Origin of the sequence: Pseudotabrizicola algicola (assembly GCF_010915705.1) — a bacterium.
GTDB classification, from domain to species: domain Bacteria; phylum Pseudomonadota; class Alphaproteobacteria; order Rhodobacterales; family Rhodobacteraceae; genus Pseudotabrizicola; species Pseudotabrizicola algicola.
Genome location: NZ_JAAIKE010000002.1, coordinates 559,082 through 616,487, shown reverse-complemented (window position 1 = coordinate 616,487; position 57,406 = coordinate 559,082). Strand labels below are relative to the sequence as shown.

Below are 57,406 nucleotides of genomic sequence, written 5' to 3'. Positions count from 1 at the left end.
TGCATTGACAGCCGCCGTCACCCCCCGCTCGTATTCGCGGCTTTCCGACAGCAGTGAATGTCCGGTCGTGATATACGCGTTCGGCCAGACTTCGGCGACGATCTGGGCCGCGCGCAGTTCATGGCTGGGGTTGGCATAGGCATGCAGAAAGTGGATCACCACAGCCTCGCATCCCATCTCGATCAGGGTCTGTGCCGCCGATCTGACTGCGGTTTCGTCCAGTGCGGTAAGAACGGTGCCGCGCGCGTCCATACGTTCCGGCACTTCAAGCCGCAAATCGCGCGGGATGATGGGAACGAAGCGTCCTGTCATGCCGTAGGCCTTTGGCCGGGTGCGGCGGCCCAGCTCGAAAACATCACGAAAGCCGAACGTGGTGATCAGTCCGGTTCTGGCCAGCGCCCTTTCCAAGACGGCATTGGTCGTCGTGGTCGTGCCATGCACGATCAGATCAATCTCTTCCAGCGCAGCCCCGGCCTCGTCCAAAGCGTTCAAAACGCCGGGGGCCTGGTTGGGCAAGGTCGTGGGCACTTTTGCCAGGCGCACCGAGCCTGTCGCCGGATCGACGATAACCAGATCGGTAAAGGTGCCGCCCACATCGATACCTGCCACTAGCCCCGGCATCACACCCCCACAAACTGCTGAAACAGGGTCGAATCCGCTGTCAAATCTGCCCGCTCTGCGACATGTTCCACGCGGCCATGTGCCATGAAGGCGACTTTATCAGCGATGCGAAGAACGGTATCGACCCGTTGTTCGACAAGCAGCGTCGCAAGGCCGGTTTCCCGCAGGCGCAGCACCGTCTCTCGGATGAGAGAAATCATCGAAGGCTGTAGCCCCTCGCTTGGTTCATCCAGCAAGAGAACCTGCGGCTCCAGACACAGGGCGCGCGCGATGGCCAGCATCTGCTGCTCGCCGCCCGAGAGGGTGCTGGCCACCTGATCGAGCCGCTCGCGCAGCCGCGGGAAGAGGTCCAATACGAATTCCCGCCTGTGCAGACCCTTTTTGCGCGTCAATAGACCCACATCGATGTTCTCCGCCACTGTCAGCGGCCCAAAAAGGCGCCGCCCCTGCGGCACATAGGCGACGCCGTGCAAGGGGACCTTATGGGCCGGCAGTGTGTGGAGCGCTGCATCGCCCAGCAGGATCTGGCCAGACTGCACCGGAACAAGGCCCATGATCGCGCGCATCAGCGTCGACTTGCCCGCACCATTCCGCCCCATGATGCAGGTAACCTGTCCGGGCTGCGCCTGAAACGACAGATCCCGCAAGACTGTGACAGGGCCGTAGCCTGCCGTGATGCCTTCAACCCGCAGCATCGTCGCCCCCCAGATAGGCTTCCTGAACGGCTCTGTTCTGGCGGATTTGTGTCGGTGTCCCGATGGCCAAGACCTGACCGAAGTTCAGCACCGTAATGCGATGGGCCAGATCCATCACCACATCCATGTTGTGTTCTATCAGCAAGATCGTGGTGTTCGGCACCAAAGACCGGATCAGGGTCTTGAACCCGTCGATCTCGCCCGAGGCAAGGCCCTGCGTCGGCTCGTCCAGTATCAGCACAAGGGGTTTCAGCGCGAGGCCCATAGCCACCTCCAGCAGGCGCTGGTGGCCGTAAGACAATGTGCCTGCAATTGCCTGCTCCAGCCCTGTCAGTCCCACCTTCGCCAAGGCTTCGGCCACGCCCTCGGCCACGTTGCCAGCGCTATGGCTTTGCGATGCCAGTGCCACGTTGTCGAACACGGACAAACGAGGATAGACCGAGGTGATCTGGAAGGTATAGGCCACGCCCTTGCGCACGCGCTGATGCGCGGGCAATTGCGTGATGTCTTCTCCTTGCAGCCGGATGGTGCCCGACTGCACCGGAACCCGGCCGGAAAGCAGGCTGACAAAGGTTGTTTTTCCGGCGCCATTGGGTCCAATCAGACCGTGGATTTCACCGCTTTCCAGCGTGAAGTCTACGCCATCCACCGCGCGCAACCCGCCAAAACACCGTGTCAGGCCTTTGGCCTCGATCATGGCAGCCATTGCAGCACCCTTTCGCGCAAGCTGCCAAGGATGCCCTTGGGCGCGAACAGCACCAAGGCAACCAAGGCCGCCCCGACGACAAAGAAATAGGCATCGGTATAACCGCTTGTGATATCGATCAGATAGAACATCAAAAGCGCCCCGAGAAACGGGCCAAGCACCGTGCCGGCGCCGCCGAGCAGCACATAAAGCATGGGCAGAATGGAGTATTGGATCGTGGCAAAGCTGCCACCCACATAGCCAAAGAGCAGCCCGTAAGCCGCACCCGCCCCGCCGGCATAAACCCCGGACAGGATCAGTGTGATCAGTTTGACGCGGAAGGGGTCATAGCCAAGCATGCGGCTGCGCTCTTCATTCTCGCGCATGGCAACCATCACGCGGCCAAAAGGCGATCGCACCAGCCATAAACACAGCAGCAGGCCCGCGGCAAACAGCACGAAGGCGGCGATGAAACGGGGCGTGTCAGATGCAAGATCAAAGCCGAACAGCACCCTTGCGCTGCGTGCAACGACAAAGCCTTCGTCGCCACCTGTCCAACTGTTCAGGTAAAGCAGCGTCAGATATCCGGCCTGTGCGAACATCAGGGTCACGATCATGAAGCTGACCCCTGCCGTGCGGAGGGCCAAGATCCCGACCAGCCCCGCCATCACTCCGCCCGCCAACAGCCCGAGGATAAGGGCGGGAAAGGCGGCCACCTCCAGATGCCAGATCGGCAGGCCCATTCCATATAGACCGGCTGCAAAAAACAGCGCGTGGCCCAGCGACAACAAGCCGGTGTAGCCAAAGGCAAGGTTGTAGCCCATCGCAAAGACGGCAAGCACCATAATCCGCGCCAGATTGGTGGCGTGATAGGACGGCAGCACGAATTGCGCCAGAAACACCAAAGCAAGAACAAGGAGGTGAAGGCCCCAAGCCTTTGTTCCCGCACTCATGCCCGCGCTCCGAACAAGCCCTGCGGCCGGAACACAAGCACCAGCGCCACAAGCAGCGTGGCGATGATCTTGGCCAGAGTCGGGGAAAAGAACATGCTGATGATTCCGTCCGACAGCCCGATGACGAGCGCCGCCACCAAAGTGCCGCGGATAGAGCCGAGGCCGCCAATGATCACCACGATGAAGGACAGCAGCAGTGGGTCATGCCCCATAAGGTAATGCGCCTGCTGGATCGGAACGATCAACACCGCCGCCGCCGCCGCAAGGGCCCCGCCCAAGGCAAAAGTGCCAGCATAGACCCTGTCGACATTGATGCCAAAGGCCTGAGCCGTCTCGCGGTCCACCTGTGTGGCGCGCATGACCAGGCCGGCCTTGGTGCGCGTCATGAAAAGCCAGACCGCCAGAAGGATTGCCAAGGCCGCCGCCACCACAAAGAGTTTGTAGCCGGAATAGCCGAACCACGGCAGTTGGATACGCCACTGGAAGGGAGCCACCACCGGACGCGCGTCGGGGCCGTAAAAGGTAAGGGCGGCCTGCTGCAACATGTAAAGCAGCCCGATGGTCGCCACGATTGTCGCTTCGGGGTCGTAGTTCAGGCGTTTCAGGATGAGCGTATCCATCAGCGCGGCAATCGCCGCCACCAAAAGCGGAGCGATGATCAGGGCGGCCAACCATCCCATCGCGGGGGGCAAGGGAAGGTAAAAGGTGACGAACCAAGCAATGACCGCGCCCAGCATGTAAAGCTCGCCATGCGCGACATTGACCACCCGCATGACTCCGAAGACCAGCGAAAGCCCCACCGCAGTCAGCGCGAGCACAGCCGCCATGACGGTGCCTTCCAGCACGGCGAGCAAAAGAAACGGGCCAAAACTCATCTGCGCACGCGTGTCCCCCAGCCATCCACCCCCTCGCAGCGCCTCTGCGAGGGGGGAATGTGGCATGGCATGGCAAGACCTGCCCTATCAGGCGATGACCACACTCAGAAGCTCTGTGTCATATAGTCTACGGCGTCGGGGTAGATGCTGTCCTCGATGCTGGTTGTATGCACCTTTACCAGCTTGCCGCCTTCAACCTTGCTGATGAACTGGTGACCAAAGACCTGATGGGTCTTGCCGTTGAACACCTTGTCACCCTGCACGTGGGCAAGGCTTTCAGGCATCTCTGTCATCGCTTCTACAGCTTCGACAAACTTTTGCCGATCTGCCGGCCCCTGATAGCCTGCGGCTTCCATCCCTGCCTTGATGACATGCAAGGTTTCCCACACGCTGAACATATGCGCGTAGGTCGATACGTCTTTTGCGTCCGAAACCGACGCCCCGTTTGCATCCACCCCGACCGCGGCGCGATAGGCCACCTCGTGCTCGGACGCATCGGCCTGCTGGTTGCGGCAGTGGCCTTCCCAGAAATGGGTGCCCTCCAGAAATTCCAGACCCGGCGAGGCGATATCCACAGCCTCGAGCGAGTCGATGAAGCCAAAGATCTGCGGCTTGGCACCTAAGCCGTAAAACTCACCCAGTTCCTTCACGAAGGTCAGAACCGCAGGTCCGACCATGACGTGATACAGCACTTCGGTGTCATTGGGGATCTGCGGGAGATAGCGGGTAAAGCTTGTCTCGGTCGGCGGAACCGCAACCTTGGCAATCACCTCTCCGCCGCCCGCTTCGACCGCCGCAGAGAAAAAATCGCGGTGGTCATGGCCGAAGGCGTAATCCGGATACACCATCGTAACCTTCTTGCCCAAGTTGGCCAGAACCCAAGGGGCCATCGAGCTGACCTGCGCGCGCACATCGGTGATTCCGGGCTGCATCGTCCAGCGGTTCAGCATGCCGCTGGCAACGTGAAAGCCTTCCGAACAGACCAGATAGGGCACCTTCAGTTCACCCGCGCGCGGGGCAGAGCCGATGACGACATGGCTGAACAAGGGCCCGAAGATCAGGTCGCAATTGTGTTGGCTGGTGAGCTTTTCCACAACCTCCGCACCGCGCTTGGGGTCTGTCCCATCATCTTCGAACACAATTTCGACGGGCCGCCCGTTGATGCCGCCGGCATCGTTCACAACCTTCAGTGCGGCCTGTGCAGTGCGTTCATACCAGCGCCCGTAAGCGGCCCCGATGCCGGTGCGATGCAACTGAAATCCGAGCTTGATAGGGGCGGCCTGCGACCAGACAGGGGCTGCAAAGCCAGCCGTCAGCAATCCGGCACCCGCGCCCTTCAACACCGCGCGCCGCGAGGGGGCCATCCCGATGAGTTTTTGAGTCATGTCCAACATCTCCACTGTTGCGGGGCGCCTCTTGCGGGGCCTCGGAAAAACCTTTCGCCGGGACAAGCCATTTGTCCACGAATTTCTTAGCCTGTCCGCGCCGTAGACAACAGCCAAAGACCCAAAACGGTGTAGGCGACCATCAACACGGTCATCGGTGCATGCGCGATGGCTCGCAGATGGCCCACCATCCGCAAGGACAACACCACTGCGAGGAGATGTGCCGCAAGGATGGCGCCAAATTGCGCGGCATATATCATGGGCATGATCGTTTGATCGGTCAGAAAGCCGAAAGACACATAAAACGGCGGCAAGCCGAGATAAGCGTCACCGCGAAACCAAGGATCATTCAGCGCTGCCAACGTATATTGCCCCGCCGTCAACAGGGTGATCAGGTAGTGCGATGCATGGTATCCTGCTGCGATGGCCAGAAATGACAGCATCACCGGCCCGGCCGCAAATTCTTGGCCACCTAGTCTCTGGCCCAGTCGGATCACCGCCCAGATCGCGGTGACGGTCGAGGCCCACACGCATAGCAGCCCCAGAGTGTTGACCCAGATCACGGCCGATCGTCCCGTCGGCTCCAGCGGGTTCTCTCCGATGATACCGTGCCACCAAAAGGTTTCCATCAGCCCGTCAAACGTCAGCGCGGACAGAACCAGCGTTACAAAAGCCATTGCCGAGACCGACAACGGCGGCATGCGCAGCACCTGCGCGCCGGGCCAGCCCCGCATCAGCCGGGCGCGCGCCCCGTCGATTTCAAGCCAGACAGGCGAGACTTTGGCCAGATATCCCATCAGAACCGTCAGGAACTCGCCCTGTGCCAGCCAGTCCTCGCCCTCGGCCACAGCCAGAGCGAAAATGACCAGCCAATACGCCAAGGCCACCCAAGCCAGCACCGTCGGATCGTCGGGTGACATCGACATCAGTTGAAACCATGTGAACCCGGCAAAGCCGAGAACAGCGGGCCAGTAACCAAGGCGGTGCAGGCCAACCGCCCCTGTGCGCCCTATCAGGGTCCGGGCGATGCGCACCGGACCCGTCCAGGGGTTGAGGGGGCGCCACAGATTGCCAAACGCCATTGATGCAAGGGGCAGGGCTATCCACACGCCAGTCCAGAATACCAAGGTCATCAGATTGTGCATCGGGTCGCGCGCCCCGAACAGGCCCACCAGAACCAGCGCCAGAAAGCACAGGAACGACAGGTAGGATGACACGGTAAGGGGCACCCAGATTCGCCGCTCCAGTACCTGAACCGCGTCAAGCCGCGGCAGAGTGCGCGCCATTGCCCCCATGATTGCTGTTAAGGCAACCGTTAACGCGGCTCCGGCGATGTAATGCCCCGTTGGCAGCGTCAAGATTACCGAAGGCGGCAGGGCGCAGGCAAAGGCCGCACCTGGCAGGAGCGTCAGTGCCCCTGCAAGCGCCCTCATCTCAAGCCGTCCTCGCCCTTGACCTGACCAATCTCAAGTCCGCCCATGCGGGAATGAACCCGCCCCCCGCGCGCCATTGCCAAGGCGAACAGAACTTCACCGCTGCGGGGCCCGTCTTCGCAGGCGATAGTGATCGCATCGAAGCGTGAGCGCACATAGGCCGCGTTGAGATGGCCCAACGGAATATCAAGCGTGCTGCCCATCCCCCCGACCTTCATCGCCGAAGGCACGATAGCCCGGCATTCGCCCAGCCGCTCTCGCATCCCGTAACCCCCCGACACATGCCAGATAGCGCCATGTTCCGCCTCGCCCGCTTCGCCCACAATGGCCCCCTTGCCATAGGCGTCAATCCCGTCGCGCCCGCCCATTGCTGCCACCAGACGATCGGTCAGCATCAGGGCCAAGGGTTTGAGCGCATCCATCGCAGGCAGCAGGTTTTCTTCATAACGCCCGGCATAGGGGTTGCTGCAGATGGCATAGATCGCGCCGCGCAGCACCGGAAGGGTGGCGGCAGGGCCGCCTTCGTGCAGGATTTCCTCTATCTGGGTGGTGATCTTGCGCAGGACGAAATCAGTCAAAAGCAGGTTCCTTCAAGCGTAACGGGCCAAGCGTGCGTGTCTGAGGGTGCAGGAAAAGCGCGGCGGCTTCAATAAGTCCGCGCTGGTGAAAGTCTGCGGCCGCCATCTCGCCCGCGTCAAGCGCCTGCGCAATGTCTTCAGCCGTCAGGCCGAAGACGGAAACAGTCACCAGCCGCGCCCCCAGATCACTCTCGGCCTGCAGGTCTGACGCGGGTTGGCGCAATATTCCCGGATGATCGGGCAGGTCAACAGCATTGGCAATCATCGTGGCCGCTGCGTCCGCCTCTGCCGCTGTTCTGGCAAGAACAGTCACTGAATCGGCAATCCCCAGGGACCAGCTTCGTCCGCGCCAACCGGATGTGGCAATGCCGCGCACCGCATCTTCGGCCCGCACTGTCACGCGGGCCGGCAGATCTGATCCGACCGCAACGGCGCAAGTCAGGCTGTGACCGGGCGCGAGGTGCAAGGCGATGTCGCCGCCATTGTTGACATAGGCGCGCGTGATGCCATCGATGGCGACCTCTGCACAGATCGCATCCGCCACAGCGCCCGCCACTGCCGCCATCGGTGTGATGAACTTTGGTGCAAAATGTCTGGTCGCTGCCGCCATCTTGCGCGCAACATGGCCTGTCGGCTGCCCGCCTTCTTGGCGCAGAAGGGGAAGCTCTGACACCAATTCCGCAAGAATAGAGCCGAATCTTGCTGACGCGCGCCGCTCTGCCTCGGCAGTCGCCATCGGATCGCCCCAGGTCTGGAGGATAAGATCAATCGGGCCGTGGTGAAGGTGAAGCCGACCGTCCGGCAGCCGGGCGATGACGGCTCCGGTCATGGACCGCGCGCGGGTGGCGGCTGGATACGCGCCTCTACCTGATATTCGCCTCCCTCAAGACGGGTCTGTGCAAGATCGCGTATGGCATCTTCATGCCCCCCCATCGCCAGATACGCCGCACGGGGCAGGGTAAATTCGAGCGGCGCGACAAGTGCGGGAGTCGGCACATAGCCAAAGGCACCCGCAGGCAGGCGCGTAACATCCACCATGAAGGTGATGCCGCCGCCGGGCCAGACATAACAGTCCGCCCCTCCGCTTGTCAGTCGGGTCTCTCCGGCCTGCACCGACCGGGTAAGCCGCACCGGGTTTTGTGTGACCCCGGCCCGCAAAGACCCTCCGGCACCCCCGATGAACAGCACAGTGCAAAGCGAGGGCTCGCAGTTTTCGTCGATCATGGCGACTGTCGCCCGCAGCGCCTCTGGCAACGGCTGCTTTTGGGGTGTCAGGCTCTCATCAAGCTCGTAATAGGCATATTCCTCACCGGTCGTAGACACCATAAGCAGGCGCAAGCCCGGTCTGGCGCCGCGCTTGGCCTCCCACGGGGCCAAAATGTCCAGCGGATCGCTGAGCTTGGTTCCACCCCAGCCAAGCCCGGGTTCGGAGACGCGGAAATAGCGGCCCGGTGTGGACCGATGGCCTTTGATCCGGATGCCTGTCGGCTGCCAGCCCAGCACCTTTCCGGCCTGATGTTCGCTGACAACTCCGGTGATGTGGTCATCGACCACCACCACCTCATCCACAAGGCCCACCCATTGGCTTGCAAACATGCCGATTGTGGCCGACCCGCAGCCTACGCGCATCCGTCTTTCCGGTCTGCCATCGACGATGGGGGGCTGACCCGCCTGCACGGTCACGCTTGAGCCTCCGTCAATTGTCAACGCTACCGCCTTGCCATTGCAAAGGGCAAGAAGGGCGGCACAGGTGATCCGCCCCTCGGCCTTGCTGCCGCCTGTCAGGTGCTGCACCCCGCCGAGGGACAGCATCTGGCTGCCATATTCGGCGGTGGTGATATGGCCTACCGCTTCGCCGTCCGCCCGCACGATGGCGCCTTCGGGCCCCAGATGCCGGTCGGTGTCGATCTTCACCTTGACCCCGCAATAGGAAAAGATTGCCTCTGTCACCACGGTGACCATGTCGGCCCCTTCGATGCTGGAGGAGACGATGAACGGTGCAGGCTTGTAGTCGGGATATGTCGTGCCTGACCCTATTCCCGTTACAAAGCTGTCGGCGGGAAAGGGTTCTCCCTGCCAGTCGCGGGTGGCAAAGGGCACGATGCGCCCCCCTGTCTCGACCGTTCGTGACAAAAGCACCACCGGATCAGTGCGCAGGATGCGGCCATCGACATTTGCATAGCGGTCGCAGGCACCCGTCTGGCCCGGTGCGATGTAGCACATCACCGGGCAGGCATCGCAGCGAATCTTCTCAATATTCTGGTCGGCCATCATGCCCCCCTGAGTGCCGCAAGCACGCGATGCGGCAAGGCAGGCACCTGTGCCAACCGTATGCCCGTTGCATGGCGGATTGCGTTCAAGATCGCAGGCGCGGTGGGGATCAGCACATGTTCACCCAGACCTTTCGCACCATAGGGGCCTTCAGGGTCGGGCACCTCTATCAACAGGCTTTCGATCGGGGGCACGTCACCGATTGTCGGGATCAGATAATCGTGCAGATTTTCCGTGCGGCCCGGCAGATATTCTTCCATCAGTGCAAGCCCGATGCCTTGCGCGACTCCGCCCTCTATCTGCCCTGTGGCAAGCTGCGGGTTGATCGCGCGACCCACATCATGCGCCGCCGTGATCTTCAGCAGTCGGATCGTGCCAAGCGCAGCATCGACCTCCAGCTCCACCATCTGCGCACCATAGCCGTAAACCGCATAGGGCGCGCCCTGGCCGTTTTCATCCAGCGCCGATGTGGGCGGATCATAGGTTTCTTCGGCGCACAGGACATAGCCATGCCGATCCACAGGCAGGCTTGCCAGATCGAGCAAGCGCCGGTCTTGCCCCTCGGCAATGTGCAGGTTTGCCCCGATCACCGACAAACTCGCGCCCTCTCCGGCATTCGCCAGTCGCAAGATCTGCTGCCGCAATGATTCTCCGGCAGCCTTTGCGGCGCGACCCGTCACGTAGGTCTGCCGGCTGGCAGAAGTTTTGCCTGCGTCGGGCGTCAGGGCTGTATCGGGACCGATGAGGGTGAACTGGGTTAACGGCAGACCCACCGCCTCCGCTGCGATCTGGGCAATCACGGTATTGGACCCCTGACCGATATCGGTCGCACCCTGATGAAGGAAAACACGGCCCTGCGGCGAAAGACCGATGCGGATCGTCGACGGGTTCGGAAGCGCCGTATTCCCGCAGCCATACCAGCAGGACGCCACCCCGACGCCGCGCCCTCGACCCGTCTCTGCCAAGGCGCGCTGCCAGTGGGGGCGCAGCGCTGTCAGGCAGGCATGAATACCTGCCGAATTGACAAGCTGTCCGGTCGCCGTTTCATCGCCATCGCGCAGCGCGTTCAGAATGCGAAACTCCAGCCTGTCCAGCCCTGCCTGCTCTGCCAGCGGGTCAAACAGCGTCTCCTGCCACAATGCGGCCTGCGGCACCCCGAAGCCGCGAAATGCTCCCGATACCGGCCCGTGGGTGTGGATGGCGCGGGCGCGTGCCATGACATGCGGTGTGCGGTAAGGTCCGGTCACATGCACTGGCACCCGATTGGCAACCGTTGGCCCCCAACTGGCATAGGCGCCCGTATCAAAGCGGCCTTCAAAGACCATGCCGGTAAGCCGTCCACTGGCATCGCAGCCGATGCTGCCCTGCATTTCCGACGGATGGCGTTTGGTCGTCGAAACCATGCTTTCTTGCCGGGAATAAATCATCCGGCATGACCGCCCGGTCTTGAGTGTGACCAACCCGATCAAGGGCTGCAGGCTGAGGTCGAGTTTGGAGCCAAATCCGCCCCCAACAGCAGAGGGGATGATCCGCACGCGGTCTTGCGGCAGCCCCAGAACCAAGGCGGTGTCATCCCTGTCCATCACCGGGGCCTGGGTGCAGGCGCGGATAGTCAGAACATCGCCTTCCATCCAGGCGGCGCCGGCTTCGGGCTCTATATAGGCATGTTCCACAAAGCCGGTCTGCATTGTGCCGCTGACAACATGTGCAGACCCGGCAAGCGCCGCAGGCGCATCGCCCTTACAGACGCGGCCTTCGATCAACCGGTTATTCGGGCGATCAGGATGCACAAGCGCCGCGCCGTTCGTCTCGGCCTGTGCTGGCGTTGTAAGGGCGGGCAGGGGTGTCCAGACGATTGGAAAACCGCTCAGATCCGGTGTTGCCCAGGGCTCGTAAGCAACGAGGGCCACACATTCACCGCGAAATCGCGCCGGGCTTTGGGCGATGGCGGGTTGATCTGCGAAAGCGGGGATCACGCCAAAGGCATTGCGGCCGGGAATATCTTCGGCGGTGAAGACCGCCGCGACACCCGGCGTTTTGCCAAAGCCAGCCAGATCGCCAAAACGGAACTCCGCATGCGCATGAGGAGACCGCACGGCAACCACCATGAGCGCATCCGCGGGGGCCTCATCCGCGCCGAAACTGTCCCCGTGCACTTTTGCCGCCCCGTCCAGCCGTGGCACAGACACGCCAACCGACCCGAAAACAGGCTCTATGTTAGCAGAATCAAGGATCGCGGCGATGATCTTGCGATAGCCCGTGCAGCGGCACAGAATACCGCCAAGGGCTTGCTCTACCTGAGCCGCTGTCGGGGCGGAGGTGCGGCGCAACAGATCAACCCCCGCCATCAACATACCTGGCGTGCAGATGCCGCATTGTGCTGCGCCGTGGCGCAAAAAGGCGGTGCGCAGCCTGTCGAGATCAGCCGCTTGCGACTCGACCGTTTCCACATGCGCGCCAGACACCCGCGCCGCCGGAACCAGACAGGCGCAAACCTGCGCGCCATTCACCAAGACTGTGCAGGCCCCGCAATCGCCTGCATCACACCCGACCTTGGTGCCCTTTGTCCCCAGATATTCGCGCAGAACTTCGGTCAGGCGCGTGCCGGGGGCGGCGGTGCTGGTGACACTTTGGCCGTTGAGCGTGAAGCTGATCATGCCAAAGCCTCTTGCACCGCGCGCCGCACAAGTTCCGTCGCCGCTGCCACACGGTAACCGGCGGTTGCCCGTATATCGTCGATCGGGGAAAGTGCCGCCGCAACATCCGCCGTGCGCACCAACTCTGCCGCCGACGCCGCCTCTGCGCCGAGAAGCGCCCGTTCGACTGCGGCAAGACGCTGCGCAACGCCCGAGCAGGCCCCGACCGCGATGGCGGCAGCGCTGATTTGGCGATTGGCAAGTTCTAGTCTAGCGGCAACCATCGCGATGGAAATGACCAGATACGCCCTTGCACCCAGTTTGACAAAACTTGACCGCCCTTGGGCAGAGCCGGCGGGAAGGATGATCGCCGTCAACACCTCATCAGGCTTGCGCAGGGTCTGGCGTGGCCCGACAAGAAAGCGCGACAAGGGCAGACGGCGGGTCTGGTGCGGGCCTGCCAGTTCCACCTCGGCGTCAAGGGCGAGCAAAGGGGGCACCCCGTCTGCCGCCGGTGAAGCGTTGCACAGGTTGCCGCCGATTGTTCCCGCGTTTTGCACTTGCCGTCCGCCGACCTGTCGTGCGGCCTGTTGCAGACAGTGCAGCGCAGGCGGCAGATCGGCCTCGGCTATTGCGGTCCATGTTGTGCACGCGCCGATACGGATGTCGCGATCCTGTGAAATCCCGCTCAGCGCGGAAATCGCCGTGATGTCCAGCAAATCACCCTGAAGCGACGTGCCCGCGCCGGGGTAAAGGTCTGTGCCGCCTGCCAGAATTTTGCGCGGCGATTGTGCGATCAAGCCGAGAGCTTCGCTCAGTGTCTGTGGCTGCGCATAGCCGCCCATGTCTTTCCCCGCTGCAACCCGAGGGCAGAGTGCGACCGCAGGGGGCGCGCTGTCAACGGCGCTGCGAAGGCCGGATCAGACCTCCATCGGTCGTTTTCGGTTCAGCGCGGCTTTGGCGCTGAACCTAGGCTAGACCTGAATGCGCGAGGTGCTTGATGTCGAATGACCCCCTGTTGACGCCCTATAAGCTCAAGCATCTGACCTTGCGCAACCGGATTATGACCACGAGTCACGAACCGGCCTATCCCGAAGACGGGATGCCGAAAGACCGGTATCGGCTCTATCATCTGGAGCGTGCCAAGGCCGGAGTGGCACTGACCATGACGGCTGGATCGGCGGCTGTGTCCAAGGACAGCCCCCCTGTGTTCAACAATATCCTTGCCTATAAGGACGAGGTTGTGCCGTGGCTCAAGCGGCTGAGCGACGATTGTCACGAAGCGGGCGCCGCGGTGATGATCCAGCTTACACACCTTGGTCGCCGCACCCGATGGGACAAGGGGGATTGGCTTCCGGTGGTTGCTGCCGGGCCATCGCGAGAGCCCGCTCACCGCGCCTTTCCCAAGATCGCGGAAGATTGGGACATTGACCGTATCATCCGCGACTATGCCGATGCTGCCGAACGGATGCAGGCTGCTGGCCTCGATGGGGTGGAATTCGAGTGCTACGGCCATCTGATGGATCAATTTCTCTCGCCGCTCACCAACGGCCTTGATGCGCCTTATGGTGGCAGTCTCGAGAACCGTGCGCGCTTTGCGATGGAAGTTCTGTCTGCCTGCCGCAAGCGGGTGGGAGAGCGGTTTTTGCTGGGCGTCCGCTATACGGCCGATGAGGGCGTGCAAGGCGGGATCGATGCCGACGAAGGCATTGCCATCGGCAAGATGTTCCGCGACTCGGGCCTTGTGGATTTCCTGAACATTATCAAAGGGCGCATCCATACCGACCCCGCGATGACCGATGTCATTCCGATTCAGGGCATGCGCTCTGCCCCGCATCTGGATTTTGCGGGCCGCGTCCGCGCTGAAGTGGGGCTGCCCACCTTTCATGCGGCGCGCATTCCCGATGTGGCGACCGCACGCTATGCTGTGCAGTCGGGCCAACTTGACATGGTGGGGATGACGCGGGCGCATATGGCCGACCCGCATATCGTGCGTAAAATCGCCGAAGGTCGCGAGGAGGATATCCGCCCCTGCGTTGGCGCGACGTATTGCCTTGACCGGATTTATCAAGGCGGCATGGCCCTTTGCATCCACAACCCTGCGACGGGTCGTGAAGAAACCATGCCGCACAGCATTTCCCCTGCGACCGAGCAAAAGCGCGTGGTGATCGTCGGTGCCGGACCTGCAGGTTTGGAGGCCGCGCGGGTGGCTGCCGAGCGCGGTCATCAGGTCACCGTTTTCGAAGCTGCCGATCAGCCCGGCGGGCAGGTGCGTCTGACCGCGCAGACCAAGCGACGGGCAGAGATGATCGGCATCATCGACTGGCGCATGGCACAATGCGCCGCGCGCGGTGTCGCCTTTCATTTCAATACCTATGCGGAAGCTGAAGACGTGCTCGGCCTGTCGCCGGATGTCGTGATCATAGCAACCGGAGGCATGCCTGAAACGGCTGCGCTGGAATATGGCAATGATCTGACGGTCACGGCTTGGGATATCCTCTCGGGCGATGTGAAGTCAGGTTCCAACGTGCTGCTTTATGACGACGCCGGCGATCACACCGCCCTGCAGGCTGCACAGCGGTTGGCAGAGGCAGGTGCCGCCGTCGAGGTGATGACGCCCGACCGCAGTTTCGCCCCCGAAGTCATGGGAATGAACCTTGTTCCCTATATGCGGGCGCTCCAGGACAAGCCGGTGACCTTCACCGTAACCTATCGCCTGCGCGGGGTCGCGCGCGACGGGAACCTGCTGCGCGCTGTGATCGGTTCAGACTACATGGACGTTACCAAGGAACGCCATGTCGATCAGGTTGTCGTCAATCATGGCACGCAGCCTTTGGCAGACCTCTATTTCGCGCTGAAGCCTCTGTCACAAAACAAGGGTGCGCTGGACTATGACGCCCTGATTAAAGGCCTGCCGCAGCCGAAAGGCGATGGTCCGCCCGGCTTTGCGCTTTATCGAATCGGTGATGCCGTGGCGTCGCGCAATACCCACGCCGCAATCTATGATGCCCTGCGTCTGACCAAAGATATCTGACAGCGCTGCCCAAGGCGTGACCAAAATGCCTTGAAACACAGGGTTCGCAGCCTTTTTCTGTGCAACGCTCTTGACCAATGGCGGAACTTGTCTAACTGCTGAATGAACGTTCATTCTCGGGTTTCCGATGACCTCTGCCGCCAATATGCCCCTTGCTGACCAGCGGTCGGCTGAAATCCTTGAAAGCGCGCGCCTTGCCTTTGCCGAAAAGGGTTTCGATGGCGCATCGATGCAGGATATTGCCCGCAAGGCGGGCATGAGCGTGGGCAATTTTTACCGGTATTTCCCGTCGAAATCCGGCATCGTCGAAGCCCTTATCGAAATTGACATGCAAGAGATGGAGCAGGATTTCGTTGCCATTCTTGCCCATGCGCAGCCGCTTCAGGCGCTGCGTCAAACCATCGAGCGCAAGATATCCGAAGCTGACTGCCAGCGAGACGGCCAGCTTTGGGCCGAGATCACCGCTGCGGCCATGCGAAAGCCCGAGATCGGTGAGGCCGCGCGGCGTATGGAAATCAAGATTGCCTCGCATCTCACAACAATCTTCGCGCGGGTGGCAGGCATTTCGGTTGCAGAGGCCGAGGCCCGATGGGCCGCCCATGCCCAGCTTCTGATCATGCTTGTTAAGACATGTGCCATGCATCCGCCGGATTGTCCTGTGACACCTGATCTGAAGAACCTTCTGATGCGTAACATCGACCTGACGCTTCAAGACATTGCCACATCCGCCGCCGTGAAAGGCTGAACAGATGCACCCGTTGCAACTTGCACTCCCTCTTTGTCTGGCACTGATGCCAGTTGTTCCGGCATGGGCGGAAACCGCCGTAGCCGCCACGCACCCCGTTGCAGCCGCCGAGATGGTGGCTCCGGCCATTACAGTGTCCGAGGTCGGTAAGCGGGTCTTGCGGGACCGCGTCATCGCATCGGGTCTGATCGCGGCGATTGAAAACGTGCAGGTCGCGCCGCTGATCGAAGGCCAGCCGATCGAGACCCTTCTGGTCGACGTGGGCGATGTGGTGGAGGCGGGGCAGGTTCTGGCCGTGCTGTCCAAGACCACACTCGAATTGCAAAAAAGCCAGCTCACTGCATCACTGGCGTCGGCCCGCGCTACGGTTGCGCAGGCAGAAGCGCAGATGCTTGAAGCGCGCAGCGCAGCCGACGAGGCGCAGCGTGTCAGCCAGCGCACGTCGGCGCTGCGCCAGCAAGGGACCGCATCACAGGCGGCGGCTGATACAGCGCAATCCAACGCCATTTCCGCGACCGCGCGAGTCACAGTGGCCGTGCAGTCGCTGGAGGCGGCCCGCGCCCAGGTTGCGCTGGTCGAGGCGCAGATAGCCAATGTCGATTTGCAGTTGAGCCGGACAGAGGTCAAGGCTCCGGTCTCGGGCGAGATCATCGCCCGCAATGCCCGCGTTGGGGCCATTGCCTCGGCAGCGGGCGAGCCGATGTTCACGATCATCCGTGACAATGCGCTGGAAGTGCTGGCCGATGTGGCCGAGGCCGATGTGATGCGTCTGGCCCCCGGCCAGACCGCCAACCTGCGGCTGGTGGGGGCAAGTGCGCCGCTCAAGGGGACGTTGCGGCTGGTGGAGCCGACCATCGGCACCCAGTCGCGCCTTGGCCGCGCCCGCATTGCGGTGGATGACGAAACGGGCGTGCGGGCGGGCATGTATGTCGAGGCCGAGATTATGGTTGCGGAACATGAGGTGATCGCAATTCCTGTCACGGCTGTGGGTTCAGGCGTCGATGGCACCTCTGTGATGAAGGTGGCCGGAGACTCGGTGCAGCGCGTGGTCGTCCAGACCGGAATACGGGACGGGGGCTGGGTCGAGGTTCTTACGGGGCTGGCCGAAGGCGATGTGGTTGTCACGAAGGCAGGGGCTTTTGTGCGCGACGGCGACCGGATCAACCCGATCCCGGCAACCAATTGACAGGGGCGCGCCATGAACTTTTCGTCTTGGTCGATCAAGAACCCGATTGCGCCGATCCTTGCGTTCTTCATGCTGATGGTGCTGGGCTGGAACAGCTTCAACACGTTGCCGATCACGCGGTTTCCGAACATTGATGTGCCGCTGGTCGGCATCACCGTGGCGCAGCCCGGCGCGGCTCCGGCCGAGATGGAAAGCCAGGTCACGCGGGAAATCGAGGATGCCGTCGCAGGTGTGAACGGCGTCAAGAACGTCACTTCCACGGTCAATGACGGCATCTCGACCACAGTGGTCGAATTCCGCATGGAAGTGCCAACCGAAAAGGCGGTGCAGGACACCAAAGACGCCATAGACCAGATCCGCGGTGATTTGCCTGCCTCGATCGAGGCTCCGATCGTCAGCCGTATCGATGTCGAGGGTCAGGCCATCATGACCTTTGCCGTGACGGCGCCCGACAAGACCTTGGAAGAACTGTCCTGGTTTGTCGATGATGTGATCACGCGCGGCTTGCAGGGGCGGCCGGGAATCGGGCGGGTGACGCGCTTTGGCGGTGCCGACCGTGAAATCCGCATTGAACTGGACCCGGTTCGGCTGGACAGTTTCGGCATCAGCGCCGCGGCGGTGAACCAGCAACTGCGTGCCACAAATGCCAACCTTGGTTCAGGCCGTTCGGAACTGGGCGCGGGCGAGCAGGCCATCCGCACGCTGGGCGACGCCGCGACGGTGGAGCGCTTGGCCGATACCACCATCGCGCTGCCCTCGGGCCGCAAGGTCCGCTTGTCCGATCTGGGCGAGGTGGTGGACAGCTACGAAGAATTGCGCAGCTTCTCGACCCTCAACGGCGAACGTGTTGTCAGTTTCGCGGTTTACCGCGCGAGCGGGGCGTCCGAGGTTTCTGTCGCCGAGACCGTCAACGCGCAGCTTGAGGTGATCCGCGCTGCCAATCCGGCTGTTGGCATCACCTTGGTCGACGAGACCGTGTTCTACACCTACGGCAACTACGAATCTGCCCTGCATACCTTGATCGAAGGGGCAATTCTGGCCGTTCTTGTGGTGCTTGCCTTCCTCAAGAACTGGCGGGCCACCATTATCGCGGCCGTTGCCTTGCCTCTTTCTGCCGTCCCCACATTCTTCCTCATGGATTTGCTCGGCTTTTCGCTCAACCTCGTGTCTTTCCTCGCCTTGACCTTGGCGACAGGCATTCTGGTTGATGACGCCATCGTCGAGATAGAGAACATCGCGCGACATATCAGGATGGGCAAAACCCCGTTCCGCGCCGCGATCGAAGCGGCCGACGAGATCGGCTTGGCAGTGATTGCGACCACATTCACCATCGTTGCGGTGTTTGTGCCTGTCTCTTTCATGCCGGGAATTCCCGGCCAGTATTTCCGGCAATTCGGGATGACCGTGGCCATCGCGGTGATCTTCTCTTTGATCGTCGCGCGCCTCATCACCCCAATGATGGCGGCATACCTCATGCGCGACAAGGACGGGCACGAAGAAAGCCACAAGGACGGCTTTATCATGACCGGCTATCTGCGCCTGATCAAAACCTCGCTTCGGTTCCGGTATCTGACGCTGCTTTCGGCCATCGGTGTTCTGGCCGTGTCTGTCTATTACATGATCCAGATTCCGGGCTCTTTCCTGCCGCCCGAAGATGTCAGCCGCATTGCGGTGTCTGTCGAACTGCCGCCGGGAACCACGCTTGAAGAAACCGAGCGCACGACCAATGCGATCCATGCCGCCATCGCGGATGTCGACTGGATCGACAACGTGTTTATCCTTGGCGGTGCCTCACCCACCGGAGAGCAAGACATTCGAAGGGCCTCTGTCACCATCTTGCTGACGCGGCTTGACCATTCGCTGCTGCTCAAGCTGTCGCAGATCGGGCGTTCCATTCCGCTGGTAGGCGGGCTGATACCGGAGGTGGAAAACACAGGCCGCACCGTGCCGCAGAACCTGATCGAGGAAGAGGTTTTCAAGCGTCTTGCCTCGGTGCCCGATATGCGGGCCTTCAAGCTCAATGACCGTGGCCAGCGCGATATTTCCTTCTCGATCCTGTCGACGAACGAGGCAGACCTCAATCTGGCGGTCAGCCGGTTGGAGGCCGCGCTGTCAGGCGACCCGCTATTGGCCAACGTAGCCTCTGAAGGCGCTTTGCCCCGCCCCGAAATCCAGATCACGCCCCGCATGGACGAGGCGGCACGTCTAGGTATCACCACTGCCCAAATCGCCGAGACTGTGCGGGTTGCCACCATTGGCGATGTCGATGCCGCGCTTGCCAAATTGTCGATCGACAACCGGCTTGTGCCGGTGCGGGTGCGGCTCAACAATGCCGCGCGCGAAGATCTGGCCCGGATTTCCGCGCTGAAACTGACCAGCGCCAGCGGGGCTGTTGTGCCTTTGTCGGCCGTCGCGGATGTGGCGATTGCCGAAGGCCCTTCTACCGTGAACCGGCTGAACCGCGAACGCAGGGCGACCATCGGGGCCAACCTGCCCGTCGGCGTTGCGCTGGGCAGCGCGACGGAGCGTTTCAAGGAGATCGTGGCCACAGTCGACTTGCCGGCCACCGTGCGGGTGCAGGAAGCGGGGGATGCAGAGGTTCAGAACGAAATGGTGGCCAGTTTTGGCAACGCGATGCTGCTTGGGCTGATGCTGGTTCTGACTGTGCTGATCTTGCTGTTCAAGTCGGTAATCCAGCCGTTCACCATCCTGTTCTCGCTGCCTTTGGCAATTGGCGGTGTGGCAGCGGCATTGATCCTGACCAATTCGGCGGTATCGATGCCGGTGCTGATCGGCATGCTGATGCTTATGGGGATCGTGACCAAGAATGCCATCCTGCTGATCGATTTTGCCATCGAAATGCGTGCGCAAGGGATGGAACGGCTGGCTGCCGTGATGGAAGCCGGACACAAGCGCGCCCGTCCCATCGTGATGACGTCGATCGCCATGTCTGCGGGCATGCTGCCTTCGGCCTTGGGCGTGGGCGAGGGTGGATCGTTCCGCGCGCCGATGGCAACTGCGGTGATCGGCGGCATCATCGTGTCAACCGTGCTGTCGCTGGTTGTGGTGCCGGCCTTTTACCTGATCATGGATGATCTGAGCCGTCTTCTGGCACGTCTGTTCAGCCGGCTGGTGGGTCCGAAGGAGGCCGATCCCGAAGCGCCCCCTGCCGAGGTGCTGGCCCAGCGTATCGCGCTGCTTGATGCCGAACAGCGCGCCCTGCGCGACAGGCTTGATACAATGGCGGGACAGCGCGCCGTTCCGCCTCTGGCGGCGGCAGAGTAATCTGCCGCCCCGCTTGGGGGACGACGCGAATGGAACATGCTTGTTCGCAGTTCGTCATTCGGGTCTATGTGCGGCTTACTATGATCTGCCGCACACCCCTTGGCATCGCCCCCTCTGAAAGACCTTCTCATGACCAGCTTTGCGCTTCGCGTCCAATGCCCTTCGACCCGTGGGATCGTGGCGGCAATTTCGACCTTTCTGGCCGACCAGACCTGCAACATCACCGACAGCTCGCAGTTCGACGACACCGCCACCGGCAACTTCTTCATGCGCGTCAGCTTCCGGTCCGAAGGGAGCAAGGGACTTGAGGAATTGCGCAAAGGGTTCGAGCCTATTGCCGAACAATTCGGCATGCAGGCCGAGTTTTTTGACGAACAGGTAAAGCGCCGGATCATCATCATGGTCAGCCGCTTCGGCCATTGTCTGAACGATCTTCTGTATCGCTCGCGGATCGGGGCGCTGCCGGTAGAAATTGCCGCCGTGATCTCTAACCACATGGATTACCAGAAGGTCGTGGTCAACCAGGACATTCCCTACTACTGCATCAAGGTCACGCCCCAGAACAAGACGCAGGCCGAAGCCGAACAGATGCGCATTGTCGAGGATACCGGTGCGGAACTGATCGTTCTGGCGCGCTATATGCAGGTTTTGTCCGATGAGATGTGCCGCAAGATGTCTGGCCGCATCATCAACATCCACCATTCTTTCCTGCCCAGCTTCAAGGGGGCCAACCCGTACAAGCAGGCCTTCGAAAAGGGCGTAAAGCTGATCGGGGCCACGTCGCATTATGTGACCGCCGATCTCGACGAAGGCCCGATCATCGAGCAGGACATCATCCGCGTGACGCATGCCCAGTCGAATGAGGATTATGTCTCTTTGGGCCGAGATGTAGAGGCTCAGGTGCTGTCCCGCGCCATCCATGCCCACGTGCATGGCCGTGTTTTCATTAACGGAAGCAAGACCGTGGTGTTCCCTGCCTCTCCCGGTTCCTATGCGTCAGAGCGGATGGGCTAAGACCAAGCGCAGGCGTCACCGTCAGCGTTTGATGCTGGCGGTGACGTAATTGACGCTCAGATCGCGGGCCGACAGGCTCCACGACCACGAGATCGGGTTGAACACCATGCCCTTGCGATCCACGGGCTCTAGCCCGGCTTTGCGGATCAGGTCTTGCAACTCATCCGGTGTGATGAACTTTTTCCATTCATGTGTCCCTTTTGGCAGCCAGCGCATGACATGCTCTGCCCCGATGATGGCCATCATGAAGGATTTGGCATTGCGATTCAGCGTCGAGCAGATCATCAGCCCCCCCGGGACCAGAAGCTGCTGGCAAGCGGTCAGATAGGCCAGCGGGTCGGCCACATGCTCGACCACTTCCATGTTCAGCACCACGTCAAACTGTTCGCCTGCCGCCGCAAGCGCCTCTGCGGTGGTGTGCCGATAGTCGATGGTCAGACCTGACTGCGCCGCATGCACCTGCGCCACAGGAATGTTGCGGGCAGCGGCATCGGCCCCCACCACATCGGCGCCAAGCCGTGCCATAGGTTCGGCCAGCAAACCGCCACCGCAGCCAATATCAAGCAGGCGCAAACCCTTGAAAGGCTGCGCTTTCGTCAGGTCGCGGTCAAACTCTGCCGCGATCTGGTTGGTGATGTAATCCAACCTGCAGGGGTTGAGCATATGCAGCGGCTTGAACTTTCCGTTCGGATTCCACCACTCGGCCGCCATCGCCTCAAACTTCGCCACTTCTGCCGGATCGACGGTTGTTTGACTTTCCATCTCATTTCCCTTTCGATTGGCCTTTGGACGCAGGCCTCTTCGGCGTTATATAGAGCGATGATGGATCAGAGATCAGGCCAAAAGCGCGCAGTCGAATATCTTTACCCGCCGGTTGATCCGTTCGACCAGCGCGTGATCGATATGGGCGACGGGCACAAGATCTATGTCGAGCAGTGCGGTCGCCCCGATGGCATTCCGGTTCTGGTCTTGCACGGCGGTCCGGGCGGCGGGTGCTCGCCCGCGATGCGCCGGTACTTTGACCCCGCGGTCTACCGCGTCGTGCTGTTCGATCAGCGCGGATGCGGTCGGTCACGCCCTCATGCCAGTGTTTCGGACAACACCACATGGCATCTGGTGCGCGACATAGAGACGATTCGGCAGAGGCTGGGGATTGAGCGGTTTATTCTCTTTGGCGGCAGCTGGGGCGCAACGCTTGCCCTGATCTATGCGATCAGCCACCCGTCGCGCGTGGTGCATCTTGTCCTGCGCGGGGTTTTCCTGATGACCCAGTCAGAACTGGACTGGTTTTACGGCGGCGGCGCAGGGGCCTTCTTTCCAGAGCTTTGGGCACGTTTCATCGCCCCGATCCCGCAGGAAGAGCGTGGAAACCTGATTGCGGCCTATCACCGCCGTCTTTTCTCGGGCAACATGATGGAGGAAACCCGATTTGGCCGCTTCTGGGCCAATTGGGAGAACGCTTTGGCTTCGGTCCACCATGACGGGCCGATGGGCGAAAGCCCCGGCGAATATGCCCGTGCGTTTTCACGGCTCGAGAACCACTACTTCCACAGCGGCGGCTTTCTGGAAGAAGATGGCTGGATTCTGCGGGAAAAGCGTCGCATTGCCCATCTGCCCGCACATATCATCCAAGGCCGGTATGATATGATCTGCCCGCCGATTTCGGCATGGAAACTGGCAGAGGGGTGGGATCGCTGCCATCTGCACATGGTGCCCTTGGCTGGTCATGCGCTGTCCGAGCCGGGCATTTCCGCCGGACTCGTCCGCGTGATGGACAGTTTGCGCCCCTGATGAGCGAAAAGGCAAAGACCACGCCCGATCTGACGCTGCGTGGTTTGCGGGTTTTTGTGGCGCTGGCCGAAGCCGGATCGGTCATCGGTGCTGCGAGCCGTATCGGAGGGTCGCCCTCTGGCGTCAGCCAGCACATCACCGCGCTTGAAACCGCCGTCGGCGCGCGGCTGTTCGACCGCAAGGCAAAGCCTGTCACCCTGACGCCAGCAGGGCAGGTGCTGCGGCGTCATGCCCACAAGTTGCTTGCAGCCCTGTCCGAGGCGCAGGCCGATCTTGCCGAGATCAGTCTGGCCAGTCTGCCGCAACTGAACCTTGCCATCATTGATGATCTTGATGCCTCGCTTACCCCGGTTCTGGTTTCTTCGTTGCAATCCCGTTTGTCGCGCTGTTTCGTGCATGCCTTTTCGGGCCGATCGGATCATGTGATCGACCGTCTTCTGGCCCGCGAGGCAGATATCGGCGTTTCGGCCATGCTGCCGCCGGATTCTTCCGCCTTTCGGGTGCTGCCCATCCTGAAAGAGCCCTTCGTGCTTGTCGTTGGCAAAGGGGCGATTCAAGGTGATGTGCGCCGCGCGCTCGACAGTTTGCCCTATGTTCAATACTCGGAAAGCCTTCCCATCGGTCAGCGCATCGCGCGTCATCTCGCCCGTGTGCGGCTGAACCCCGACCGCCGTTTCGCGCTCGAGGCAACGCGTTCGGTGCTTGCAATGGTGGCGCAAACCAAAGGCTGGGCAATCACCACACCATTGAACCTGATGGACGCCGAGCGTTTTCTGCCCGATCTCGAGGTCATGCCCCTGCCGTTTACCGGTGACATCCGCCGCGTGCACCTGATCGCCCGCGTCGATGAACTTGGACGCCTGCCAGAAGACCTTGCGCGGGACTGCCGCGCCCTGATCCGCAGCCGACTGGTCCCAAGGTTTGACGCATTGGCCCCGGCCCTTGCGGGAGCCATCGAGGTTGCGGCCGATTAGGGTCTACGCCTGCGAAAACCGCAAAATTTCGGCGATCAGGCAGTCAAGGCTATCTGTGAACTCTGCTTCGATTGCCGCAGTCAGCAAGGAAAGCTCGGTGCAGGCCACCAGCAGATGATTGCAGCGTGGCACCATCTCTTGCGCCAGCCTTGCCATCTGCGTGAATTCTTCGCGGCCCCTCTGTCCCGCCTTCACGCGCCTGATCAGGGCAAGCGTCGGCCCCTCATCTTCGGGCCAAACAGGCTCTATTCCAGCCGAAACAAACATGGTGTCGATCGCGCCCGACAGGCGCAGCGCGGGCGAGGCGAGCATGCCGACCCGTCCCTTCCCCAGCCGCTCCATTGTCGCGGCCCGCATGTCGAGGAAGGGCAAGGGCGTTGCGGATCGGATTTGTTGCACATAAGCATGCGCGGTGTTGCATGGCATGGCAAGCGCCTCGGCCCCCGCCGCCTGCAGATCGCGGGCCATCTGTGCCAGAACGGGGCCCGGGTCCGGGCCATTGCCGTGGATCAGGCGGGCAATCCGGCTGGGGACGGCGGGGTTCTGATGCACGACCAGCGGAATGTGGTCGGCATCATCTTGGGCTGGCACCGCCTGCAACAGTCTCTGCATCAGCAAGACCGTCGCCTCTGGCCCCATTCCGCCAAGGATGCCGACGGTTTTCATGCGTGCCGCAAAACGTGGGTATAACCGGTCAGGCCGATCGCACCGCCAGTGTGCAAGAAGACCACCCTTTCACCGGCTTTGAAATGCCCTTTGCGGATGAGGTCTATCAGGCCCGCTGCCCCCTTTCCGGAATAGACCGGATCAAGCAAGATCGCCTCTTGCCGCGCAAAAAGATCGATCGCCTCCAACGTGCTTTCCGCCGGAATCCCGTAGCCCTGGCCGATATAGTCACAGTTTGCGACCACATCCTCCCGCTTGACCATGCCTTGCGTGCCGATCTTTTCCTCGGTGGCTTGCGCGAGTTTGAATACGTTCTCTTCCTGCTTTTCTTTCGGCGCGCGCACACCGATGCCCAGAAGGGGCAGTTGCGCGTTCAGGGCCTTCAGGCCGACGATCAGGCCGGCATGGGTTCCGGCCGATCCGGTCGCTGTCACCATGTGGTCAAAACTGATGCCCCGATCCACCATCTGCCCCAGAAGCTCCAATGCGCAATTCACATAGCCAAGCGCCCCCGTCGGGTTCGATCCGCCGCCCGGAATGACATAGGGGCGGCGGCCTTTGGCACGAAACGTCTCTGCCACCGCCAAAAGCTCTGCATGCATGTCCAGCCCCGGCCCGCGGTGTTCCATTGTGGCACCATGCAGCACATCCAGCAGCACGTTTCCGTTCATCCGGTAGTTGGGTTCGTTATAGCCGGTGCGGTCTTCAAGCAGGATATGGCAGTCCAGCCCCAGCTTTGCTGCAGCCGCTGCGGTTTGCCGGGCATGGTTCGACTGCGTGGCGCCTTGGGTCAGCACCATGTCGGCACCTTGCTCGAGCGCCTCGGCCATCAGGAATTCCAGCTTTCGTGTCTTGTTGCCACCCGTGGAAAGCCCCGTGCAATCGTCGCGCTTGATCCAAAGTTCCGGCCCGCCCAGCAGGGCGGTCAGGCGGGGCATCGGCTCCAGCGGGGTGGGCAGATGGCCGAGGCGTATGCGGGGAAAGCGGGAAAGCTGCATGGGGCGCTCTTTCGTTTGAAACACGGCCACAAGGCGCGAAAGCCTGAGGCCTATGCCATTTGGGGCAGGTCAGGTCGGCAGAACAAGGTGCTTTGCAAGACGGATGTCGGCGGTTCTGGCATGCCCCTCCATCCCTTCAAAGCGGCTGATATTGGCGGTGACAGCGGCAAGCCTTGGAAGTGCCTCGGGTGTGACGCGCTGCCATGTGACGGTTTTCAGAAACTTATGCACCGAAAGCCCCCCGGTATACCGCGCGGCCCCGGATGTAGGCAGCACATGGTTGGTGCCCGCTGCCTTGTCTCCAAAGGCGACCGTTGTTTCTGCGCCAAGGAACAGCGAGCCATAGCTGGTCAGCCGTGATTTCCACCAGTCCAGATCAGCGGCCTGCACATGAAGATGTTCGGGGGCGATCCGGTCTGCCTCGGCGGCCATGGCCTCGCGTGACGGGCAGAGGATGATTTCGCCAAGCTTTGACCACGCCGCTTCGGCGGCGCTACGGTTGGGTTGCGGCAACTCGGCTGCGCAGAGTGGCGCAAGGCGTGCCACTTCAGCCGCCAGCGCGGGGCAGTCGGTGACAAGCCAGACCGGAGAATTGGCCCCATGCTCTGCCTGCCCGATCAGATCCCATGCCACGGTCAATGCGTCTGCACCTGCATCGGCGATAATCAGGGAATCGGTGGGTCCGGCCACCATGTCGATGCCGATGCGGCCAAACAGGAGGCGCTTGGCTTCGGCCACATACTGGTTGCCGGGGCCGACCAGAATATCGGCCCGAGGGAGGCCAAACAGCCCGAAGGCCATCGCGGCGATGCCTTGAATTCCGCCAAGCGCAAGAATGCGATCTGCGCCGCAATGGTGCAGCGTATAAAGAATTGCATCGGGTATGCCGGATACAGCGTCGCTGCGCGGCGGTGACACGGCGGCGATGTGCGGAACACCCGCTATACGCGCCGTGGTGACCGTCATCATCGCACTGGCGATATGGCTGTAACGTCCCCCCGGAATGTAGCAGCCCGCGGCCTGCACCGGTATAAGACGCTGGCCCGCGATGAGCCCGGGGCGCAATTCGATTTCGGTTTCGCGAATGCTGTCCCGCTGGGCCTGTGCAAAGCGTGAAATGTTTTCATGGGCATAGGCGATATCATCTTTGAGCGATTGCGGCACGCGCGCGCAGGCTGCGGCAATTGCCTCGTCTGATACCACGATCTCGCCGCTGAACCCGTCAAGCTCGCGCGCGAGGCGCTGTGCCGCAGGCTCGCGCTCTGCTTCGAGTTCGGCGAGCATCGCGCCTACGGTTGCGGCAAGCGCATCAGCCTCGCCGGGGTTCGCTTGGCCTTGTTTGACGTGCCTTCCGTGCATCTGCTGCCCAACCTTTCGGGGCGACTGTCGGGTCAAGCAAGCCCCGAGGCAACGCGGAAACATCCGCTTCAAGAAAATGGAGCGCGGCATTCCATCGCCTGAAACATGAGAGCGGCGCAAGACAGGCTATACATCGGGGCCTGTTTCCGCTATGGACCCCAAGTCGGCCCGAGGATTCCGGGGGCTCGTGGGCGAGGAGGCCCGCGGCCAAAAGGGAAAGAAGGCGCCGTACAGGGCTTCACGGATGCGATGGCATCCTCCTTTTTGGAACACAGAATGATCGATATGAACGTGGCCGCGCCGCTGGCGCAGGCTTTGGAAGCCAAGGGCTATGAAGCCCTTACGGCAGTGCAACAAGCCGTTCTGGCAGAAGGCGTCGAAGGGCGTGATCTGCTGGTTTCGGCTCAGACCGGGTCGGGCAAGACGGTTGCCTTCGGTCTGGCAATCGCGCCGGAAATCCTCGCTGGGTCTGACCGTCTGCTCTATGCAGACAAGCCGATTGCGCTGGTTGTGGCTCCGACGCGCGAACTGGCCTTGCAGGTCAAGCGCGAGCTGGAATGGCTGTATGGCGTCGCAGGTGCGCAGATTGCGTCCTGTGTCGGCGGTATGGACTACCGCACGGAAAAACGTGCTCTTGACCGGGGCGCGCACATCGTTGTCGGCACGCCGGGCCGCTTGCGCGACCATATCGAACGTGGCTCGCTTGACCTGTCGTTCTGCCGGGCGACGGTGCTGGACGAAGCCGATGAGATGCTGGATCTGGGCTTTGCCGAAGATCTGGAATTCATTCTGGGGGCCGCGCCGGAAGATCGCCGCACGCTGATGTTTTCGGCCACCGTCCCAAAAGAAATTGAAACGCTGGCACGCACCTTTCAGCGTGATGCCATGCGAATTGTCGCGAAGGGCGAAACAAAGCAGCATGCCGATATCAAGTATCGCGCAATGTCGGTGGCCGCGCGCGACCGCGAGCACGCCATTTTCAACGTGCTGCGCTATTACGATGCGCCGACGGCGATCGTGTTCTGCAAGACCCGTATGAACGTGAACCACCTGATGGCCCGTATGACGAACCGCGGCTTTCAGGTCGTGGCGCTCTCGGGTGAGCTGTCGCAACAGGAACGCACCCATGCCCTGCAGTCCCTGCGCGATGGGCGGGCGCGGGTTTGTATCGCCACCGATGTGGCTGCGCGCGGGATTGACCTGCCGGGGTTGGAACTGGTGATCCACGCTGATCTGCCCTCGAACAGCGAAACGCTGCTGCACCGCTCCGGACGGACGGGGCGTGCCGGAAACAAGGGCGTGTCCGCGCTTATCGTCGTGCCTGCGGAAGCCAAGAAGGCGCAGCGCCTTTTGGCTGGTGCCAAGGTCGTCGCCGACTGGGTCAAGGCCCCCAGCGCCGAAGAAGTGCAGGCCAAGGATGACCAGCGCATTCTGGAACACCCCGCCTTGGCCGAAGCGATTGGCGACGAACAGGAAATGGTGACGACCCTGATTGAAAAGTTCGGGGCCGAGCAAACCGCCGCTGCCTTCATCAGGCTGTGGCGTGAAGGTCGTTCCGCGCCCGAAGTGCTGTCAGACAGCTTGCCGCCTCCGCCCGCCGCTGCCCCGCGTGAACGCGGCGAGTTCGGGCCTTCGGTCTGGTTCAGCCTGTCGGTTGGTCATTCGGGCCGCGCCGAGGCGCGCTGGATTCTGCCCAAGATCTGTGACGGCGCGGGCATCTCCAAGGATGGCATCGGCGCAATCCGGGTGAAAGAGGACGTGACCTTCGTCCAGATCGCGGAACCGCTTGCGGGCCGCTTTGGCGGGCAGCTTGAACTGGAGCCGGGTTTGACCATGTCGCGCATGGAGGGTGAGCCTAGCCTTGATCGGCCCGAGCGTGCGCCCCGCCCACAACGCGAAGACCGCCCGGCCTACAAACCGAAAGCCCCGCGTGTGGTGGAAGACGAGGCGATCGTTTCGGCTCCTGCCCCGGCGCGCAAGCCCTATGTCAAACGCGATGACGCCGAGCGCAAACCCTACACCCCGCGCGAAGAAAAGCCCTATGCGCCCCGCCCTGCCGCCGCCGAGCGCAAGCCTTATGCGCCTCGCGACGCTGCTGCCGAGCGCAAGCCCTATGCCAAGCGCGAAGACGGTGATCGCAAACCCTATGCGCCTCGCGAAGGTGGCGAGCGCAAACCCTATGCCAAGCGCGAAGACGCTCCGGCGGGCGGGGCAAAGTTCAAATCGGCGGGCTACAAGTCTTTTGGCGGCAGCGCCGACAAGCCGGCCCGTGCCGCGGGGTTCAAGAGCCACGCTGCCGAGGGCACCGGCTATAAGCCCAAGGCCGAAGGCGACCGTGCGGAAAAGCGCACCTATGCCCCCAAGGGAGATGAGGCGCGTCCTTATGCCAAGCGCGAGGGAAAACCTGCGGGCAAGCCCGCTGGCTTCAAGTCGGCAGGCTTCAAATCGGCTGGAGCCGACAGCAAGAAGCCCTTCACGCGCAAATCGGATGGCCCTGCACGGCCGCGCGCCGATGCAAAGGACACATCCAAGCGGTTTGTGCCGCCAAAGGGCGCCAAGCGCTGAACGGGAGCGCGTAACTTGGAAAACGGGGGGAAGCTGCGGCTTTCCCCTTTTTTACAGACGCGCCATGATGGCCCGATGCAGCGCGGGGTTGGTCGCGATGACGCCCTTTGTCATCGCCTCTGGCGAGTTGAAGCGCAGCGCCGTGCCGCTCCGGTCCGTCACCCGCGCCCCTGCGCATTCGCAGATCAGGCTTCCCGCAGCGATGTCCCATTCCCATGTATCGCGAAATGTGATCATGCCGTCGTAACGGCCTTCGGCAGAGAGGCACAGCCGATAGGCAAGAGACGTTCGGAAACTGCGCCGCAATTCCGGCACGCCGCCGGGCCAATGCGCGGGTTCCATGTTTGCCTTGGTCGCCAGAAGATTTGACCCCACCAGATCGGTGCGCGTTCCGGCCTTGATCGTGGCGCCGTTGCAAAGCGCGTGCCCCCCGACTTCGGCGGTGTAAAGCCTGTCTTTGGCTGGCATCATCACAGCCCCCGCAATCACGCGTCCTGCTTCGGCAACAGCGATGGAAACCGCAAAATTGTCTTCTCCGGCGACGAAGGCGCGCGTGCCGTCAATCGGGTCCAAGATGAAAATGCGCCGCGCAGACAGCCTGCCGCCAGAGTCGGGGGTTTCTTCCGAAAGCCAGCCATAATCCGGCCGCGCGGACAAAAGCCGCTGTCTGAGCATGTCATTGACCGCAAGATCGGCCTCTGTCACCGGGCCATGATCGCCGCCTTTGTCCCAGACCTGCGGACTGCGCCGCCAGAACCGCATGGCGATGTCGCCCGCAGCGCGGGCGGCCTCTGCCAACAGTGAAAGGTCAGACCCCGGCAAGGGTCATCCCGTCAATCAGCAGCGATGGAACCCGTGTTGAAAGATGCACGCGCGCGTCATTGGCAGGGATGATGCGCAACAGCATCTCTCGCAGATTTCCCGCGATGGTGCATTCATTTACCGGATACTGAATGGCCCCGTTTTCCACCCAGAACCCTGCGGCACCCCGCGAATAATCGCCCGTGGTCGGGCTGATCGTCGAGCCGATCATCGAGGTTACCAAAAGTCCGGTCCCCATCTGCGCAATCAGATCATCCCGCGTGAACTGGCCGGGGGTCAGGTCGATGTTGCTTGTGGAGGGTGAGGGCGGGGAAGATGCCTCCCGCGCAGCATTGCCCGTCGATGGCATCCCGAGCTTGCGGCCCGTTGCCAGATCCAGCGTCCACCCGGTCAACACGCCATTCTCAACGATCATGCGGCGTCGGGTCGGCAGACCCTCGGCATCAAAGGGGCGGCTTGACCCGATCCGGACCCGGTGCGGGTCTTCGATTACCGAAAGATGCGAGGGCAGCACCTGCTGTCCCAGGGCATCGCGCAACCAGGATGCGCCCCGCGCAATTGCCGCACCATTGGTAGCCGAGAGCAAGTGGCCGATCAGGCTGGAGGCCACCCGCTCGTCAAACAAGACAGGATAGGTTCCCGTCTTTGGCCGCACGGCGCCTGCCCGCTGCAAGGCGCGCTCGCTTGCCAATTGTCCGATCCCTTCGGCGGCTGGCATGTCACTGGCATAGATGCGGCCCTCGGCAGCCCAGTCTCGTTCCATTGCGGTGCCTTCGCCGGTGAAGGCAACAGCAGAAAGCGAATGGGAGGTGCGGCCATAACCGCCCGAGAACCCGTTTGACGCTGCAAGATGCATGGCGCGTCTGGAGTAGCTGGCCGATGCTTCGACCTGGCTGATGCCTGCGCTCTGCATCGCGGCGGCTTCGACCCGGCGTGCAGCGGCCTCCAGCTCCGCCGCACCCGGCTCAGGCGCTGGGTCGGCCAGTTCAAGCGCATCGAGATTCCAGTCGCGTGCAATCTGATCGGGATCAGCCAACCCCGCATAAGGATCGGCTGGGGCTTCGCGCGCCATTGCCACCGCGCGCTCGGCCAAGGCCGCAATTGTTGCATCGGAAACATCTGAAGCCGAAACGCAGGCCTGCCGTCCGCCGATCAAGACGCGCAGCCCGATCTCGGTTCCTTCGGACCGTTCCGCCTGCTCCAGCTTGCCCGCACGAATATCGATCGACAGCGATGTGCCGCCCATCGCGAGTGCATCGGCCTGATCCGCCCCGGCGCGACGGGCCGCAGACAAAAGGGCTTCGGTCAGGCGCGAAAGATCGGTCATGTCGGGTTCCTTGCACTGTGCTGTGGTCGAGGTAATCCGTCATGCCCCTTCGCGCAAGTCGCGAGCGTCACGGCATGGAACGGCCCCCACACCTGCCGGGGGCCGCTCCATGCGCGCGAGCGGTTACTTGAGCCGCTGGCCGTTCGCAAAGAAGGCCTTGTCTCGGAATTCGAGAGATGAGTTCAGCACATCCGTGCCTTCGCCCGGCTTGGCAAACATCGCGATCATCATGCGCGTGCCCATCGCCTGATCTTGCGGGATCACCCCCATGGTGACCAGCTTGTCAAGCAAGGCGTTGCCACCACGGATCACCAGATCAATCTTGCCGGTCGGGGCGGGGATGCCATCAAACGAAGTTGTGTCACTGTTGTCAAAGGTCATGGCCCCGGTGCCGTTCAGCTCTGCCCCGGCGAATTTCACTGTCAGATCAGTCAGATCCAGCGCGTGAATTTCGCCCGGCGCCGCTTCGCCAAGCGCAGCCATTTCTTCTTCATCCACCAGATCCGACGTCAGCCTCACCTTACCCTTGGTGTCAAGAACAAGGGTCGCGGGCGCGCGGGGCAGGGCAACCGTGGGGTCGAACATTGCCCATATTTCATCAGAAACCGTCAGATCGACAATTCGGGTCAGGAAGCTGAAATCCGTGGGAGTATCGGACGCCAGCAGCGGCATCAGAAAATCGAACGAGGCTTCTGCATAGGTCAGCTTCACCTCCGGAAAGGGAATATCTCCCCCTGTGATCGTCATCGCCACACCTGTGCCGCCCGCTCCGTATTGCAGGCCGCCTTCATTCATCGCCAGCCTGAAATGGCCTGTCTCGTTGGACGTGACGATCTTGCTTGCCGCGCCCGCCTCAAGGACATCTATAGAATAGTTCCCCTTGCCAAAGCTGAAGTCGGTATTGGCGGAGAAACCATCGCGAAGCGCCTGGGCGACGTCGTCCATCGCTTCGACCCCGAGGAAGGTCCCGCTTGACGCCATCTTCAGTGCCTCGAGCGTTCCGCCAACCGTGGCACCGTTCGTGTCATCTCCTGCCGCAACCTCGAAAGTCAGGCCCTCTACCGCCAGGGTGCTGTCCAGAACGGTGCTGCTTTCTTGAGTGTCGACCAGATACTTGCCCGAAAGTCCCGTCAGGGTTGCCTGCACATCGGCCTGCGGCTCGGCATCTTCGGTGACGGTCATTGCCATTTCGACGGACGGCGCATCGAAATCATATGATGTTTGCGTCGCGCTTCCCCCGGCAATCAGCGTCATGCCGGGTTGGGTCATTGTGATTGTCACGCTCTGGCTGGTGCCATCATCTGAAGCGAGGGCCATGTCGATGGCGTAGCTGTCGGTCATGGTTATTTCTACGGTGCCATCGCCCCGATCTCGAAAGCGCACCTCATCAATGCTGCCTTCGATCTGGGCGCCGTCCTGATCCATGCTGAGGTTCATCCCCGACACGACCAGAGTGTCGCCGTCCCGCACCACCTGATCGGCGATGATCGCCTGACCATAGCTGGCCCCCATCTTCTGCCAGCCCTGCCAAACCTCTTCGGGCGTGACCTGCGCCATCGCCGGGGCGGCAAGACAGGCTGCCAGAATTGCCGGAGCCATCATCCCGATTGAATTTGACATGATACACCTTTTTGAGAACGCACCCAGTTTCGACCTTATCCTCTGTTTGGCACGGTTGCGCGTCAAGGCTTTCTCAAGTCAGTCTGATTTTGCAAAGTGCTTCCGGCATCAGAGAGGATCGCGAACATGACCGGCAAAACCGTTATCATCACAGGCGCAAGCCGGGGCATTGGCGCAGCGGCGGCGCGAGTCTTTGCTTCGGCCGGGTGGCGCGTGGCCCTGCTGGCCAGATCGACGACCGAGATTTCGGCACTGTCCGAGCAGATCGGCGCGGCGTCCATCGCGCTGCCCTGCGACGTGGCCGATGCCTCGGCGGTGGATGCGGCGGTGCAGGCCGTCATGGAACGCTGGGGACGTCTGGACGCGCTTATCAACAACGCCGGCATGATAGACCCGATTGCCCGGATAGAGCATGCAAAAGCTTCAGACTGGGGGCAGGCGATCGATGTGAACCTCAAGGGTGTTTTCAACGGAATGCGCGCTGCAATTCCGGTGATGAAGGCTGCTGGCAGCGGAACGATTATCACCGTCAGTTCTGGCGCTGCCAGTAACCCATTGGAAGGGTGGAGCGCCTACTGTGCCGCAAAGGCCGGGGCGGCGATGCTGACCCGCGCGGCACATCTGGAAGAGGGACAAAACGGATTGCGTATCATGGGACTATCGCCGGGGACGGTCGCCACCGATATGCAGGTCCGCATCAAGGCAAGCGGGATCAATCCGGTGTCGGCGCTTGATCCGGCGGTTCACATTCCCGCCGAATGGCCCGCCAAATGCCTGTTGTGGATGTGCGGCGCGGGGGGCGACCCGTGGCTGGGCGAAGAGGTAAAGCTGCGGGATGAAAGCATCCGCCGCGCGATTGGAGTGTTGGAATGATCAATGTTGAACTGGAAGGGCGGCTGCTGACGCTGACGCTTAACAGGACGGACAAGGCGAATGCGCTGACACGGCTTATGCTCGAGGAACTGGACTCCACGCTTGCGCAGGCCGAACTCAAGGGCGTGCGGGCGGTCATCCTGACCGGCGCGGGCCATGTCTTTTCCGCCGGGGCCGATCTCGATGACGCGCGCCTTGGTCTTGCCACCGATCCGGTGTGGGAGCGCCTGTCGGCACGGGTGGCGGGTTTGCCCTTCCTGACGATTGCCGCCTTGAACGGCACTCTGGCTGGCGGTGCCATGGGCATGGTCTTGGCCTGCGATGTCAGGCTCTCGGTGCCAGGTGCAAAATTCTTCTATCCGGTGATGAAACTTGGCTTTCTGCCGCAGGCCACAGACCCCCGCCGCATGGCCGCGTTGATCGGTCCTGCCCGCACCAAGATGATTCTGATGGGTGGTGCCCGCATTGATGCGGCCGAAGCGCTTGCGTGGGGGCTGATCGACCGGATCACGCCACCCGAAAACCTGTTGGACGAGGCGCGCAATATCGCCTCGGATGCCATGGCGGCTACGGCTGACCATGTCGCTGCGATCAAAAGGCTTGTGCCGCCAAGCTAGGCCGACCTGATCGTATCACCCGGTTGCAAGGTCGGCGAAAGTTCTATGATTTCGCCCCCGATGATCCCATTTGGCCGCTTGCCCGACACGATTTCGGCGGACAGCCGCCCGATATCAAGTCGGCAGGCATCCATCGTTGCCAGCCGGCGCGGCAAGCCATCCAAAAGCTCTACCCCGTTAAATCCGGCCAGTCCCACACGTCCGGGCACATCGATGCCCTGGTCGAGGCAATACAAAAGCCCGCCCGCACCGATCATATCATTGGAATAATACAAGAAATCGACATCCGGGGTGCGTTTCAGCACAGCGGCTGTCATTTCCCTGCCTTTCAGCAAGGCCGACCCCCCGGAATAAAACTCACGATCCGCCAACTGCAGGCCTTCACGGGCCAGCACTTCTTCAAAACCTGCAAGCCGCTTTTTCGCGCGGTGATCGTTGGGCATCTGGGTGCCAAGAAAAGCGATGCGCCGGTAGCCCGCCGCCATGATCGCCTCGGCCATCTTGCGTCCGGCGCGGCGATGCGAAATGCCGACGGCAGAATCCACCGGTGTGCCGTCAATATCCATGATCTCCACAACAGGCACACCGGCCTGCGCCAGCATCGCCTGACTGGCCTCGCTATGCTCGAGCCCCGCAAGGATCAACCCCGAGGGCCGCCAGCTCAGCATTTCATAGATCACGGTTTCTTCACGTTCGGGCAGATAGTTCGTCACGCCCACCACGGGCTGCAATCCGGTGTCTTCCAGCACGTCGGAAATGCCGGTCATGACCTCGGGAAACACCATGTTGGACAGCGAGGGAATGATGACGCCAACCAGATTGACCCTCTGGCTCGCCAGCGCTCCTGCAATCTTGTTGGGAACGTAGCCGAGCCGCCGCGCTGCCTCCAGCACTCTTTCCCGTGTGGTTTCAGAGACATCGCCGCGATTTCGCAAGACGCGGCTGACGGTCATTTCGCTGACCCCGGACGCCTCGGAAACATCGCGCAGGGTCAGAGTGCGACGGGGATCGGGATGCGGGGGCTTTGCCAAGGGATCGGGCCTTCTGCTGCGGGCGCCTTTTCTTGTTAGCGCCAAACAGGGCCCTTGTCCAAGGCCGATTCTTTTGCTATGTTACCGCTAACGGCCACAAAGATCGGTCGGCGATATCCTGCGCGTCCTGCAAGCTCTCAACCCAGACGCAACGGACCCGGAGGGGGAGTGGTGGGCCAAAACTCACTCCCCCTTTTTCTTATCCCAGACCTGTCATTCCCTCGGCCAAGCAGCGCTTCAAACTCCGCGCTTGAATCCACATGTGATTTTCCGCATGAATGACGCGCGTGGTCCCGTGGCTCAACTGGATAGAGCAGCCCCCTCCTAAGGGGCAGGTTACAGGTTCAAGTCCTGTCGGGATCACCAATGTCTTTGCCCCGCTATCATGAGATGTGTTCAGCCACTTGAACCATCATCGTGAAACACACGCGAACCATTGCCGTTTGATCAGGCGCCCGGCCAGTCATGCGGAAGCGGCCAAAAGCCCCTTCGTAACCCCACGGGCCTTGCGCATCGCGTTTTCGGCTAACCCGCCTCGCGAAGGGTTTGGACAGGCGCAAGCACGGGCCTGCCTTTGCGAACCGGGCCAGGCTCGGTCAGCCCGTCGAGCCGCGCGATGGCAACAGTTACCTCGCCCAGGCCGCGGGATTGCGCCTCTGCCCCGTCGAAGATTTCCTGCATGCGCTGGTCGAGGTCGATGATCCCGTCGGTGATCCTGTTCAGAGAAACGCCCGCCTTTTCCACCATCGCGGCCCCGTCGCGCACACGGCAGGCGGACACCGTCACCAGATTGCGGATCTGCAATGTGGCATCCGCCGATTGCTGTGCCAGTTTGCGCACCTCGTTGGCAACCACGGCAAAACCGCGTCCTGCATCGCCCGCCCGCGCGGATTCCACCGCCGCGTTCAGCGCAAGAAGGTCTGTCCGCCGCGCGATCTCGTCGATCAGCTCGACGATCTGCCCGATGCTGTCAGAGGCCTCCCGCATAGACCCCATCGCCTTGATCGACTCGGCCACAGTGTCGCGTGCCGCATCGGCGTCGCTCCGTGCGCGCGTCACCAACTTGCCCGAGTTCTGGGCATGGGTCGCCGCCGCGCGTGCCGCCTGCGCCACCTCTTCCACAGCCGCCAGGACATGTCGCCCTTCCGACCGGATGCGGTCAGCGGCCTCCACAGCGCGCTCCCGCGCCTGCTCGGCTAGGTTGCGCGCCTCTTGCGCCTCTGCGACAGTCTCCGCGAGTTCGTCCCGCCCCTTCTGAATCACAGACTTCGCCCGGCTGCGGCCCAGGATGGCGAGGCAGAGAACGCCCGCTTCGGCCAATACGATCACCGCATGCATCACGGTGCGCATCAGGTTCTCGCCCGGAGAGCTTGACGGATAGACCAGAGCCGGCAGCAGATATCCCAGTGCCAGATGGTGGGCGGCGGTCAAGACCACCGCAAGGACCATCGCCGGAATGCTGTCCATCGTCGCCACCACGGCCAAAGCCGCAAAGAAGGCCATATGCGCATCGATCTGCCAAGCATGCCCTGCAAAGGCCGCAGTGAACATCATGCAGATGCCCACCATCGCCACCGTCAATGCAAGCGGTCTCACCTTGGCATCCAGACGAATCGCGACCAGCGCCATGGCTCCGAACATCAGGCTGGGCAGCAGGATGGGCAGGACAGGAGCGCCCATCAGTGCTGCCGTGACGGGCGGAACCGGACTCACCGCCAAAGAGGCAATTCGTGCAAGGCGTGTCCCGTCCGCAGTATGGGCATGGCGGGTTTGGTCGGTCATTCCGGTATTCCTTTCGGCCTTTGGCCTTAATTGCAAAAGAAGGATGGATCGGGAGGTGCCAGCACCAGAAACGCCCCTGCCGCGCGCAGCCTATCGGCCGACGCTCCGGAAGCGATGACCCCCATCAGTGCCGGAACGGGTGTCACAGATGCCCCGCCAGCCCGCTCAACCACGGCTTCGGCACCGCCTGCAACAGGCAGCGCCACCACCAGAAACGGGCCTTCGCCTGCCCCTGCCGGAGGCATCGCCAAGACGGGCGCAATCACCGCACCCGCCAGACCCGTCAGGGCCATCGCAACGACAAAGAAGACCCCGACAGACGGCATGCGTAGGCTCCTCGCTTGATTGGCACCTCACAAATGTTCACTGTCCAAACGACCAAAGGCTGCGGAAGTTTATGTCTAGCCGGACGCTTTTTCCGGAACTGTCGGAGAAACGTGTCACGGGCAGCGCCACCATGGCGGGGACTTTGCTCTGCCCGCCGGGGTCGCCCCATATGCAAATCGGTTTGCCGATGCTGGTTTGGCGTGTTCAACTGGCTGTTGAAACGGGCCGCTGATCGATAAGGGCTTTTGGGATGCAGGGCACAGGATGAAGGGTCTGCGGGTTCTCGTTACCGGTGCCGCGGGGTTTGTTGGCCGTCATGTGGTGCATCACCTTCTGCAAGCAGGTGCCGAACCAATCGGCCTTGTCCGTACCATGTCGCCCGGCCAAGAGGGGCAGCCCTTTGCCTGTGTCAGCGCGGATCTTGTGAATGACCCGCTGGATGATCTTCTGCACAACCTGCAGCCTGATGCGATCATCCATTGCGCGGGCCGAACCTTCGCCGCCGATACGGACGAGGGCCGCGCGCAGTTGGATGCCGATAACTTGGCGGCGACCACGCGACTGATTTCTGCTGCGGCGCGTATGCCAGAATCTCTTCGTCTGGTGATCGTGTCCTCTGCCGCGATCTGGGCTCCGATGCCGGATGATCTGTCAGCGATTGATGAAACACATCCGATGCGTCCGGTTGCTGCCTATGGAGTCAGCAAGGCGGCAGCCACATTGCACGCCCTTGCCGAGGCCGATCGGCTTGGACTTGATCTGGCGGTCGGGGTCCCGTTTAATGTCATCGGACCGGGACAGCCGCAGCGTCTGGTGCCACAGGTTTTCATCGACACTTTGCGCAGCCGCTCGGGGCCACTTGGCGTCGCTTCGGGCGTGGTGCGTGACTGGGTTGATGTGCGCGATGTGGCTGCGGCCCTTGTGGGGCTGGCGCGGCCAAATGGGCCAAGGGGCCTGTTCAACATCGCTTCGGGCAAGGGGGTAGACCTGCATGCCATGTTGGAGGCGGTATGCCGCATCGGCAATTGGAAGGCAGATGTCGATGTTGCCGCGCAGCCTGCATCATCCGGCGTCAGCCGTAGTATCGGCGACTGCCGGAGGCTGCATGCGGCAACCGGCTGGGCTCCCCGCATCTGCCTTGATGACAGTCTTCGGGATATGATCCTGCCCGCACTCCGCTAGTTGCTGCGTGGCCTCAGACCGGCCGACTTGCCGAGAGGGATGCGGCAAGGGCAGAGCTGACGACGGGCTGGTCTTTGGCCAGTTCGATCATCACCACTGCCGGATTGCGGATTCGGGCGGTTTGGCAATCTTGCCAGAGCCGCGACAAACAGGTGTGCAACGTGCGCTCCGATCTGCGCGATACCTCGGTGGAAACGGTCACCGCCTGTTCGGGCGACACACCATGCGCGATGAGTTGTTCGGACAGGGCCTGCAACTGGTTCATCGCCATATAGAAAACCAGTGTGGTCCCGGGGCGGGCGATCTCGGCGATTTGGTCAGGCATGTCGCCGGTGCAGCAGGTCGCGGTGGCCAGAACCACACGGTCTGTCGCGCCCCGGCGTGTCAGGGGTTGGCACAGGCTCGCGGCGGCCGCAGAGGCAGCCGTGACGCCGGGAATAACCTCAACCTCCAGATCATGGGCCTGTGCAGCGGTGATTTCTTCACACGCCCGGCCAAAGATGGAGGGGTCGCCCGATTTCAGCCGCACCACATGTTTGCCTTGCAGGGCGGCTGCAACGATGGCCGCATTGATGCGCGTCTGCGGCCAGCTATGTGCGCCGACCTCTTTGCCAACAAACACTCGCTCTGCCCCCGGGCGGACAAAATCCAGCACCTCGGGTTCTACCAGACGGTCATAAAAGACGATATCGGCGATCCCGAGGCACCGGATCGCGCGCAAGGTCAGATGGTCTGCTGCTCCCGGACCTGCGCCGACCAGACTGATCCGCCCGCGCGTGGCCCGATCAGGGCAGGGCACCAGTGTCGCGGGATGTTCGATAAAGCTCATTCGGCGGCCTCGCGAAGGTTGGGACGTGCAAGCAGGGTGGCAAGTTCGGGGCGGCAGGACCCGCAATTGGTGCCAGCGCCAAGTGCGACGCCGATGGCATCCACGGTCATGAGGCCGTCCGAGGTGATGGCCTGCAAAATGGTATTCAGCCCCACATTCAGGCAAGCGCAAACGGTCGGCCCCGGGTCAGGACGGTCTGCCGCCGGACGCCCCGCAAGCACCGTGGCATCGCGTTCCCCCAGCGCCTGAACCAGATGGGGCCGCGACAGCAGCACGGGCGAGCGTGCGACAAAGAGCGCCGCAGCCAAGCGCCCCTGATCGAAAAAGGCCATGCGATGCACCCCCAGCGCGGGGTCCGCCAGAACGGCAGACGGGCCGGATAGGCCAAACAGCCGCGACGCCCAGGACGGCCAGTCTTCGGGGATCTCGCCTCCGGCGAGTTCAAGCTGAACGCCCCCGTCCACCGTGGCTTTCGCCCAATAGGCGCAATCCGGCTGCACATCTTTCCGTGATACGGCAAAGCCATACCATGCGGCCTGATAGGGGCGGATGGTGACCTCTGCCGATTTGCTGGCGGGCTGGCCCGACACCGGATCACACAGGCCGGGAACCAGCGCGTCGATCCGGCCCGATGACGCGGTCTGACCCGTCCAGTGCATTGGCGCAAAGGGATGACCGGGCTGCACCGCTTCGCTTTTCAGCACGCGCAGGATGGCACGGCCAAGCGGGTTGAAGACCTCGGCCAGTGTCGCGTCGCCCAGACCAAGGCGCAGCGCGTCGGATGGATGGATTTCGAGATAAGGCTCGCCAAGGTGCTGCATCAACCGCGCAGCCATGCCGGTTCTGGTCATCGTATGCCATTGGTCGCGAATCCGCCCTGTGTTGAGCCGAAGCGATGTTTCGGCGCCGAGAGCCGATGGCAGTCGCGCGGCGACAGGAACCATCCGGCCCCGTCCGTCCGGCGTGTGAAATGCGCCATCGCCAAAGAAGCGCCCGCCGGATTTTGTCGCCACCGGCCATCGGACAGGCTCCATCGCGCCATAGTCGCTGCCCGCAAGGCCCGAAATGTCAAAATCGCTTCCCAGCGCACCTGCCACGCCGGACAGTGCGACGTATTCGGCAAAGATGTCTTGCGGCCCAGACCAATCAAAGCCCGCGAACCCCATCCGCTGTGCCACCTGTGCCAATTGCCACCAGTCAGGTCGCGCCTGCCCCGGGGCTGGCATGAAGGCACGCTGACGGCTGATCATGCGTTCCGAATTGGTGACCGTGCCGTCCTTCTCTCCCCAAGCGGTCGCGGGCAGCAGCACATGCGCAAGGCGGGCGGTGTCCGTGTCGGGCCAGATGTCACTCACGGCGACAAAATCACAGGCAGCAATCGCCCGCGCCACGCGGTCGGCCTCGGGCATAGATACCGCCGGGTTGGTGTGCAAAATCCAAAGCGCCCTTATCCGCCGGTCCTCAACCGCGCGGAAGAGGTCAATAGCCTTCAACCCTGGTTTGTCTGCCATGCGCGGGCTGCGCCAGAACGTTTGAACCGCCGTGCGATGGTCAGGATTTTCCAGATCGAGATGGCAGGCCAGCATATTTGCCAGCCCCCCCACCTCGCGCCCGCCCATGGCATTAGGCTGCCCTGTTACCGAAAACGGCCCCGTCCCCGGCCGGCCGATCCGGCCCGTGGCAAGATGGCAGTTCAGGATTGCATTCACCTTGTCGGTGCCACTGTCCGATTGGTTGATGCCTTGCGAATAGACCGTCACCACCCTCTCATGCCCCGACCAAAGCGCCAGAAAACGGCGCAGATCGTCTGGCGAAAGGCCCGTGCTGTCCGCTGTGCTTTGACGCGCGGCCTGCAATGCCTCGGCAAGGCCGGTGACATGCGGCAGAAAATCTTGATCCAGACGATCTTCATCTGCCAGATGGCACAGCAGCAGGTTGAACAAATGCGCGTCGGCACCCGGCGCGATCGCAAGGTGCAGATCCGCCCCTTCGCAGGTTGCCGTGCGGCGGGGATCGATCACGATGATCTTGGTGCCGCGCGCTGCCTTCGCTGCCAGAAGACGCTGATGCAGGACGGGGTGGCACCACGCAAGGTTGCTGCCGACCAACACCACCACATCCGCAAGCTCAAGATCCTCATAGAGGCCCGGCACCGTATCAGACCCGAAGGCGCGGCGATGGCCCGCCACGCTGGAGGCCATGCAAAGCCGCGAATTGGTGTCGATGTTGGCGGAGCCGATGAAGCCTTTCATCAGCTTGTTGGCGACGTAGTAATCCTCGGTAAGCAACTGGCCAGAAACATAGAGCGCCACTGACTCCGGGCCGTGGTCGGCAATGGTTTGCGTGAAGCGCGTGGCGATCATTTCCAGCGCCTTATCCCATGCCACCTCGTCGCCGTTCACGCGCGGTGCCGTCAGGCGGCCTTTGGTGCCAATTGTTTCGCCCAAGGCCGCACCCTTGACGCAGAGGCGCCCACGGTTGGCAGGGTGGTCGGCATCACCGGAAATGGTCATGCCGCCTTGCCCGTCCGGCGCAGCCAGCACACCGCATCCCACTCCGCAATACGGACAGGTGGTGCGGATGGCGGCGTTCATGCCGCAGACCTGCGGGCCAGAAACCCGGCATCGAGCAGAACGCGTCCCGCCTCCAGCCGCACGGCATAGGTCCGCACCTCTCCCTCATCGGCGCCCTGCGCAAGCCCTGTATTCAGATCGAACACCCAAGCATGCAGCGGACAGGTGACCTGCGCACCATGCACGATCCCTTCCGAAAGGGGGCCGCCCTTATGCGGACAGCGGTCGTCAAGCGCGAAAATCTGGTCATCGCCGGTCCGGAAGATGGCGATGCAGCCAGCCGGCGTCTTGACCACCCGCGCGCCCTGCCGTGGAATGTCGTCAAGGGCGGCGATGTCGATAAACTGCGTCATTCGGCAGCCCTCAGCGTCAGATCGGCCACAGGGGCCCAGTCGGCAGGTTTTGCGGCAAGTTCGGCCCAAGGGTCGGTCTGATAAACCGATTGCGACAGCATGAACCGATCATACAGCGCACGGCGGGTGACAGGGTCTTCGACCTGCGCGCGGCACCAGTCCAGGCTCACCTTGGCCACCCATTTGTAGATGCGGTGCAGATAGCGGGCGTTCTCGCGGTAAAGCTGGGTGAAGGCGGCGATCACCTCCATCACCTCGGCTTCTGTCGTGACCTTGCACAGGAATTCTGTTTCCCGCACGTCCATGCCTGCAGCCCCTGCGACGCTGATCTCGTATCCGCTGTCCACACAGACGACGCCGATGTCCTTGCAGGTGGCTTCGGCGCAGTTTCTGGGGCAGCCTGACACGCCCAGTTTGACCTTTGCCGGGGTCCATGATCCCCAAAGCAGCTTCTCCAGCTTGATCCCGAGGCCAGTGCTATCTTGCGTTCCGAAGCGGCAGAACTCTGACCCGACGCAGGTCTTCACCGTGCGCAAACCCTTGGCATAGGCATGGCCGCTGACCATGCCGGCGGCGTTCAGGTCGGCCCAGATCGCGGGCAGGTCTTCTTTCTTGACGCCCAGAAGGTCGATCCGCTGGCCGCCGGTCACCTTGACCATCGGCACTGCATATCGGTCAGCGGCATCGGCGATGGCGCGAAGCTCTGCCGGGGTCGTCACGCCTCCCCACATGCGCGGCACAACCGAATAGGTGCCGTCTTTCTGGATGTTGCCGTGATTGCGCTCGTTCACAAAACGCGACTGGCGATCATCACGGTATTCTGTCGGCCAGTCGGCGATCAGGTAATAGTTCAGCGCAGGGCGGCAACTCGCGCAGCCCCCGACCGTGCGCCAGCCAAGTTCCTGCATCACGGCAGGGATGGATTTCAGCCCCAGTGACTTGATAAGGCGGCGCACGTCCTCATGCGTATGGTCGGTGCATTTGCACATCGGCGGATTTGCATTGGCGCTAAAGCCGTCGCCAAGGGTCAGGGCCATGACCTGCTCGACCAGTCCGGTGCAGGTGCCGCAACTGGCGCTTGCCTTGGTGGTGCTGCGCACCGCGTCCAAGGTGGTTGCCCCCGCTTCGATGGCGGTCACGATCTTGCCCTTGCACACGCCGTTGCAGCCGCAGATTTCTGCCTCAGGCGGCAAGGCTGCAACGGCTGCCAAAGGGTTTGCCGAAGCCCCCCCCGAAAAGGCAGGGCCAAAGATCAGGGTGTCTCGCAGATCGGAAACATCCTTGCGCTGTTTGATCAGGTCAAAGAACCAGGACCCGTCTGCGGTATCGCCATACATCACCGCGCCCATCAACTGGTTGCCTTCCAGCACGAGCCGCTTGTAAATCCCCCGCCCCGGATCACGGAACACGATATCCTCGCGCCCTAGCGCATCGGCAAAGTCACCGGCGCTGAACAGATCAACCCCTGTAACTTTCAGCTTGGTTGCGGTTTGCACTGGCTGGAAAGCCGCTTCCTGTTCCAGAAGGGTTGCCGCAAGCACCTTGGCCTGATCGTAAAGCGGCGCGACAAGGCCGAAAAGCTGGCCGTTGTGCTCTACACATTCGCCCAAGGCAAAGATCGACGGGTCTGACGTGCGCATCTGGTCATCCACGGTGATACCGCGCCCCACCTCCAGATGCGCGTCTGTCGCCAGCCGCACTTCTGGCCGGATGCCGACCGCCATACACACCAGATCGGCCGGATAAACGGTGCCGTCTTCCAGCAGCACCGCCTCTACCCGTCCCTCGCCCAGAATGGCCTTGGTTGCGCCCTTGCAATGCACCTTGATGCCACGCTGTTCGAGGTCCTTTTGCAGCAGATACCCCGCAGCCGGGTCTAGCTGCCGTTCCATCAGATGACCCATCAGGTGAATGACTGTCACCTCGGCCCCGCGCGCGGCCATGCCTGCTGCGGCTTCCAGCCCCAACAACCCGCCGCCGATCACCACGGCCTTGGTTCCCGGCGCGGATGCGGCGATCATGGCGTTGGTGTCTTCCAGATCGCGGTAGGTGCAGACGCCGGGCAGGTCCTTTCCGGGGACCGGAATGATGAACGGGGCCGACCCGGTTGCAATCACCAGAGCGTCATAGGGCGCACCACCGGCATTTGAATACACGATGCGGTTTTCACGGTCGATCTTCACCACCGGCTCGCCAAAACGGCAATCGACGCTGTGCGCTTCATACCAGTCCGCGTCATGCGTCACGATCTGTTCGTAGGTCTTTTCACCCGAGAGCACGGGAGAAAGCATCAGGCGGTTGTAATTGCCCCGCGGTTCGGCGTTGAACAGGGTCACGTCAAAGTTGCCCCCGGCCTCGAACAAATGCTCCAGCATCCGGCCCGAGGCCATGCCCGCGCCGATCACCACAAGTTTCTGTTTCATGTCGGTTTACTCCGCCGCTTCTACAAAGCGGTGACGTTCATAAAGGAAGCGCAGCACCGCTTCGCGGGCGCGGACATAATCGGGGTGGCTGGCAAGTGCGATGCGATCACGCGGGCGGGGGATGGCGACATCCAGCACTTCACCGATCGTAGCCGCCGGACCGTTGGTCATCATCACGATGCGGTCGGCCAACAGGACCGCCTCATCGACATCATGCGTGATCATGATCATCGTATTGCCAAGACGGGCGTGGATATCCATCACAGCATCCTGCAAATGCGCCCGTGTCAGCGCATCCAGTGCGCCGAAGGGTTCGTCCAGCAACAGCACTTTCGGCTCCATCGACAAAGCGCGGGCAATGCCCACACGCTGCCGCATCCCGCCCGAGATTTCGCCGGGCCGCTTGTCGGCGGCATGGGTCATCTGCACCAGATCGAGATTGTGCAAGATCCAGTCATGCCGCTCTGCGCGGGTTTTGGTGGCGGAAAACACCTTGTTCACCGCCAGTTTCACGTTGTCATACACCGTCAGCCACGGCAGTAGACTGTGGTTCTGGAACACCACTGCCCGCTCTGGCCCCGGCGCGTTCACCTCGCGTCCCTCCAGTTTCAGGGCGCCGGTGGTCACATCGGTAAGTCCGGCGATCAGGTTCAGAAGTGTGGACTTGCCGCAGCCGGAATGGCCGATGATCGAGACGAATTCGCCCTTGTCGATGGTCAGGCGGATGTCGGACAGAACGTCGGTGACCTTTGATCCGTTGGTGAAGGATTTGCAGACACGGTCGATGTGCAGGTATTTTGCAGATGTTGAAGTCATGTCGCTGTTCCCCGTGAAACGACGGTGCCGATCCAGCCCACGAGACGATCCAGCACAAAGCCGGTGATCCCGATATAGACCAGTGCGACGATGATGTCGGTCAGTCTTGAAGAATTCCACGCATCCCAGATGAAGAAGCCGATCCCGACACCGCCAGTCAGCATCTCGGCCGCCACAATGGCCAGCCACGAAAGGCCAACTCCGATGCGCAGGCCCGAGAAGATGTAGGGCGCAGCAGAGGGGACCATGATCTTCCAGAAGAATTCGATCTGGTTCAGCCGCAGCACGGCGGCCACGTTGCGATAGTCTTGCGGAATGGCGCGCACTCCGGCGGCGGTGTTGATGATGATGGGCCATATCGCCGTGATGAAGATCACGAAAATGGCGCTCGGGCGGCTGTCCATGAAGGCGGCGAGGCTGATGGGAAGCCATGCCAGCGGCGGAACGGTGCGCAAGACCTGAAAGATAGGGTCGAAGCCGCGCATCATCAGCGCCGACTGTCCAAGGATCGCCCCCACCAGCACCCCCACCACGGCGGCGAGGCCAAAGCCGTAGGCCACCCGCTCCAGCGAGGTAAGCACCCGCCAGCCGAGCCCTATGTCTTGGGTCCCGTAGACATAGAACGGGTCGAGGATAAGGTCTGCGCTCTCTGTCCAGACAGTTGAGGGGGTAGGCAGACCCGAAGTTTGCCCGGAAAAGGCCACCTGCCATATGGCCAGCAAGACCACCAGAACCACTGCGGGCGGCAATACGCGCCCGGCGATGTCTGAAAGAATGCGGCGGATCGCAAGTCGGGACTTTGGCGGCGCGGGCAAGGCCATGACCTTGGCCTCTGGCTTCGGCGATTCCGCCGGGCGGGATTTCAGGGCGACGACAGACATGGCCATCCCCCTTACACCATCGCCTTGATCGACTGGCTGTCGAGATAGGCATCCGGATTGGCGGGGTCGAAAGTCTTGCCGTCAAAGAACGTTTCCACGCCGCGGCTGTCGCCGAACTTGCTGGTGTCGATCCCCAGCCCGGCTGCCGCCTGCAACCACAGGTCAGAACGGTTGGTGCCGTCGACCAGCGCCTTGGTGTCCAGATCGCCGGGCAGCGTGCCCCAACGCTTGTTTTCGGTGATGAACCACGCGTCCAGCGACTTCCACGGATAAGAGGTCGCACCATCCCGCCAGAACTTCATCGCAAGATCGGTCCGGCTCTCCTGCCGCCCGTTGCCATAGTTGATCTCGCCCTTCAGGCGGGTGACGATATCGGCGACCGGCACGTTATACCATTGGCGGCGGCTGATGATCGCGGCCATCTCGTCTTTGTTGGCGGCATCGTCGCACCACATCTGCGCCTCCATCACGGCCATCATCAGCGCGACGGTCGCATTCGGGTTGGCGTCCACCCATTCGGCGCGCATGCCCAGGATTTTTTCGGGATGATTTGCCCAGATCTCCCCCGTGGTCGTGGCGGTGAATCCGATGCCCTGATTGACAAGCTGTTCGTTCCACGGCTCGCCGACGCAGAAGGCCTCCATGTTGCCGACCTTCATGTTGGCCACCATCTGCGGCGGGGGCACCACGATCAGGTCGACGTCCTTGGTCGGGTCGATCCCGCCTGCGGCCAGCCAATAGCGCATCCACAGATCATGGGTGCCGCCCGGAAAGGTCATCGCGACCGGAATCTCGGCCCCCGCGACACGTTTTGCGGCGAAAACCTCGCGCAGCGGCGCACTGTCCAGACCCACACCGCTTTCCGCATAGGCTTGCGAAACGGAAATCGCCTGCGCATCCTCGTTGAGGTTCAAGAGCGTATACATCGGCAGCGGTTGGTTGTTCTGCATAACCTTGCCGGTGGAATAAAGATGCACTTTGGGGCGCAGGATATGGCCGCCATCAATGCCGCCTGCCGCCGCACCAAGCGCCATGTTGTCGCGGGTCGCGCCCCAGCTCGCCTGCTTTTCCACCTTTACGTCGGGCAGGCCATGCTTGGCGAACAAGCCCTTTTCCAGGGCAATGATCAGCGGGGCGGAATCGGTCAGGGCGATGTAGCCCAGCGTGCAGCCTGTCACTTCGGGCGTCGCGGTTGAAGCCCAGGCCCCACCGGGCAGGGCAAGGCGTGCGCCGGCGATGGTCGCGGCGACACCGGCTGCGGATTTCAGGAAATGGCGGCGGTTGGGCGTGGAGACTGTCATTTGGCGTGTCCTCTGGCAAAGGCCGCGCCGGCATTCGTGCGGCGGGCTCGGGCTGAACGGCAAAAGGCCACCTCGATCACCGCCCATGAAACAAGGCAGGATGGGTGGCGGCGTTGCCATTTTGGGGGGACCGCATCTTTGCGGGAAACAGGCAGATCAAAAGCGCCATTGCTTTTTCTCTTCCTCAAGACTGCGTCACGACCCTCTTCTTGGTCAAGTGCATCGGGTTCATTTTGCGCTCGCAGCATTTCATTTGCGCCACCAATGCGACCATCGCCTGATTCTTCAGCGTTGTGCGAACGAAGGGTCAAAGGTTTCGCCATTGAAAAAGGCATCGGGGGCCAGAATCATCTGCCCTTTTTCCGAGGCTACTGCTGTCGGATGCGCCATCGCGCCTTCGATGCGCGCCGAGGCTCCGGGCAAATCTGCGCCTGCATCGCGCAGGTGCTGCCGATACAGGTCGGTCCGGAAGCACTCGGTCGCCTGTTGCATGGCGCGCGTCAGATCCAGCCCATGTGCGGCTGCGATCCTTCGTGCAAGCAAGGCAGCAAGGCTGCGCCACGGAAAGTTCACCGCGCCATCGTGAAAACGGATGAAGCCGGGGAAGTGCCGCACCTCGCCGGAGGCGCTGACATGCAGCCGCCCCAAAAGTCCCCGCTCGGACAGTTCTGGCGGCAGGTTGAGGTATTCGGGCCGCGAGAGGATTTCCGCCGCAGTGCCGCGATTGTCGGGGCGGTCCAGCCAGCGGCACGCGCGCCACACTGACCGCATCAGGCGTCCGGTTTCGTCGGGGCGGGATTCTGCAAAATCGCGCGTCAGGACCAGAGCCTTTTCCGGCGGAGAGGCCCAGATCGAGCGCCCTGCCAGCAAAAGTGTGCCGACTCCTCTCTCCACCGCGTAAGAGGCCCAAGGTTCGCCCACGCAGAAGGCATCAACCTCGCCCACCGCCAAGGCATCGGCCATCAGCGGGGGCGGCACGGTGTGGATTGTCACCCCGGGGGCCAGAAGGGTGCCATCCAGCCACCGGCGCACCAGTTCGGACTGCGTGGAAAACGGGAACGGCACGCCGACGCGCAACTGGCCGCCCGCAACCGCCTGCAGCGCCTCTCGCGCCGAAATTGGATCATCAAAGGCAAAGCCATGCCCTTGGCTGCGCATGGCGTCCGCCAAGGGCTGACTGATGGCGATGGCCTGACCGCCAACCGACAGCATCATCACCAGATCAAAGCGCGGATAGGCCGGACCTAGGCCAAGCGTCTGCGCAATCGGCAGCGGCACCAGCATATGGGCCGCATCAATGGCGCCCATCCCGAGAAGGTCGCGGCTTTGCGCCCAGCTTTGAACGCGGACAAGATCGAGACGCAGCCCTTCTTCGGCGGCAAATCCCAGTTCATGCGCGACAATCAGGGGGGCTGCATCTGTCAGCGGCACATAGCCAAGGCGAAGAGATTGCAGGCTCATGTCAGCAGCCCCGCGGCCATCACCAATTGCTGCGCGATATCGGCAACGCGCCGCTTTTGATCCATCGCGGTTTTGCGCAACAGCGCATAGGCGGCTTCCTCGTCTATCCCCCGCGCTTTCATCAAGATGGCCTTGGCGCGGTCGATGATCTTGCGATCCTCGAGCGCCGCTTTGGTGGCCGCGAGTTCGGCACGCATTTTCTGAAAGAGATGAAACCGTGCGATAGCCGCGTCCAGAACGGGCTTGATCCGCTCCGGCTTCAACCCGTCCACGACATAGGCTGACACGCCCGCCTCTATCGCAGCCTTGGTCAATTGCTCGTCGGACCTGTCGACGAACATGGCGACGGGCCGTTCCATGGGGCCCGACACAAGGGCAAGTTCCTCAAGAACGTCGCGCGACGGATCGGCCACATCAATGAGCACGATATCCGGCTTTTGCTCGGCGATCTTGCGGGCAAGGCCGGTTTCTTCGGAAATCACCGTAATGGCATGATCGCCAGAGGCCATCAGCCCGTCAACGATGCGCAAAGCACGCTCTCGGTCCCGCTCGACAACGATGATGGAAAGCCTTGCCATATGGTCCACTCCGCTCAGGCGAAAAGCCTTTGCCGCGCGCCGCGACGCAACGGCAGAATGCGCTGCCTCCGCGCAAGAGACGCCTCTCTGCGCAAAATATGGTCGGCGGATGGGGTTCTGCTGATTTATTGTGCTTAGGCTGCGTCGATCGTCCCGGCCAAGATCACGCGCGCAGCAGGGGGCGCAGGTCGGATTGAACGCGCTGCAACTGAGACAGGTAAAGCCCCACCAACTGCTCCGGCGCAGCATGAATTGCGGCAACTCCGACATTCAGCGCCGCAATCATGCGCCCATGCCCATCATAAAGCGGCACAGCGAGGGACCGCAGGCCCAGTTCAACCTCTTGATCGATGATCGCATACCCCTGCGCCCTGACATGCGCGAGTTCCGCCATGATGTCTTCGGGGTCGGTGCGCGTATGGGGCGTGCGTCGTGCAAGGGGGGAAGACAGCAACAAGCCGCGAACCTCGGCAGGCGGGCGTGCCGCGAGCAAGACGCGTCCCATGCTGGTGCAATAGGCTGGCAGGCGCGACCCCGGCATCAGGCCGACCGACATCACCTTTTTCTGGGCGGCTCGGGCAATGTAGACGATCTCGGCCCCGTCGAGGATCGAGACCGATGTGCTTTGGCCGATGCGCTCTGACAGATCGTCCAGCACGGGCTGCACGATCTGGGGCAGGGGCATTGTCGCCAGACAGGCGGTGCCAAGCCGCAGGACGCGCGGCGTCAGCGTGAAGAACTTGCCGTCCCACTCTGCATAACCGTGATGCGCCAGTGTCAGCAGACAGCGCCGCGCTGTCGCCCGGTCCAGTCCGCTTGCCTCTGCCACCTCGGCTATGGATTGGCGGGGCCGCGCCGCCGAAAAGGTCTCGATCACGGCGAGGCCCTTGGCAAGCCCGCCCATGATGTCGCGTTCCGTGATCGACATCACATCCCTCGTTTGTGCGATATGTCAACAAATGCAGCATATCGCACAAATCGGGTAGACGACAAGGAGGGGATACCGCTACGGGATACGCGTCACAGACCCATGAGGGTTGCGGTCTGCACCCACAGGAGATTGCCGATGGATAAAACGCTTCCCAGTCTTTCTGCCGCCGTTCAGGACATTCACGATGGCATGACCATCATGATCGGAGGCTTTGGCGGTTCCGGCGCGCCGATAGAATTGATCCATGCGCTGATTGACCGTTTCCTCGCCACGGGACATCCCAAGGACCTTACGGTGGTCAACAACAATGCGGGGAACGGGCATGTCGGTCTGGCGGCGCTCATTGAAACGGGCATGGTGCGGAAGCTGATCTGCTCTTTCCCCCGTTCCGCCGATCCGGTGGTTTTCACGGAACGCTATCTTGCGGGTCAGATAGAGCTGGAACTGGTGCCGCAAGGCACTCTGGCCGAGCGTATCCGGGCAGGTGGCGCCGGCATACCCGCATTTTACACGCCGACAAGTTTTGGCACCGATCTGGCCAAGGGCAAACCTGTCGAGGTGTTTGAAGGGCGCTCTTATGTGCGGGAACGCTGGCTCAAGGCCGATGTGGCCTTGGTGAAGGCACATCTGGGCGACCGCTTGGGCAATCTGACTTATCGGATGGCCGCGCGAAACTTCAATCCGCTGATGTGCATGGCGGCGGCGCGCACCATCGTGCAAGTGTCGCAGATCGTGGACCCGGGGGTGATTGACCCCGAGGCTGTCATCACCCCCGGCATCTTTGTGCAAGGCGTCGTGGAAGTCCCCCAGCCCCAGCAAGAAGAAGACCTGAACCGCGCCAAAGCGGTCTATCCGGAGGCCACAGCATGACCACCAAACTAACCCCGACCCAGATGGCATGGCGCGCGGCGCAGGATATCGCGGACGGCGCCTATGTGAACCTCGGGATCGGCTTTCCCGAGATGGTTGCCAAGTTTCAACCGCCGGGGCGAGAGGCGATCTTTCACACGGAAAACGGCATTCTGGGTTTCGGCGAGGCGCCTGCGCCGGGTTCGGAAGACTGGGATCTGATCAACGCGGGCAAAAAGGCAGTCACGCTCAAGCCCGGCACCGCCTTTTTTCACCATGCCGACAGTTTTGCGATGGTGCGTGGCGGTCATCTCGATGTGGCGATACTCGGGGCCTATGAAGTCGCCGAAACAGGCGATCTTGCGAACTGGTCCACCGGCCCGCGCGGCGTGCCCGCTGTGGGCGGCGCGATGGATTTGGTGCATGGGGCCAAGATGGTGGCCGTCATCACCGATCATGTCACCAAGGATGGCAAACCAAAGCTGGTGGAACGCTGCTCGCTGCCGCTTACGGGGGTGGCGTGCGTGACGCGGGTCTATTCCAGTCTTGCCGTGATCGACATCGTCGAGGGCCGCTTTGTCTTGCGCGAAAAGTTGGCTGCGCTGTCTTTTGATGAGCTGCAGGCGATGACGGGTGCCACGCTCCACTGCGATGGCGCGTTAGCCGATCTTGATGTTCCAGCACTCTGAGGGCCAAGCATGAAAGACGTTTTCATCTGCGATTACATCCGCACGCCGATCGGGCGCTATGCAGGCAGCCTTGCGACGGTGCGGCCCGACGATCTGGGGGCGGTTCCCTTGCGTGCGCTGATGGCGCGTAATCCTGCGGTGGATTGGGAAGCTGTCGATGACGTGGTTTTCGGCTGCGCAAATCAGGCCGGAGAGGACAACCGCAACGTGGCCCGCATGTCTGTGCTGCTGGCTGGCCTTCCTGTGGGCATCACCGGAACCACCATCAACCGTCTGTGCGGTTCAGGGATGGATGCGGTACTTGTCGCAGCGCGGGCAATTGCTGCGGGCGAGGCGAAGTTGATGATCGCGGGGGGCGTCGAGAGCATGAGCCGAGCGCCCTTCGTCATGCCCAAGGCCACCACCGCCTACAGCCGCGAAAATGCGGTCTATGATACGACGATCGGCTGGCGCTTCGTCAATCCGGCGATGGACCGCGCCTATGGCACCGATTCCATGCCGCAGACCGGTCAGAATGTTGCCGACGACTATGGCATCAGCCGTGAGGCGCAGGATGCAATGGCCCTTGCATCGCAGGCCAAGGCGGCGGCGGCACAGGCCAATGGCAGGCTGGCCGCGGAAATCACGCCGGTTACCATTCCCCAGCGCAAGGGCGATGCATTGGTGGTGGACTGCGACGAACACCCCCGCGCCACAACGCTGGAGGCTTTGTCAAAGCTCAAGCCGCTGTTTGCCAACGGGTCGGTCACGGCCGGCAATGCCAGCGGCGTCAATGATGGCGCGGCAGCCCTGATCCTTGCCGATGCCGAAACGGCCGCAAGATATGGTCTGGTCCCGATCGCGCGGGTCTTGGGCGGGGCGACGGCGGGGGTGCCGCCCCGTGTCATGGGCATCGGTCCGGCGCCTGCATCGCAAAAGCTGTTGGCGCGTCTGGGGCTGACCCCGGCCGATCTGGATGTGATCGAGTTGAACGAGGCTTTTGCCGCCCAAGGCATCGCCACCCTGCGCGCGCTTGGCGTGGCCGACGATGATCCGCGCGTCAATCCGAACGGGGGGGCGATTGCGCTTGGCCATCCGCTTGGCATGTCGGGAGCGCGCATCACCGGAACGGCGGCGCTGCAACTGGCGCAGACGGGCGGGCGGCGTGCTCTGGCCACCATGTGCATCGGTGTAGGCCAAGGCATCGCCATTGCGCTGGAGCGCGTGTGATCATCGACCGCCGCCGTGCTGGACAGTCAGCGTTCAGCGCGGCGGCGGATTAAGCGCCTTGTTATAGGGCTTCCAGTCCGTGATGTCGGGATAATGGAACTTGCGCCAAGCCCGCACACGCGGGTTCATCATCCGCCGCCACCAAAGCGGGTTCATCGCGATGAACACCATCAAGGGATAGCCAAGCGGCAGTTGCGGGGCCTCGTCCTCGCGGTATGTTTGCAACAGCGGAAAACGGCGATCCGGTTTGAAATGGTGGTCCGAATGGCGCTGGAGATTGATGAGCAGCCAGTTTGACGCGGTGTGCGACGCGTTCCAGCTGTGATGCGGCTTCACATGCTCATACTTTCCATCGCCCAGATGCCGCCGCGTCAGGCCGTAATGTTCCACATAATTGACCGCTTCCAGCTGCCAGATCGCGATGGCCGCCTGATAGACGAACAGACCAAGCCCGAACCATCCCCCCAGCGCAAAGGCAAAGGCCAGCATTGCGGTTTGCAGCGCGGCATAACGCCAGAACGGGTTGCTTTTATGCCAGACCGGCAAACCGCGCCGCGCCAGCATTGCAGCTTCGGCCCGCCAAGCCGAAACGGGGCTTTGACGCAGAACGCGCGGGAAAAAGCGGTGGAAGCCTTCGTTATACCGCGCCGTAACCGGATCGCGGCAGGTGCCGACATAGATGTGGTGCACCCGCAGGTGTTCGGACCGGAAATGGGAATACAGCACCGAAGCCAGAAGGATATCCGCAAGCCAACGCTCCAGCTTGTCTTTCTGATGCATCAGCTCGTGGCTGTAGTTGATCCCGACAGTGCCTGTGATCAGGCCGATGCCGAAGAACAGCACACCAAGTTCCAGCCCCGAAAGATGGCTGGTATGGCTGGCGTACCAGATGGTGCCAAAGAGGATGACCATCTGCAGCGGCACCCAGATAAGCGTAAGTAGCTGATACCAGAACAGCATGCTTTCTGGCGTTTCCGGGTCGGCATTGCGCTCGTTCAGCCCGGTCAGGGCATCGAGCGAGGAGTAGATCACGATCGCATAGGCCGGAACCAGCGCCGTATACCAGCCCCCAAAAGTTGCCCCCACAAGGGCAAGCGGCACCAGACCCAAGGTGAGCCAGAACGGCATGGCTTGGGCAAATCCGATGGTCTGGCGCGGTTGATCTGGCATGGTTGGCCTGTGTCTCTGGGGGCGCATGATGCGCTATGCAATCGTGTCTTTCAACGCGGCACTATGTTGCGCCACTGATCATAGGCTTTGCGCATCACCGTCGGCAGGTCGGCAGGCCGAAAGCCGTCGCGCGGCACGAACTCTCCGCGCGTCACGGCCGCGCCAACCGGCAATTCCGCTGTCAGAACGGTCAGATACAGGTGGAAATGGGTGAATGTATGGCGCACCTCGCCAATATCCTGCCATTCTGCCTGCGCCGGGGCGTCACCGCCTCTGCCATCCCAGGCATCACCCGGAAAGCCCAGCATCCCGCCCAAAAGTCCCGTCTCTGCCCGTCGTTCCAGCAAGATCATATCACCTCGCGTGGCAAGCCAGAGCACGCCGCGTCTGACAGGCTTTTCTGCCTTTGCCATCTTGCGTGGCAATTCGGTCTGGCATCCCTGCTCGCGGGCGAGGCAGGCATGATTCCACGGGCAAAGCCCGCAGGCAGGGTTGCGCGGGGTGCAGATGGTGGCGCCAAGGTCCATCACCGCCTGCGCATAATCGCCCGGTCGCAGGTCCGGGGTCAATCCGGCCGCCAGCGCCGTCAACTCTGCCTTGGCTGCGGGCAACGGGGTTTGCACGGCATAAAGCCGCGCCATCACCCGCTCGACATTGCCATCTACTACGGTTGCCGGCTCGTCATAGGCGATGGCGGCGACGGCGCTTGCGGTATAGGGGCCGATGCCCGGCAGTCCAAGCAATCCATCCCGACGCCCCGGAAACACACCGCCATGCGCGTCCACCACGGCCCGCGCTGCCTTGAGCAGGTTGCGCGCGCGGGCGTAATAGCCAAGGCCGGCCCATTCCGCCATCACATCCTCGTCACGCGCGGCAGCCAGATCGGCCACCGTAGGCCAACGGGTGGTAAAGCGATGAAAGTAATCGCGCACCGCCGCCACCGTGGTCTGCTGCAGCATCACCTCCGACAGCCAGATCCGGTAAGGGTCTGGCCGGACACCCCGCGCACGATCTTGCGGCGAAACCCGCCACGGCATCACCCTTGCGTGGCGGTCATACCAATGCAGCAAGGCCGCACTCAACTCTGCGTCACGCAATCTTTATGCCCTTTGTTCGGTCTTGCCTCTGGCGGCGCTGCCCTGAGGCGATAAGATAGCGGGAGTGTCACAGGATACCAGATGGCCCGCAACGCGACCCATTCACAACAGCCATCACGCCGGATGCGGGGGTTTGAACCTGCCTTCGGGCTGATGAAAGACCCTGTCCGCGCGGCGGGAGAGTCGCGCGGTTTTGCCGTGGCGCGCCTGTTGACCCACTGGGCAGATGTGGTGGGCGAGGAACTGGCCAAATGCACGCGGCCTGTCAAGGTGGGCTATGGGCGTGATGGCTTTGGCGGCACCCTGACGCTTTTGACCACGGGGCCAATGGCCCCGATGATCGAGATGCAAAAAGAGATGATCCGCACCAAGGTCAACGCGGTCTATGGCTACAACGCAATTTCGCGGGTCTTGCTGACCCAGACCGCGCCCATCGGTTTTGCCGAAGGTCAGGCCGAATTTTCGCCCGCCCCCAAAGCGGCAGCAGCGGTCGACCCTGCGATAAAGGCCCGGGCAACCGAAACGGCGGCCCCGATCCAAGACCCCGGCCTGCGTGCGGCCCTTGAAGCCCTGGCCGAAAACATCTTAAACCGTCGCAAGACGACAGAAGGCGAGAAATGATGTCAAAGAAAGCAACCTTGGCCGCTGCGGCCCTTGTCATGGCTGGCGGGTTCGGCCTCTGGTCGATGTCGTCTGATCAAGCCGGACAGTCGCTGCTCCCCGTTTCCAGCGCCATGGCGCAGGACACTGCACCCGCTGCCGACACGCAGGCGATCGAGATCAAGGACATGACCCTTGGCCCGGTCGATGCCAAGGTAACTCTGATCGAATACGCGTCGTATACCTGCCCGCATTGCGCGAATTTCCACGCCAATGTGTTCAAGGACCTGAAGCGTGACTACATCGACACCGGCAA

At 62.1% G+C, this 57,406-nt stretch carries 51 protein-coding genes and 1 tRNA gene (2 of these 52 cut by a window edge); 17 read left to right on the top strand and 35 right to left on the bottom strand.

Annotated features, from left to right (window positions below):
- From G3572_RS09500 to G3572_RS09445, 12 genes are all read right to left on the bottom strand, one after another.
- Positions 1–621 carry the 5' portion of a hydantoinase/oxoprolinase family protein gene (locus tag G3572_RS09500; protein ID WP_164611113.1) on the bottom strand. The gene continues 1,404 nt to the left of window position 1, outside the view, so 621 of the gene's 2,025 nt are visible here — the first part of the coding sequence; its start codon is at positions 619–621; its stop codon lies off the left edge, out of view.
- Entirely contained in the window at positions 621–1,316 is a 696-nt protein-coding gene (locus G3572_RS09495) for an ABC transporter ATP-binding protein (RefSeq protein WP_164611111.1), read from the bottom strand. The genes G3572_RS09500 and G3572_RS09495 overlap by 1 nt, the downstream gene beginning before the upstream one ends.
- Entirely contained in the window at positions 1,303–2,022 is a 720-nt protein-coding gene (locus tag G3572_RS09490; RefSeq protein ID WP_164611109.1) for an ABC transporter ATP-binding protein, read from the bottom strand. The genes G3572_RS09495 and G3572_RS09490 overlap by 14 nt, the downstream gene beginning before the upstream one ends.
- Positions 2,010–2,954 (bottom strand): branched-chain amino acid ABC transporter permease, encoded by a 945-nt coding sequence (locus G3572_RS09485; protein ID WP_164611107.1) that lies wholly within the window; start codon positions 2,952–2,954, stop codon positions 2,010–2,012. The genes G3572_RS09490 and G3572_RS09485 overlap by 13 nt, the downstream gene beginning before the upstream one ends.
- The gene (locus G3572_RS09480; RefSeq protein ID WP_164611332.1) at positions 2,951–3,829 is read right to left on the bottom strand and encodes a branched-chain amino acid ABC transporter permease; all 879 of its coding nucleotides are present in this window, start codon (positions 3,827–3,829) and stop codon (positions 2,951–2,953) included. Before G3572_RS09480 ends, G3572_RS09485 begins: the two co-directional genes overlap by 4 nt.
- 104 nt (positions 3,830–3,933) lie before the next feature.
- Entirely contained in the window at positions 3,934–5,214 is a 1,281-nt protein-coding gene (locus G3572_RS09475) for an ABC transporter substrate-binding protein (protein WP_164611105.1), read from the bottom strand.
- Positions 5,215–5,300: 86 nt separating this feature from the next.
- Positions 5,301–6,647: a hypothetical protein gene (locus G3572_RS09470; protein WP_164611103.1), complete on the bottom strand. Its 1,347-nt coding sequence runs from the start codon at positions 6,645–6,647 to the stop codon at positions 5,301–5,303.
- Positions 6,644–7,225, bottom strand: coding sequence for an amino acid synthesis family protein (locus tag G3572_RS09465; RefSeq protein ID WP_164611101.1), 582 nt, complete (start codon positions 7,223–7,225; stop codon positions 6,644–6,646). The genes G3572_RS09470 and G3572_RS09465 overlap by 4 nt, the downstream gene beginning before the upstream one ends.
- The gene (locus tag G3572_RS09460) at positions 7,218–8,054 is read right to left on the bottom strand and encodes a UPF0280 family protein (RefSeq protein ID WP_164611100.1); all 837 of its coding nucleotides are present in this window, start codon (positions 8,052–8,054) and stop codon (positions 7,218–7,220) included. The genes G3572_RS09465 and G3572_RS09460 overlap by 8 nt, the downstream gene beginning before the upstream one ends.
- On the bottom strand, positions 8,051–9,496 hold the full coding sequence (locus tag G3572_RS09455) for a 6-hydroxynicotinate reductase (RefSeq protein WP_205518654.1): 1,446 nt from the start codon (positions 9,494–9,496) through the stop codon (positions 8,051–8,053). Before G3572_RS09455 ends, G3572_RS09460 begins: the two co-directional genes overlap by 4 nt.
- Positions 9,496–12,153 (bottom strand): molybdopterin-dependent oxidoreductase, encoded by a 2,658-nt coding sequence (locus tag G3572_RS09450; RefSeq protein WP_164611096.1) that lies wholly within the window; start codon positions 12,151–12,153, stop codon positions 9,496–9,498. The genes G3572_RS09455 and G3572_RS09450 overlap by 1 nt, the downstream gene beginning before the upstream one ends.
- A complete protein-coding gene (locus G3572_RS09445) occupies positions 12,150–12,977 on the bottom strand; it encodes an FAD binding domain-containing protein (protein ID WP_164611094.1) in 828 nt (275 codons plus the stop codon). The genes G3572_RS09450 and G3572_RS09445 overlap by 4 nt, the downstream gene beginning before the upstream one ends.
- Positions 12,978–13,132: 155 nt before the next feature.
- Here G3572_RS09445 and G3572_RS09440 point away from each other — a divergent pair, with 155 nt between their 5' ends.
- The 5 genes from G3572_RS09440 (at position 13,133) to purU (ending at position 21,396) form a co-directional block, all read left to right on the top strand.
- Positions 13,133–15,166: an NADH:flavin oxidoreductase gene (locus tag G3572_RS09440; RefSeq protein WP_164611092.1), complete on the top strand. Its 2,034-nt coding sequence runs from the start codon at positions 13,133–13,135 to the stop codon at positions 15,164–15,166.
- A gap of 127 nt (positions 15,167–15,293) precedes the next feature.
- Complete coding sequence (locus G3572_RS09435) at positions 15,294–15,911, top strand: TetR/AcrR family transcriptional regulator (protein WP_240335473.1); 618 nt, start codon at positions 15,294–15,296, stop codon at positions 15,909–15,911.
- Between the two features lie 4 nt (positions 15,912–15,915).
- Positions 15,916–17,097, top strand: coding sequence for an efflux RND transporter periplasmic adaptor subunit (locus G3572_RS09430; protein ID WP_240335472.1), 1,182 nt, complete (start codon positions 15,916–15,918; stop codon positions 17,095–17,097).
- 12 nt (positions 17,098–17,109) lie between these two features.
- The gene (locus tag G3572_RS09425; RefSeq protein ID WP_164611091.1) at positions 17,110–20,382 is read left to right on the top strand and encodes an efflux RND transporter permease subunit; all 3,273 of its coding nucleotides are present in this window, start codon (positions 17,110–17,112) and stop codon (positions 20,380–20,382) included.
- Between the two features lie 129 nt (positions 20,383–20,511).
- The gene (purU, locus tag G3572_RS09420; protein ID WP_164611089.1) at positions 20,512–21,396 is read left to right on the top strand and encodes a formyltetrahydrofolate deformylase; all 885 of its coding nucleotides are present in this window, start codon (positions 20,512–20,514) and stop codon (positions 21,394–21,396) included.
- Between the two features lie 21 nt (positions 21,397–21,417).
- On the opposite strand, the gene ubiG is transcribed toward purU, so the two are convergent.
- The gene (ubiG, locus tag G3572_RS09415) at positions 21,418–22,158 is read right to left on the bottom strand and encodes a bifunctional 2-polyprenyl-6-hydroxyphenol methylase/3-demethylubiquinol 3-O-methyltransferase UbiG (protein ID WP_164611087.1); all 741 of its coding nucleotides are present in this window, start codon (positions 22,156–22,158) and stop codon (positions 21,418–21,420) included.
- Positions 22,159–22,218: 60 nt separating this feature from the next.
- On the opposite strand from ubiG, the gene pip reads away from it, so the two are divergent.
- Both pip and G3572_RS09405 read left to right on the top strand, forming a co-directional pair.
- A complete protein-coding gene (pip, locus tag G3572_RS09410; protein WP_164611085.1) occupies positions 22,219–23,187 on the top strand; it encodes a prolyl aminopeptidase in 969 nt (322 codons plus the stop codon).
- Positions 23,187–24,161 carry a LysR family transcriptional regulator gene (locus G3572_RS09405; RefSeq protein ID WP_164611083.1) on the top strand — a complete coding sequence of 325 codons (975 nt, stop codon included), beginning with the start codon at positions 23,187–23,189 and terminating at the stop codon, positions 24,159–24,161. Before pip ends, G3572_RS09405 begins: the two co-directional genes overlap by 1 nt.
- Before the next feature lie 3 nt (positions 24,162–24,164).
- On the opposite strand, the gene cuyB is transcribed toward G3572_RS09405, so the two are convergent.
- The 3 genes from cuyB to hisD all read right to left on the bottom strand — a co-directional run bounded on the left by cuyB (position 24,165) and on the right by hisD (position 27,184).
- Positions 24,165–24,827: a cysteate racemase gene (gene cuyB, locus G3572_RS09400; protein WP_164611081.1), complete on the bottom strand. Its 663-nt coding sequence runs from the start codon at positions 24,825–24,827 to the stop codon at positions 24,165–24,167.
- Entirely contained in the window at positions 24,824–25,825 is a 1,002-nt protein-coding gene (gene cuyA / locus G3572_RS09395; RefSeq protein WP_164611079.1) for a D-cysteate sulfo-lyase, read from the bottom strand. The genes cuyB and cuyA overlap by 4 nt, the downstream gene beginning before the upstream one ends.
- Positions 25,826–25,894: 69 nt before the next feature.
- A complete protein-coding gene (hisD, locus tag G3572_RS09390) occupies positions 25,895–27,184 on the bottom strand; it encodes a histidinol dehydrogenase (RefSeq protein WP_164611077.1) in 1,290 nt (429 codons plus the stop codon).
- Positions 27,185–27,460: 276 nt separating this feature from the next.
- Between hisD and G3572_RS09385 the strand changes: the two genes are divergently transcribed.
- Entirely contained in the window at positions 27,461–29,749 is a 2,289-nt protein-coding gene (locus G3572_RS09385) for a DEAD/DEAH box helicase (RefSeq protein ID WP_164611075.1), read from the top strand.
- A gap of 51 nt (positions 29,750–29,800) precedes the next feature.
- Here the strand turns inward: G3572_RS09385 and G3572_RS09380 are convergent, their stop codons facing one another.
- From G3572_RS09380 to G3572_RS09370, 3 genes are all read right to left on the bottom strand, one after another.
- Positions 29,801–30,571: a 3'(2'),5'-bisphosphate nucleotidase CysQ gene (locus G3572_RS09380; protein ID WP_164611073.1), complete on the bottom strand. Its 771-nt coding sequence runs from the start codon at positions 30,569–30,571 to the stop codon at positions 29,801–29,803.
- Complete coding sequence (locus G3572_RS09375; RefSeq protein ID WP_164611071.1) at positions 30,558–31,898, bottom strand: TldD/PmbA family protein; 1,341 nt, start codon at positions 31,896–31,898, stop codon at positions 30,558–30,560. The genes G3572_RS09380 and G3572_RS09375 overlap by 14 nt, the downstream gene beginning before the upstream one ends.
- Before the next feature lie 123 nt (positions 31,899–32,021).
- Positions 32,022–33,518 carry a DUF2125 domain-containing protein gene (locus G3572_RS09370; RefSeq protein ID WP_164611069.1) on the bottom strand — a complete coding sequence of 499 codons (1,497 nt, stop codon included), beginning with the start codon at positions 33,516–33,518 and terminating at the stop codon, positions 32,022–32,024.
- Positions 33,519–33,635: 117 nt separating this feature from the next.
- Here G3572_RS09370 and G3572_RS09365 point away from each other — a divergent pair, with 117 nt between their 5' ends.
- Both G3572_RS09365 and G3572_RS09360 read left to right on the top strand, forming a co-directional pair.
- Positions 33,636–34,391 carry an SDR family oxidoreductase gene (locus G3572_RS09365; protein ID WP_164611326.1) on the top strand — a complete coding sequence of 252 codons (756 nt, stop codon included), beginning with the start codon at positions 33,636–33,638 and terminating at the stop codon, positions 34,389–34,391.
- Positions 34,388–35,008: an enoyl-CoA hydratase/isomerase family protein gene (locus G3572_RS09360; protein WP_164611067.1), complete on the top strand. Its 621-nt coding sequence runs from the start codon at positions 34,388–34,390 to the stop codon at positions 35,006–35,008. Before G3572_RS09365 ends, G3572_RS09360 begins: the two co-directional genes overlap by 4 nt.
- Here G3572_RS09360 and G3572_RS09355 read toward each other — a convergent pair.
- Positions 35,005–36,039 carry a LacI family DNA-binding transcriptional regulator gene (locus G3572_RS09355; RefSeq protein WP_164611065.1) on the bottom strand — a complete coding sequence of 345 codons (1,035 nt, stop codon included), beginning with the start codon at positions 36,037–36,039 and terminating at the stop codon, positions 35,005–35,007. The two genes, G3572_RS09360 and G3572_RS09355, sit on opposite strands and share 4 nt — an antisense overlap.
- 289 nt (positions 36,040–36,328) lie before the next feature.
- On the opposite strand from G3572_RS09355, the gene G3572_RS09350 reads away from it, so the two are divergent.
- Positions 36,329–36,405: transfer RNA gene (locus G3572_RS09350), tRNA-Arg, on the top strand.
- A 159-nt stretch (positions 36,406–36,564) separates the two neighbouring features.
- Here G3572_RS09350 and G3572_RS09345 read toward each other — a convergent pair.
- Both G3572_RS09345 and G3572_RS09340 read right to left on the bottom strand, forming a co-directional pair.
- Positions 36,565–37,821 (bottom strand): methyl-accepting chemotaxis protein, encoded by a 1,257-nt coding sequence (locus G3572_RS09345; RefSeq protein WP_164611063.1) that lies wholly within the window; start codon positions 37,819–37,821, stop codon positions 36,565–36,567.
- Positions 37,822–37,847: 26 nt separating this feature from the next.
- Positions 37,848–38,147, bottom strand: a complete 300-nt coding sequence (locus tag G3572_RS09340) for a hypothetical protein (RefSeq protein ID WP_164611061.1) — start codon at positions 38,145–38,147, stop codon at positions 37,848–37,850.
- Positions 38,148–38,412: 265 nt separating this feature from the next.
- Between G3572_RS09340 and G3572_RS09335 the strand changes: the two genes are divergently transcribed.
- The gene (locus tag G3572_RS09335; RefSeq protein WP_164611059.1) at positions 38,413–39,330 is read left to right on the top strand and encodes an NAD-dependent epimerase/dehydratase family protein; all 918 of its coding nucleotides are present in this window, start codon (positions 38,413–38,415) and stop codon (positions 39,328–39,330) included.
- A 13-nt stretch (positions 39,331–39,343) separates the two neighbouring features.
- Here the strand turns inward: G3572_RS09335 and cobA are convergent, their stop codons facing one another.
- The 11 genes from cobA to G3572_RS09280 all read right to left on the bottom strand — a co-directional run bounded on the left by cobA (position 39,344) and on the right by G3572_RS09280 (position 51,473).
- Positions 39,344–40,159 (bottom strand): uroporphyrinogen-III C-methyltransferase, encoded by an 816-nt coding sequence (gene cobA, locus G3572_RS09330; protein WP_164611057.1) that lies wholly within the window; start codon positions 40,157–40,159, stop codon positions 39,344–39,346.
- Positions 40,156–42,753 carry a nitrate reductase gene (locus G3572_RS09325; RefSeq protein ID WP_164611055.1) on the bottom strand — a complete coding sequence of 866 codons (2,598 nt, stop codon included), beginning with the start codon at positions 42,751–42,753 and terminating at the stop codon, positions 40,156–40,158. Before G3572_RS09325 ends, cobA begins: the two co-directional genes overlap by 4 nt.
- The gene (gene nirD, locus G3572_RS09320) at positions 42,750–43,085 is read right to left on the bottom strand and encodes a nitrite reductase small subunit NirD (RefSeq protein ID WP_164611053.1); all 336 of its coding nucleotides are present in this window, start codon (positions 43,083–43,085) and stop codon (positions 42,750–42,752) included. Before nirD ends, G3572_RS09325 begins: the two co-directional genes overlap by 4 nt.
- A complete protein-coding gene (nirB, locus tag G3572_RS09315; RefSeq protein ID WP_164611052.1) occupies positions 43,082–45,508 on the bottom strand; it encodes a nitrite reductase large subunit NirB in 2,427 nt (808 codons plus the stop codon). Before nirB ends, nirD begins: the two co-directional genes overlap by 4 nt.
- Before the next feature lie 6 nt (positions 45,509–45,514).
- The gene (locus tag G3572_RS09310; protein WP_164611050.1) at positions 45,515–46,324 is read right to left on the bottom strand and encodes an ABC transporter ATP-binding protein; all 810 of its coding nucleotides are present in this window, start codon (positions 46,322–46,324) and stop codon (positions 45,515–45,517) included.
- Positions 46,321–47,205 (bottom strand): nitrate ABC transporter permease, encoded by an 885-nt coding sequence (gene ntrB, locus G3572_RS09305; RefSeq protein WP_164611048.1) that lies wholly within the window; start codon positions 47,203–47,205, stop codon positions 46,321–46,323. The genes G3572_RS09310 and ntrB overlap by 4 nt, the downstream gene beginning before the upstream one ends.
- Before the next feature lie 11 nt (positions 47,206–47,216).
- A complete protein-coding gene (locus tag G3572_RS09300; protein ID WP_164611046.1) occupies positions 47,217–48,506 on the bottom strand; it encodes a CmpA/NrtA family ABC transporter substrate-binding protein in 1,290 nt (429 codons plus the stop codon).
- Positions 48,503–48,817, bottom strand: coding sequence for a hypothetical protein (locus G3572_RS09295; protein ID WP_164611044.1), 315 nt, complete (start codon positions 48,815–48,817; stop codon positions 48,503–48,505). The genes G3572_RS09300 and G3572_RS09295 overlap by 4 nt, the downstream gene beginning before the upstream one ends.
- Positions 48,792–49,967, bottom strand: a complete 1,176-nt coding sequence (locus G3572_RS09290) for a CmpA/NrtA family ABC transporter substrate-binding protein (RefSeq protein WP_164611042.1) — start codon at positions 49,965–49,967, stop codon at positions 48,792–48,794. The genes G3572_RS09295 and G3572_RS09290 overlap by 26 nt, the downstream gene beginning before the upstream one ends.
- Entirely contained in the window at positions 49,964–50,545 is a 582-nt protein-coding gene (locus G3572_RS09285) for an ANTAR domain-containing response regulator (protein ID WP_164611040.1), read from the bottom strand. The genes G3572_RS09290 and G3572_RS09285 overlap by 4 nt, the downstream gene beginning before the upstream one ends.
- A gap of 163 nt (positions 50,546–50,708) precedes the next feature.
- The gene (locus G3572_RS09280) at positions 50,709–51,473 is read right to left on the bottom strand and encodes an IclR family transcriptional regulator domain-containing protein (RefSeq protein ID WP_164611038.1); all 765 of its coding nucleotides are present in this window, start codon (positions 51,471–51,473) and stop codon (positions 50,709–50,711) included.
- Between the two features lie 138 nt (positions 51,474–51,611).
- On the opposite strand from G3572_RS09280, the gene G3572_RS09275 reads away from it, so the two are divergent.
- From G3572_RS09275 to pcaF, 3 genes are read left to right on the top strand one after another with little or no spacing between them, the layout of a single operon-like run.
- Positions 51,612–52,346, top strand: coding sequence for a 3-oxoacid CoA-transferase subunit A (locus G3572_RS09275; RefSeq protein WP_164611036.1), 735 nt, complete (start codon positions 51,612–51,614; stop codon positions 52,344–52,346).
- The gene (locus G3572_RS09270) at positions 52,343–53,014 is read left to right on the top strand and encodes a 3-oxoacid CoA-transferase subunit B (protein WP_164611035.1); all 672 of its coding nucleotides are present in this window, start codon (positions 52,343–52,345) and stop codon (positions 53,012–53,014) included. The genes G3572_RS09275 and G3572_RS09270 overlap by 4 nt, the downstream gene beginning before the upstream one ends.
- A 9-nt stretch (positions 53,015–53,023) precedes the next feature.
- A complete protein-coding gene (pcaF, locus tag G3572_RS09265; RefSeq protein WP_164611033.1) occupies positions 53,024–54,223 on the top strand; it encodes a 3-oxoadipyl-CoA thiolase in 1,200 nt (399 codons plus the stop codon).
- 33 nt (positions 54,224–54,256) lie between these two features.
- Here pcaF and G3572_RS09260 read toward each other — a convergent pair whose 3' ends face one another.
- Positions 54,257–55,393, bottom strand: coding sequence for an alkane 1-monooxygenase (locus tag G3572_RS09260; protein ID WP_164611031.1), 1,137 nt, complete (start codon positions 55,391–55,393; stop codon positions 54,257–54,259).
- A 50-nt stretch (positions 55,394–55,443) separates the two neighbouring features.
- Complete coding sequence (mutY, locus tag G3572_RS09255; RefSeq protein WP_164611029.1) at positions 55,444–56,490, bottom strand: A/G-specific adenine glycosylase; 1,047 nt, start codon at positions 56,488–56,490, stop codon at positions 55,444–55,446.
- 81 nt (positions 56,491–56,571) lie between these two features.
- Here mutY and G3572_RS09250 point away from each other — a divergent pair, with 81 nt between their 5' ends.
- A complete protein-coding gene (locus G3572_RS09250; protein ID WP_240335471.1) occupies positions 56,572–57,111 on the top strand; it encodes a DUF721 domain-containing protein in 540 nt (179 codons plus the stop codon).
- Positions 57,111–57,406 carry the beginning of a DsbA family protein gene (locus tag G3572_RS09245; RefSeq protein WP_164611027.1) on the top strand. 388 nt of this gene lie beyond the right edge of the window, so only the first 296 of its 684 coding nucleotides appear in the window; it begins with the start codon at positions 57,111–57,113; its stop codon lies beyond the right edge, outside the window. The genes G3572_RS09250 and G3572_RS09245 overlap by 1 nt, the downstream gene beginning before the upstream one ends.

Coding starts and splice junctions, on each gene's coding strand:
- G3572_RS09495 (WP_164611111.1), bottom strand. CDS start 1,316: ATGCTGCGGGTTGAAGGCATCACGGCAGGCTACGGCCCTGTCACAGTC.
- G3572_RS09490 (WP_164611109.1), bottom strand. CDS start 2,022: ATGGCTGCCATGATCGAGGCCAAAGGCCTGACACGGTGTTTTGGCGGG.
- G3572_RS09485 (WP_164611107.1), bottom strand. CDS start 2,954: ATGAGTGCGGGAACAAAGGCTTGGGGCCTTCACCTCCTTGTTCTTGCT.
- G3572_RS09480 (WP_164611332.1), bottom strand. CDS start 3,829: ATGAGTTTTGGCCCGTTTCTTTTGCTCGCCGTGCTGGAAGGCACCGTC.
- G3572_RS09475 (WP_164611105.1), bottom strand. CDS start 5,214: ATGACTCAAAAACTCATCGGGATGGCCCCCTCGCGGCGCGCGGTGTTG.
- G3572_RS09470 (WP_164611103.1), bottom strand. CDS start 6,647: ATGAGGGCGCTTGCAGGGGCACTGACGCTCCTGCCAGGTGCGGCCTTT.
- G3572_RS09460 (WP_164611100.1), bottom strand. CDS start 8,054: ATGACCGGAGCCGTCATCGCCCGGCTGCCGGACGGTCGGCTTCACCTT.
- G3572_RS09455 (WP_205518654.1), bottom strand. CDS start 9,496: ATGGCCGACCAGAATATTGAGAAGATTCGCTGCGATGCCTGCCCGGTG.
- G3572_RS09450 (WP_164611096.1), bottom strand. CDS start 12,153: ATGATCAGCTTCACGCTCAACGGCCAAAGTGTCACCAGCACCGCCGCC.
- G3572_RS09445 (WP_164611094.1), bottom strand. CDS start 12,977: ATGGGCGGCTATGCGCAGCCACAGACACTGAGCGAAGCTCTCGGCTTG.
- G3572_RS09440 (WP_164611092.1), top strand. CDS start 13,133: ATGTCGAATGACCCCCTGTTGACGCCCTATAAGCTCAAGCATCTGACC.
- G3572_RS09435 (WP_240335473.1), top strand. CDS start 15,294: ATGACCTCTGCCGCCAATATGCCCCTTGCTGACCAGCGGTCGGCTGAA.
- G3572_RS09430 (WP_240335472.1), top strand. CDS start 15,916: ATGCACCCGTTGCAACTTGCACTCCCTCTTTGTCTGGCACTGATGCCA.
- G3572_RS09425 (WP_164611091.1), top strand. CDS start 17,110: ATGAACTTTTCGTCTTGGTCGATCAAGAACCCGATTGCGCCGATCCTT.
- purU (WP_164611089.1), top strand. CDS start 20,512: ATGACCAGCTTTGCGCTTCGCGTCCAATGCCCTTCGACCCGTGGGATC.
- ubiG (WP_164611087.1), bottom strand. CDS start 22,158: ATGGAAAGTCAAACAACCGTCGATCCGGCAGAAGTGGCGAAGTTTGAG.
- pip (WP_164611085.1), top strand. CDS start 22,219: ATGGATCAGAGATCAGGCCAAAAGCGCGCAGTCGAATATCTTTACCCG.
- G3572_RS09405 (WP_164611083.1), top strand. CDS start 23,187: ATGAGCGAAAAGGCAAAGACCACGCCCGATCTGACGCTGCGTGGTTTG.
- cuyB (WP_164611081.1), bottom strand. CDS start 24,827: ATGAAAACCGTCGGCATCCTTGGCGGAATGGGGCCAGAGGCGACGGTC.
- cuyA (WP_164611079.1), bottom strand. CDS start 25,825: ATGCAGCTTTCCCGCTTTCCCCGCATACGCCTCGGCCATCTGCCCACC.
- hisD (WP_164611077.1), bottom strand. CDS start 27,184: ATGCACGGAAGGCACGTCAAACAAGGCCAAGCGAACCCCGGCGAGGCT.
- G3572_RS09385 (WP_164611075.1), top strand. CDS start 27,461: ATGATCGATATGAACGTGGCCGCGCCGCTGGCGCAGGCTTTGGAAGCC.
- G3572_RS09375 (WP_164611071.1), bottom strand. CDS start 31,898: ATGACCGATCTTTCGCGCCTGACCGAAGCCCTTTTGTCTGCGGCCCGT.
- G3572_RS09370 (WP_164611069.1), bottom strand. CDS start 33,518: ATGTCAAATTCAATCGGGATGATGGCTCCGGCAATTCTGGCAGCCTGT.
- G3572_RS09360 (WP_164611067.1), top strand. CDS start 34,388: ATGATCAATGTTGAACTGGAAGGGCGGCTGCTGACGCTGACGCTTAAC.
- G3572_RS09345 (WP_164611063.1), bottom strand. CDS start 37,821: ATGACCGACCAAACCCGCCATGCCCATACTGCGGACGGGACACGCCTT.
- G3572_RS09340 (WP_164611061.1), bottom strand. CDS start 38,147: ATGCCGTCTGTCGGGGTCTTCTTTGTCGTTGCGATGGCCCTGACGGGT.
- G3572_RS09335 (WP_164611059.1), top strand. CDS start 38,413: ATGAAGGGTCTGCGGGTTCTCGTTACCGGTGCCGCGGGGTTTGTTGGC.
- cobA (WP_164611057.1), bottom strand. CDS start 40,159: ATGAGCTTTATCGAACATCCCGCGACACTGGTGCCCTGCCCTGATCGG.
- G3572_RS09325 (WP_164611055.1), bottom strand. CDS start 42,753: ATGAACGCCGCCATCCGCACCACCTGTCCGTATTGCGGAGTGGGATGC.
- nirD (WP_164611053.1), bottom strand. CDS start 43,085: ATGACGCAGTTTATCGACATCGCCGCCCTTGACGACATTCCACGGCAG.
- nirB (WP_164611052.1), bottom strand. CDS start 45,508: ATGAAACAGAAACTTGTGGTGATCGGCGCGGGCATGGCCTCGGGCCGG.
- G3572_RS09310 (WP_164611050.1), bottom strand. CDS start 46,324: ATGACTTCAACATCTGCAAAATACCTGCACATCGACCGTGTCTGCAAA.
- ntrB (WP_164611048.1), bottom strand. CDS start 47,205: ATGTCTGTCGTCGCCCTGAAATCCCGCCCGGCGGAATCGCCGAAGCCA.
- G3572_RS09300 (WP_164611046.1), bottom strand. CDS start 48,506: ATGACAGTCTCCACGCCCAACCGCCGCCATTTCCTGAAATCCGCAGCC.
- G3572_RS09290 (WP_164611042.1), bottom strand. CDS start 49,967: ATGAGCCTGCAATCTCTTCGCCTTGGCTATGTGCCGCTGACAGATGCA.
- G3572_RS09285 (WP_164611040.1), bottom strand. CDS start 50,545: ATGGCAAGGCTTTCCATCATCGTTGTCGAGCGGGACCGAGAGCGTGCT.
- G3572_RS09280 (WP_164611038.1), bottom strand. CDS start 51,473: ATGTCGATCACGGAACGCGACATCATGGGCGGGCTTGCCAAGGGCCTC.
- G3572_RS09275 (WP_164611036.1), top strand. CDS start 51,612: ATGGATAAAACGCTTCCCAGTCTTTCTGCCGCCGTTCAGGACATTCAC.
- G3572_RS09270 (WP_164611035.1), top strand. CDS start 52,343: ATGACCACCAAACTAACCCCGACCCAGATGGCATGGCGCGCGGCGCAG.
- pcaF (WP_164611033.1), top strand. CDS start 53,024: ATGAAAGACGTTTTCATCTGCGATTACATCCGCACGCCGATCGGGCGC.
- G3572_RS09260 (WP_164611031.1), bottom strand. CDS start 55,393: ATGCCAGATCAACCGCGCCAGACCATCGGATTTGCCCAAGCCATGCCG.
- G3572_RS09250 (WP_240335471.1), top strand. CDS start 56,572: ATGGCCCGCAACGCGACCCATTCACAACAGCCATCACGCCGGATGCGG.